52 protein-coding genes (1 of these 52 running past the window's edge) are annotated in these 56,282 nt (G+C 72.6%); 26 read left to right on the top strand and 26 right to left on the bottom strand.

The annotated features are described in order from the left end of the window. On the bottom strand, positions 1-774 hold the 5' portion of the coding sequence (paaK, locus tag IO20_RS0109190; RefSeq protein ID WP_030550653.1) for a phenylacetate--CoA ligase PaaK. Its footprint begins 513 nt before the window's first position; only the first 774 of its 1,287 coding nucleotides appear in the window; it begins with the start codon at positions 772-774; its stop codon lies off the left edge, out of view. A 345-nt stretch (positions 775-1,119) separates the two neighbouring features. Here paaK and IO20_RS0109185 point away from each other — a divergent pair, with 345 nt between their 5' ends. From IO20_RS0109185 to IO20_RS0109170, 4 genes are all read left to right on the top strand, one after another. Then, entirely contained in the window at positions 1,120-2,340 is a 1,221-nt protein-coding gene (locus IO20_RS0109185; RefSeq protein WP_030550652.1) for a cytochrome P450, read from the top strand. Between the two features lie 16 nt (positions 2,341-2,356). Continuing rightward, on the top strand, positions 2,357-2,944 hold the full coding sequence (locus IO20_RS0109180; RefSeq protein WP_211270354.1) for a cupin domain-containing protein: 588 nt from the start codon (positions 2,357-2,359) through the stop codon (positions 2,942-2,944). Between the two features lie 54 nt (positions 2,945-2,998). Then, on the top strand, positions 2,999-3,775 hold the full coding sequence (locus tag IO20_RS0109175; protein ID WP_030550649.1) for a GNAT family N-acetyltransferase: 777 nt from the start codon (positions 2,999-3,001) through the stop codon (positions 3,773-3,775). Positions 3,776-3,860: 85 nt separating this feature from the next. Further along, the gene (locus tag IO20_RS0109170) at positions 3,861-5,762 is read left to right on the top strand and encodes a serine/threonine-protein kinase (RefSeq protein WP_030550647.1); all 1,902 of its coding nucleotides are present in this window, start codon (positions 3,861-3,863) and stop codon (positions 5,760-5,762) included. Positions 5,763-5,772: 10 nt separating this feature from the next. On the opposite strand, the gene IO20_RS0109165 is transcribed toward IO20_RS0109170, so the two are convergent. Continuing rightward, entirely contained in the window at positions 5,773-6,588 is an 816-nt protein-coding gene (locus IO20_RS0109165) for a pentapeptide repeat-containing protein (RefSeq protein ID WP_342668743.1), read from the bottom strand. Positions 6,589-6,691: 103 nt separating this feature from the next. Between IO20_RS0109165 and IO20_RS0109160 the strand changes: the two genes are divergently transcribed. After that, entirely contained in the window at positions 6,692-8,212 is a 1,521-nt protein-coding gene (locus tag IO20_RS0109160; protein ID WP_030550643.1) for an alpha/beta fold hydrolase, read from the top strand. On the opposite strand, the gene IO20_RS0109155 is transcribed toward IO20_RS0109160, so the two are convergent. Continuing rightward, on the bottom strand, positions 8,209-9,846 hold the full coding sequence (locus IO20_RS0109155; RefSeq protein ID WP_030550641.1) for an acyl-CoA synthetase: 1,638 nt from the start codon (positions 9,844-9,846) through the stop codon (positions 8,209-8,211). The two genes, IO20_RS0109160 and IO20_RS0109155, sit on opposite strands and share 4 nt — an antisense overlap. 184 nt (positions 9,847-10,030) lie before the next feature. Here IO20_RS0109155 and IO20_RS0109150 point away from each other — a divergent pair, with 184 nt between their 5' ends. From IO20_RS0109150 to IO20_RS0109125, 6 genes are all read left to right on the top strand, one after another. Further along, positions 10,031-10,831 carry a crotonase/enoyl-CoA hydratase family protein gene (locus IO20_RS0109150; protein ID WP_030550639.1) on the top strand — a complete coding sequence of 267 codons (801 nt, stop codon included), beginning with the start codon at positions 10,031-10,033 and terminating at the stop codon, positions 10,829-10,831. A gap of 159 nt (positions 10,832-10,990) precedes the next feature. Next, positions 10,991-11,959, top strand: coding sequence for a Zn-ribbon domain-containing OB-fold protein (locus IO20_RS0109145; RefSeq protein WP_030550637.1), 969 nt, complete (start codon positions 10,991-10,993; stop codon positions 11,957-11,959). Continuing rightward, positions 11,956-13,023, top strand: coding sequence for a thiolase domain-containing protein (locus IO20_RS0109140; protein ID WP_030205689.1), 1,068 nt, complete (start codon positions 11,956-11,958; stop codon positions 13,021-13,023). The genes IO20_RS0109145 and IO20_RS0109140 overlap by 4 nt, the downstream gene beginning before the upstream one ends. A gap of 4 nt (positions 13,024-13,027) precedes the next feature. Further along, positions 13,028-14,197 carry a thiolase domain-containing protein gene (locus IO20_RS0109135; RefSeq protein ID WP_037635009.1) on the top strand — a complete coding sequence of 390 codons (1,170 nt, stop codon included), beginning with the start codon at positions 13,028-13,030 and terminating at the stop codon, positions 14,195-14,197. A 141-nt stretch (positions 14,198-14,338) separates the two neighbouring features. Then, a complete protein-coding gene (locus IO20_RS0109130; RefSeq protein ID WP_030550633.1) occupies positions 14,339-14,839 on the top strand; it encodes a hypothetical protein in 501 nt (166 codons plus the stop codon). 17 nt (positions 14,840-14,856) lie between these two features. Continuing rightward, the gene (locus tag IO20_RS0109125) at positions 14,857-15,222 is read left to right on the top strand and encodes an RNA-binding S4 domain-containing protein (protein ID WP_030550630.1); all 366 of its coding nucleotides are present in this window, start codon (positions 14,857-14,859) and stop codon (positions 15,220-15,222) included. A 55-nt stretch (positions 15,223-15,277) separates the two neighbouring features. On the opposite strand, the gene IO20_RS0109120 is transcribed toward IO20_RS0109125, so the two are convergent. From IO20_RS0109120 to IO20_RS0109110, 3 genes are all read right to left on the bottom strand, one after another. Further along, complete coding sequence (locus IO20_RS0109120) at positions 15,278-17,476, bottom strand: terpene synthase family protein (protein ID WP_030550628.1); 2,199 nt, start codon at positions 17,474-17,476, stop codon at positions 15,278-15,280. A gap of 159 nt (positions 17,477-17,635) precedes the next feature. Next, positions 17,636-19,564 carry an N-acetylmuramoyl-L-alanine amidase gene (locus IO20_RS0109115; protein WP_030550626.1) on the bottom strand — a complete coding sequence of 643 codons (1,929 nt, stop codon included), beginning with the start codon at positions 19,562-19,564 and terminating at the stop codon, positions 17,636-17,638. A 382-nt stretch (positions 19,565-19,946) separates the two neighbouring features. Further along, positions 19,947-21,074, bottom strand: a complete 1,128-nt coding sequence (locus IO20_RS0109110) for an aminoglycoside phosphotransferase family protein (protein ID WP_030550624.1) — start codon at positions 21,072-21,074, stop codon at positions 19,947-19,949. A gap of 234 nt (positions 21,075-21,308) precedes the next feature. Between IO20_RS0109110 and IO20_RS0109105 the strand changes: the two genes are divergently transcribed. Next, a complete protein-coding gene (locus IO20_RS0109105; protein ID WP_030550621.1) occupies positions 21,309-22,802 on the top strand; it encodes a DNA-binding protein NsdB in 1,494 nt (497 codons plus the stop codon). A 121-nt stretch (positions 22,803-22,923) separates the two neighbouring features. Here the strand turns inward: IO20_RS0109105 and IO20_RS0109100 are convergent, their stop codons facing one another. Further along, entirely contained in the window at positions 22,924-24,396 is a 1,473-nt protein-coding gene (locus IO20_RS0109100; RefSeq protein ID WP_030550619.1) for a PP2C family protein-serine/threonine phosphatase, read from the bottom strand. A gap of 486 nt (positions 24,397-24,882) precedes the next feature. Here IO20_RS0109100 and IO20_RS0109095 point away from each other — a divergent pair, with 486 nt between their 5' ends. After that, positions 24,883-26,037 carry a hypothetical protein gene (locus IO20_RS0109095; RefSeq protein ID WP_425423705.1) on the top strand — a complete coding sequence of 385 codons (1,155 nt, stop codon included), beginning with the start codon at positions 24,883-24,885 and terminating at the stop codon, positions 26,035-26,037. 118 nt (positions 26,038-26,155) lie between these two features. Here IO20_RS0109095 and IO20_RS0109090 read toward each other — a convergent pair whose 3' ends face one another. After that, the gene (locus IO20_RS0109090) at positions 26,156-26,809 is read right to left on the bottom strand and encodes an NADPH-dependent F420 reductase (protein WP_106978597.1); all 654 of its coding nucleotides are present in this window, start codon (positions 26,807-26,809) and stop codon (positions 26,156-26,158) included. Positions 26,810-26,949: 140 nt separating this feature from the next. On the opposite strand from IO20_RS0109090, the gene IO20_RS0109085 reads away from it, so the two are divergent. Continuing rightward, positions 26,950-27,498 (top strand): GNAT family N-acetyltransferase, encoded by a 549-nt coding sequence (locus IO20_RS0109085; protein ID WP_245684904.1) that lies wholly within the window; start codon positions 26,950-26,952, stop codon positions 27,496-27,498. 34 nt (positions 27,499-27,532) lie between these two features. On the opposite strand, the gene IO20_RS0109080 is transcribed toward IO20_RS0109085, so the two are convergent. Continuing rightward, positions 27,533-28,084, bottom strand: a complete 552-nt coding sequence (locus IO20_RS0109080; protein ID WP_030550610.1) for a YdeI/OmpD-associated family protein — start codon at positions 28,082-28,084, stop codon at positions 27,533-27,535. A gap of 507 nt (positions 28,085-28,591) precedes the next feature. On the opposite strand from IO20_RS0109080, the gene IO20_RS0109075 reads away from it, so the two are divergent. Next, positions 28,592-29,551: a carbohydrate kinase family protein gene (locus IO20_RS0109075; RefSeq protein WP_030550608.1), complete on the top strand. Its 960-nt coding sequence runs from the start codon at positions 28,592-28,594 to the stop codon at positions 29,549-29,551. Here the strand turns inward: IO20_RS0109075 and IO20_RS0109070 are convergent. Together IO20_RS0109070 and IO20_RS36335 are read right to left on the bottom strand one after the other, a co-directional pair. Further along, on the bottom strand, positions 29,529-30,818 hold the full coding sequence (locus IO20_RS0109070) for an ATP-binding protein (protein WP_030550606.1): 1,290 nt from the start codon (positions 30,816-30,818) through the stop codon (positions 29,529-29,531). The genes IO20_RS0109075 and IO20_RS0109070 overlap by 23 nt on opposite strands. 255 nt (positions 30,819-31,073) lie before the next feature. After that, positions 31,074-31,511 carry an SPW repeat protein gene (locus tag IO20_RS36335; protein ID WP_030550604.1) on the bottom strand — a complete coding sequence of 146 codons (438 nt, stop codon included), beginning with the start codon at positions 31,509-31,511 and terminating at the stop codon, positions 31,074-31,076. 248 nt (positions 31,512-31,759) lie between these two features. Here IO20_RS36335 and IO20_RS0109060 point away from each other — a divergent pair, with 248 nt between their 5' ends. Both IO20_RS0109060 and IO20_RS0109055 read left to right on the top strand, forming a co-directional pair. Then, complete coding sequence (locus IO20_RS0109060; RefSeq protein ID WP_030550602.1) at positions 31,760-32,131, top strand: cupin domain-containing protein; 372 nt, start codon at positions 31,760-31,762, stop codon at positions 32,129-32,131. 109 nt (positions 32,132-32,240) lie between these two features. After that, the gene (locus tag IO20_RS0109055; protein WP_078946014.1) at positions 32,241-32,696 is read left to right on the top strand and encodes a nuclear transport factor 2 family protein; all 456 of its coding nucleotides are present in this window, start codon (positions 32,241-32,243) and stop codon (positions 32,694-32,696) included. Here IO20_RS0109055 and IO20_RS0109050 read toward each other — a convergent pair. Further along, complete coding sequence (locus IO20_RS0109050) at positions 32,687-33,052, bottom strand: hypothetical protein (protein WP_063761404.1); 366 nt, start codon at positions 33,050-33,052, stop codon at positions 32,687-32,689. The two genes, IO20_RS0109055 and IO20_RS0109050, sit on opposite strands and share 10 nt — an antisense overlap. 50 nt (positions 33,053-33,102) lie before the next feature. Further along, positions 33,103-34,056 (bottom strand): LysR family transcriptional regulator, encoded by a 954-nt coding sequence (locus IO20_RS0109045; protein ID WP_030550596.1) that lies wholly within the window; start codon positions 34,054-34,056, stop codon positions 33,103-33,105. A 291-nt stretch (positions 34,057-34,347) separates the two neighbouring features. On the opposite strand from IO20_RS0109045, the gene IO20_RS0109040 reads away from it, so the two are divergent. Both IO20_RS0109040 and IO20_RS0109035 read left to right on the top strand, forming a co-directional pair. After that, positions 34,348-35,604 carry an MFS transporter gene (locus IO20_RS0109040; protein ID WP_245684903.1) on the top strand — a complete coding sequence of 419 codons (1,257 nt, stop codon included), beginning with the start codon at positions 34,348-34,350 and terminating at the stop codon, positions 35,602-35,604. 131 nt (positions 35,605-35,735) lie between these two features. Further along, positions 35,736-37,187, top strand: a complete 1,452-nt coding sequence (locus IO20_RS0109035) for a carboxylesterase/lipase family protein (protein WP_030550593.1) — start codon at positions 35,736-35,738, stop codon at positions 37,185-37,187. Positions 37,188-37,213: 26 nt separating this feature from the next. On the opposite strand, the gene IO20_RS0109030 is transcribed toward IO20_RS0109035, so the two are convergent. Next, positions 37,214-37,651 (bottom strand): OsmC family protein, encoded by a 438-nt coding sequence (locus tag IO20_RS0109030; protein ID WP_030550591.1) that lies wholly within the window; start codon positions 37,649-37,651, stop codon positions 37,214-37,216. Positions 37,652-37,836: 185 nt separating this feature from the next. Between IO20_RS0109030 and IO20_RS36330 the strand changes: the two genes are divergently transcribed. From IO20_RS36330 to IO20_RS0109015, 3 genes are all read left to right on the top strand, one after another. Next, the gene (locus tag IO20_RS36330) at positions 37,837-38,103 is read left to right on the top strand and encodes a hypothetical protein (protein ID WP_037635005.1); all 267 of its coding nucleotides are present in this window, start codon (positions 37,837-37,839) and stop codon (positions 38,101-38,103) included. Between the two features lie 67 nt (positions 38,104-38,170). Beyond that, positions 38,171-40,558, top strand: coding sequence for a molybdopterin cofactor-binding domain-containing protein (locus IO20_RS0109020; RefSeq protein WP_030550588.1), 2,388 nt, complete (start codon positions 38,171-38,173; stop codon positions 40,556-40,558). Between the two features lie 15 nt (positions 40,559-40,573). Next, the gene (locus IO20_RS0109015) at positions 40,574-41,053 is read left to right on the top strand and encodes a (2Fe-2S)-binding protein (protein ID WP_030550587.1); all 480 of its coding nucleotides are present in this window, start codon (positions 40,574-40,576) and stop codon (positions 41,051-41,053) included. Between the two features lie 17 nt (positions 41,054-41,070). Here the strand turns inward: IO20_RS0109015 and IO20_RS38365 are convergent, their stop codons facing one another. Next, on the bottom strand, positions 41,071-43,209 hold the full coding sequence (locus IO20_RS38365) for an eCIS core domain-containing protein (protein ID WP_078946021.1): 2,139 nt from the start codon (positions 43,207-43,209) through the stop codon (positions 41,071-41,073). A gap of 267 nt (positions 43,210-43,476) precedes the next feature. Then, positions 43,477-43,854, bottom strand: coding sequence for a MerR family transcriptional regulator (locus IO20_RS0109005; RefSeq protein ID WP_030205566.1), 378 nt, complete (start codon positions 43,852-43,854; stop codon positions 43,477-43,479). 63 nt (positions 43,855-43,917) lie between these two features. Between IO20_RS0109005 and IO20_RS0109000 the strand changes: the two genes are divergently transcribed. Then, on the top strand, positions 43,918-45,153 hold the full coding sequence (locus IO20_RS0109000) for an MFS transporter (protein ID WP_030550585.1): 1,236 nt from the start codon (positions 43,918-43,920) through the stop codon (positions 45,151-45,153). Between the two features lie 83 nt (positions 45,154-45,236). On the opposite strand, the gene IO20_RS0108995 is transcribed toward IO20_RS0109000, so the two are convergent. Both IO20_RS0108995 and IO20_RS0108990 read right to left on the bottom strand, forming a co-directional pair. Beyond that, positions 45,237-46,064 carry a hypothetical protein gene (locus IO20_RS0108995; RefSeq protein ID WP_030550584.1) on the bottom strand — a complete coding sequence of 276 codons (828 nt, stop codon included), beginning with the start codon at positions 46,062-46,064 and terminating at the stop codon, positions 45,237-45,239. Beyond that, on the bottom strand, positions 46,064-47,341 hold the full coding sequence (locus tag IO20_RS0108990) for a VWA domain-containing protein (RefSeq protein WP_030550583.1): 1,278 nt from the start codon (positions 47,339-47,341) through the stop codon (positions 46,064-46,066). The genes IO20_RS0108995 and IO20_RS0108990 overlap by 1 nt, the downstream gene beginning before the upstream one ends. A gap of 541 nt (positions 47,342-47,882) precedes the next feature. On the opposite strand from IO20_RS0108990, the gene IO20_RS40225 reads away from it, so the two are divergent. Continuing rightward, the gene (locus IO20_RS40225; protein WP_157850754.1) at positions 47,883-48,338 is read left to right on the top strand and encodes a hypothetical protein; all 456 of its coding nucleotides are present in this window, start codon (positions 47,883-47,885) and stop codon (positions 48,336-48,338) included. Positions 48,339-48,467: 129 nt separating this feature from the next. Here the strand turns inward: IO20_RS40225 and IO20_RS0108975 are convergent, their stop codons facing one another. Next, on the bottom strand, positions 48,468-49,184 hold the full coding sequence (locus IO20_RS0108975; RefSeq protein WP_030550581.1) for a flavodoxin family protein: 717 nt from the start codon (positions 49,182-49,184) through the stop codon (positions 48,468-48,470). A 386-nt stretch (positions 49,185-49,570) separates the two neighbouring features. On the opposite strand from IO20_RS0108975, the gene IO20_RS0108970 reads away from it, so the two are divergent. Then, the gene (locus IO20_RS0108970; protein ID WP_030550580.1) at positions 49,571-50,137 is read left to right on the top strand and encodes an HPP family protein; all 567 of its coding nucleotides are present in this window, start codon (positions 49,571-49,573) and stop codon (positions 50,135-50,137) included. Here IO20_RS0108970 and IO20_RS36325 read toward each other — a convergent pair. Further along, the gene (locus tag IO20_RS36325) at positions 50,125-50,571 is read right to left on the bottom strand and encodes an ATP-binding protein (RefSeq protein ID WP_051874492.1); all 447 of its coding nucleotides are present in this window, start codon (positions 50,569-50,571) and stop codon (positions 50,125-50,127) included. The two genes, IO20_RS0108970 and IO20_RS36325, sit on opposite strands and share 13 nt — an antisense overlap. A 202-nt stretch (positions 50,572-50,773) precedes the next feature. Between IO20_RS36325 and IO20_RS0108960 the strand changes: the two genes are divergently transcribed. Next, positions 50,774-51,622, top strand: coding sequence for an RNA polymerase sigma factor SigF (locus tag IO20_RS0108960; protein WP_030550578.1), 849 nt, complete (start codon positions 50,774-50,776; stop codon positions 51,620-51,622). 83 nt (positions 51,623-51,705) lie between these two features. On the opposite strand, the gene ehuA is transcribed toward IO20_RS0108960, so the two are convergent. From ehuA to IO20_RS0108930, 6 genes are read right to left on the bottom strand one after another with little or no spacing between them, the layout of a single operon-like run. Then, on the bottom strand, positions 51,706-52,485 hold the full coding sequence (gene ehuA, locus IO20_RS0108955; protein WP_030550577.1) for an ectoine/hydroxyectoine ABC transporter ATP-binding protein EhuA: 780 nt from the start codon (positions 52,483-52,485) through the stop codon (positions 51,706-51,708). Next, the gene (gene ehuD, locus IO20_RS0108950; RefSeq protein WP_030550576.1) at positions 52,475-53,110 is read right to left on the bottom strand and encodes an ectoine/hydroxyectoine ABC transporter permease subunit EhuD; all 636 of its coding nucleotides are present in this window, start codon (positions 53,108-53,110) and stop codon (positions 52,475-52,477) included. Before ehuD ends, ehuA begins: the two co-directional genes overlap by 11 nt. Then, the gene (gene ehuC / locus IO20_RS0108945; protein WP_063761403.1) at positions 53,110-53,946 is read right to left on the bottom strand and encodes an ectoine/hydroxyectoine ABC transporter permease subunit EhuC; all 837 of its coding nucleotides are present in this window, start codon (positions 53,944-53,946) and stop codon (positions 53,110-53,112) included. Before ehuC ends, ehuD begins: the two co-directional genes overlap by 1 nt. Before the next feature lie 12 nt (positions 53,947-53,958). After that, positions 53,959-54,876 carry an ectoine/hydroxyectoine ABC transporter substrate-binding protein EhuB gene (gene ehuB / locus IO20_RS0108940; RefSeq protein ID WP_030550574.1) on the bottom strand — a complete coding sequence of 306 codons (918 nt, stop codon included), beginning with the start codon at positions 54,874-54,876 and terminating at the stop codon, positions 53,959-53,961. Further along, positions 54,873-55,769 (bottom strand): ectoine hydroxylase, encoded by an 897-nt coding sequence (thpD, locus tag IO20_RS0108935; RefSeq protein WP_030550569.1) that lies wholly within the window; start codon positions 55,767-55,769, stop codon positions 54,873-54,875. The genes ehuB and thpD overlap by 4 nt, the downstream gene beginning before the upstream one ends. Positions 55,770-55,826: 57 nt before the next feature. After that, positions 55,827-56,246, bottom strand: a complete 420-nt coding sequence (locus IO20_RS0108930; protein WP_030550568.1) for an ectoine synthase — start codon at positions 56,244-56,246, stop codon at positions 55,827-55,829. Positions 56,247-56,282 lie beyond the last annotated feature (36 nt).

The raw sequence follows: 56,282 nt of genomic DNA, 5'->3' as shown, positions 1-56,282 counted from the left end.
GATGTGCAGTCCGTCCTTGGTCTCCACGCACTCCTGCGCCACCCCGGGACCGATCACCTCCGACAGGCCGTATATGTCGACCGCGTCGATCGCGAACGCCTCCTCGATCTCCTTCCGCATCGCCTCCGTCCACGGTTCGGCGCCGAAGACGCCCACCTTCAGGGAGGTCGACCGCGGGTCCACGCCCTGCCGTTCGAACTCGTCGAGCAGCGTGAGCATGTACGAGGGGGTCACCATGATGATCTCGGGGCGGAAGTCCTGGATGAGCTGCACCTGCCGGGCCGTCATCCCTCCCGAGGCCGGGATCACCGTGCAGCCGAGCCGCTCCGCGCCGTAGTGCGCGCCGAGCCCGCCGGTGAACAGCCCGTATCCGTAGGCGACATGGACCTTGTGCCCGGGGCGGGCCCCGGCGGCGCGCAGGGACCGGGCCACCACGTCCGCCCACATGTCGAGGTCGCCCTCGGTGTAGCCGACGACGGTCGGCCGGCCGGTGGTGCCGCTGGAGGCGTGGACGCGCCGGATACGGGACTGGTCGACGGCGAACATGCCGAAGGGGTAGTGGTCGCGCAGGTCCGCCTTGGTGGTGAAGGGGAAGCGCGGCAGGTCCGCGAGGCTACGGCAGTCGTCCGGGGTCACCCCGGCCGCGTCGAAGGAGCGCCGGTAGAAGTCCACGTTCTCGTACGCGTGGCGCAGGGTCGCGCGCAGCCGCTCCAGCTGGAGCGCCGCCAGCTCCTCGCGGTCGAGCCGTTCGCCGCCGTCCAGCAGTTCCGTCATCGCGCACTCCTCCACGGTCGTAAAACGGGCGACCGATCATTCGGTAGATCCGCTCCGGCTCAGTAAATCCGGAGCGACCCGGGGGTTGGCAAGAGGGTGGAAGGAGTTTCTCCGCAAGGCCGGACAGCCGGTCGAAGGCCGCCCGTCACACCTTGGGGTGTCTTTCGGGCGGATTCGGACAGGGTCCGTCTCCGCCGGGGGGATGGCTGGAGCAGCAGAGGTCCGCCCGGTCCCGGTGCGGTCGCCCCGGTCCCGGCCGGCGGCCCGCCCGCGTGCCCCGACGAAAGCGAACGTCATGCCCCACCCGCACCGCACCGCCGTAGCCGCCCCCGAGGGGGTGGCGCCGTGACCACCACGGCCACCACCGACGCCGACCTCCCGCAGGTCCACTTCTGGGCCGTCCCCGACCTCACGGGCCTCGACTTCGACCCGCTGCTCGCCAAGCTGCTGCACGAGGACCCCGTCACCCGGGTCCGGCTGCCGCACGGCGAAGGGCACGCCTGGCTCGTCACCCGGTACGAGGACGTCAAGTTCGTCTCCGTCGACCCCCGCTTCAGCCGCCAGGCAGTCTGGGGCCGCTCCATCACCCGGGTCGCCCCCCACTTCATCCCGATGGAGGGGGCCGTCGGCTTCGCCGACCCGCCGGACCACACCCGCATGCGGCGCGTCGTCGCCCGCGCCTTCAGCGCCCGCGCCCTGCGCGCCCTGCGCGACCACGCCCAGGACGTCATGGACCGGCTCCTCGACCGGGTCGAGGAACACGGCCCGCCCGCCGACCTCATGGAACTGGTCAACCGGCCGTTCCCGCTCGCCATGGTCAGCGAACTCATGGGCGTGCCCGAGGGCGACCAGCCGCTGATGGCGCGCTGGTCCGACACCATCATCTCCGCCGCGGCCGGCCGGGAGGCCAGCGAGCAGGCGAAGGCCGACATGGGCCGCTACTTCACCGAACTCGTCGGCCGCAACCACGGCACCGGCAAGGAGACCCTCGCCGCCGTCCTCGCCGACGCCGTCGACGACGAGACCCTCACCGAGCACGAGGCCGTCGGCCTCGCCGTCCTCATCCAGATCGGCGGCGCCCACGCCGTCCGCAACAACAGCGCCAACATGGTGTACGCGCTGCTCACCCACCCCGAGCACCTCGCCCGGCTGCGCGCCGAACCCGCACTGGTCCCGCAGGCCGTCGACGAGCTCCTCCGCTACATCCCGCACCGCAACGCCGTCGGCCTCTCCCGGATCGCCCTGGAGGACGTCGAGGTCGGCGGGGTCACCATCCCGGCCGGCGAACCGGTGTACGTCTCGTACCTGACCGCCAACCGCGACCCCGCCGTCTTCCCCGAGCCGGAACGGCTCGACTTCGACCGCCGCTACAACCCGCACGTCGCCTTCGGCCACGGACCCCACTACTGCCCGGGCTCCGCCCTCGCCCGCATCGAGTCGGAGATCCTCGTCGAGTCCCTGTGGACCCGCTTCCCGAACCTCCGCCTCGCGGTGCCCGAGGACGAGCTCCGCTGGCAGCGCGGAGCCCTCATCCGCGGCCCCGAGACCCTCCCGGTCACCTGGTGAGAGGAGTCCGCACACCGTGACAGTCACCGCGATCGGACCGAACGGCGGCCTCATCGTGCCGCCCGGCCACGGCAAGACCCTCACCACCGCCGCCCAGCACGTCACCTTCAAGGTGACCGGCGAGCACTCCCGTACCGCCTCCACCTTCGAGGTCGTCGTCCCGCCGGGCTTCGACGTCGGCGCCCACGCCCACGGACACAGCGAGGAGCTCTTCTACGTCCTGGAGGGCGAACTCGACGTCCTCGCCTTCGAACCCCTCGTCCGCACCCGGGACAGCTGGCGGGAGTGGGAGTCGTCCTCCGGGCAGCGCGCCGTGCGGGCGACCCGCGGCACCCTGATCCTGGTGCCGCCCGGCTGTCCGCACGCCTTCGCCAACCCCACGGGGGAACCGGCACGCATGCTCTTCCAGGCTTCCCCGCCGCCCGACCACGAGCGGTACTTCGAGGAACTCATGGAGATCCTCGGCTCGGGCGGAGAGGTCGACCACGCGGCCGTCGAACGCCTCCGGATCCGCTACGACATCGAGCAGATCACCCCGCTGCGGCACGACGCGGGAAGGACCGGGAGGACACCGGAACACGCGCAGGCGGCCCGCACCCCCTGAGCCACCGGCCGAAACCCCGTTGCCCGGCACCCGGCCCGGTGCTGAAGTGACCCCATGGAGAACCAGCACGTCCGTGACCTGTACGACCGCCAGATCCGCCGCGAGGCCCGCCCCGACGGGCCGGACTGCCGGGTCGAGCGCGTCGGCGACGTCGTCCGCCAGACCGGACCGGAGCACGCCTGGAACGGCGTGCTCTGGTCCGGTCTCGACGCGGCCGGCGCCGACGAGGCCATCCCCGCCCAGATCGCCCACTACCGCGCCGTCGGCGTGCCCTTCGAGTGGAAGCTGTACGCGCACGACACCCCCGCCGACCTCGGCGACCGGCTCCTCGCCGCCGGCTTCACCGCCGAGGACCCCGAGACCCTGATGGCCGCCGAAGCCGCCTCGCTGTCCCTGGACGTACCGCTTCCCGAGGGCGTCGAACTCCGCGCGGTGACGGACGAGGCCGGCGTACGCCAGGTGGTCGAGGTCCACGAGCGCGCCTTCGGCACCGACAGCGGCCACATCGGCCGCCAACTCCTCGACCACCTCGCCGCCGACCCCGGCACCGTCACCGCCGTCCTCGCCCTCGCGGCCGGCGAACCCGTCAGCGCGGCCCGCCTCGAACTCTGCCCCGGCACCGACTTCGCCGGCCTCTGGGGCGGCGGGACCGTCGAGAGCTGGCGGGGCCGCGGCCTCTACCGCGCCCTCGTGGCCCACCGCACCCGCATCGCCGCCGAACGCGGCCACCGGTACGTCCAGGTCGACGCCGCCGACACCAGCCGCCCCATCCTCCAGCGCCTCGGCTTCCACGCCCTCTCCACCACGACCCCCTACACGTACACCGGGTAGACCCGGGGCGGTCCTGCCGGGGGGTTCCGCAACGGTAGGGTGCCGTCCGGCAACAGCAGAGGTCAGCGTGGGGAGACATGAGTTGATGAGTGGTCAGCAGTCGGGTCGGGGCGGCACGGGCGAGATCTTCCGAACGCTCGCGGCGGACGACCCCACCACGGTCGCGGGATACCGGCTGGCCGCGAAGCTGGGAGCCGGCGGCATGGGCAAGGTGTACCTCTCGTACACGCCCGGCGGCCGGCCCGTGGCGATCAAACTGATCCGCCCCGAGTTCGGCGAGGACGCCGAGTTCCGCCGCCGCTTCGCCCAGGAGGTGCGCTCCGCGCAGCGCGTGCAGGGACTCTTCACCGCGCCCGTCATCGACGCCGACCCGGAGGGCGCCCAGCCCTGGCTGGCCACCGCCTACGTGCCCGGACCCTCGCTCGCCGACGCGGTCGTCGCGCACGGAGCGCTGCCCGTGGAGACGGTGCTGCTGCTCGTCGCCGGCATGGCCGAGGCCCTGCACGTCATCCACGGCGCCGGGATCGTCCACCGCGACCTCAAGCCGTCCAACGTGCTGCTCGCCTCCGACGGGCCCCGCGTCATCGACTTCGGCATCGCCCACGCCGCCGACGCGACCTCGCTCACCGGCAGCGGCGTCACCATCGGCACCCCGTCGTTCATGGCTCCCGAGCAGGCCGCCGGGCGCAAGGTGACCCCGGCCACGGACATCTTCGCGCTCGGCCAGGTCGCGGCGTACGCGGCGACCGGTGTCCCGGCGTTCGGCGAGGGAACCTCGCACGGCGTGCTGTACCGGATCGTGCACGAGGAGCCCGACCTCACCGCGGTGCCGGAGCGGCTGAGCGAGCTGGTCACCCGGTGCCTCGCGAAGGACCCCGAGGCGCGGCCGACGCTCGCCGAGGTCATCCGGCTGTGCCAGGAGGCGAACGCGGCGACGGTGCTCCGACGGCCCGAGGACTGGCTGCCGGGCGCGGTCTCCGCCGAGATCACGGCGCGGGCGGCCGCCCCCGCGCCCGCGCAGACACCGCCGCCGCCGACGACCGCGCCCACGGCCGGCCACCCGCCCACCGCGCTGTCGGGCCCGCCCGCCCCCGCGGCCGGTTACGCGCCCACCGCTCCCGGCGCGGCCTACGCGCCCACCGCTCCGGCCACCCCGGCCCCGCCGACCGCCCCGCCCGGTGCGTACGGGCCTCCCGCAGGTCAGCAGCCGCCCCCGCAGGCCGGACCGTACGGCCCGCCCCCGCAGCACGGGGCGCCGGTCCACGCGGGGCCGGTTCACGGAGGGCCGGTCCACGCCTACCCGCCCGTGCAGGGGCCCGCCCCCACCCCGTACCCGTACCCCGGCGGCCCGGGCCGGCAGCAGCCCGCGGCCTCACAGGGCAGGGGCGGGCGGGCGATCCTCGTCGCCGTCGCCGCCGTGCTCGCCTTCGGCCTCGTGGGCGGTCTGACGGCCTACTCCCTGCTGAAGGACAAGGGGCAGGAGACCACGTCGAACGGCGACAACGCGAACGGCGGCAAGCAGAACGGCGGAGGAGGAGGCACCACGCCGACCACCGGCGGCACCGCCCCCAGTACGAAGCCCTCGGCCGGCACCGACCCCAAGCCCGCCGACTACAAGGGCATCAACCTCACCGCCGGCTACCACCTGACCCTCGGGGACGAGAGCGTACGACCGCAGGACGGCGAGGACGGCGGCTACGAACTCTCCTACGACACCGGCGGCTACCTCGACGCCGAGAGCGCCGGCGGCAGCCTGGTGCTCCTCGACCCGGGGCAGCAGGGCTCCCTCGCCGTGTGCCGGGCGGAGACCCGGTTCACCCAGGAGGTCTACGTGAACAAGCTGGCCACGGGCCGGCAGGTCTGCGTCACGACCGGCAGCGGCCACCTGGGCCTCGTCACCGTCAGGGGCATCTCCCCGGAGGACTCGCCCAGCACGTATCTGACGCTCGACGTGACGGTCTGGCGCAACGCGGCGACCTCCTCCTGACAGGAGACCGTCAGGACGCCCAGTGCGCGGGGCGCTCGAAACCCTCCGGGAGGCGGGTGGCGGCGTCCCCGCGCGCCGCGTTCAGCTGGGGCTGCGTCAGGAACAGGGCCCCCGTGAGGTCGGCCCCCGACAGATCGGCGTCCCGCAGGTCGGCGCCGATCAGATCGGCCAGGGACAGGTCCGCGCCCGTGAGGTCGGCGGCGATGAGGAGCGCGCCGCGCAGGTCCGCGCCGCGCAGCTTCGCCCCGCGCAGCCGCTTGCCGACCAGGTCGGCTCCGCGCCGGCTCTTCGGCTTCCCGCCGGCCGTGGCGCGGACCAGCTCGCTCGTCCGCAGCAGCAGCCGGTTCACGTCGGCGCGCACCTCGGGGACACGCAGCTGCTCCAGCGCGTCCGCCGAACCCCGGGTGAACTCCTCGACCCGGGCGAGCGTCAGCCGCAGCTCGGGGTGGACCGGCCGGGCCGCGGGCCGGTCCAGCGCCTCCGTGAGGTACCGCAGCAGCTCGTGCAGCTGGCGCATCACGTAGAACACGTCGAACATCCGGCTCGCGGTCTCCGGCGCCTCGCGCCAGGACACCCCGCCGAAGGTCACCTGCGAGACCTGCTGGCCGGCGCCGAAGCAGTCGTACACCGTGCAGCCCTGGAAACCGATGGTCCGCAGCCGGGTGTGGACACCGCAGCGGAAGTCTTCCTGGAGGTTCCGGCAGGGCTCGCCCGGGGCCTTGTTCACGGCGAAGTCGGCCGACTTCGCGAAGGGCAGCGCCACACAGCACAGGCCGAAGCAGTTCGCGCAGTCGCCGCGCAGCGCGGTTTGCCGGGTCTCGGGCACGATGGAACGGTTCCTTCGCTGATCGGGGACGGTCCGCCCACCGTATCGCGCTCCCGGACAAACCGATTGCGAAGATCGTCCCGAGCCGGTGAGGATCGGCGGCATGCCGAAATTCACGACGTACGACGGGACCGAACTCGCCTACCGCATCCACGGGGAGGGAGAACCTCTGGTGTGCCTGGCGGGCGGGCCGATGCGCGACGCCGCCTACTTCGGCGACCTCGGCGGACTCGCCGCCCACCGGACCCTGATCCTGCTCGACGCCCGCGGCACCGGGGCGAGTGCCGAGCCCGCTGACCCGGGCACCTACCGCTGCGACCGGCAGGTCGGCGACGTCGAGGCCCTCCGCGCCCACCTCGGTCTCGAACGGATCGACCTCCTCGGCCACTCCGCCGCCGGGAACCTGGCCACCCTGTACGCCGCCGCGTACCCCGAGCGGATCCGCTCCCTCGTCCTCGTCACCTCCGCGGGCCGCGCGGTCGGCGTCGAGACCACCGACGAGGAGTGGGACAAGGCCGTCGAGGTCTTCGCGGACCGGCCCTGGTACCCGGAGGCCAGGGCCGCGCTCGACACGATCGGCCCGGACACCCCGCTCCCGCACGTCCTGGAGATCGTCGCGCCCTTCGGCTACGGCCGATGGGACGAAGCCGCCCAGGAGCACGCCGCGGCGGCGCAGGGGCAGGTGCGCTGGGAGGCCGCCTCCGCCTACCACGGCGAGGGCGCGTACGACCCGGAGCCGACCCGCCGCGCGCTCACCGCGCTCACCGCGCCGGTCCTCGTCCTGGCGGGGGAGTACGACGCGGGTCCCACCCCCGCCAAGGCGGCCGAGGCCGCCGCGTACTTCCCGCACGCCGAGTTGGTCGTCCTGCCCGGTGCCGGACACTTCCCCTGGGTGGACGACGCGGAAGCCTTCGTCCGCCCCGTCGTCGCCTTCCTCGACCCGGAGGTCCGTACGGTCACGGTGGACGGCGTGCGCCTCGCCTATCGGGTACGGGGCTCCCAGGACGCCCCGCCCGTCGTCCTGGTCCACGGGCGCGGCGAGAACAGCACCACCTGGGCCCACATCGCGGAGGACCTCGCCACCGACCACCGGGTGTACGCGGTCGACCTGCGCGGCCACGGCCTCAGCGACCGGCCCGGGCACTACGGCTTCGACGTCTTCCGCGACGAACTCGGCGGCTTCCTCAAGGCCCTCGGCCTCACCGGCGCCACGGTCGTCGCCCACTCCATGGGCGCCGGGGCCGCCTGCCTGCTCGCCCAGCGGGAGCCCGACCTGATCGGCCGGCTGGTCCTGGAGGAGCCCCCGGCCTTCGTCCCCCTCGACCCGCCGCGCCCGTCGGCCCAGCGCCCCGAGGGTCCGCTCGGCTTCGACTGGGAGATCGTCCCGTCCACCGACGCCCAGCTGAACGCCCCCGACCCCGCCTGGCGCGGGGACCTCCCCGCGATCACGGCCCCCACCCTCGTCCTCGCGGGCGGCCCGTCCAGTCACGTCCCCCAGGACCACCTGTCCTCACTGGCCGCGCACATCCCCGACGCCCGCCTCGCCGGCATCGAGGCGGGGCATCTCCTCCACACGGACCGGCCCGGCGCGTTCCTCGCGGCGGTGCGGGAGTTCGGGCTCTAGGCCCCGGTACGGCCTTCCGTGTCCGCGTCCACCGCCACCGAGCGGGCCCAGCGGTAGTCCGCCTTGCCGCTGGGGGAGCGTTGGATGCGGTCGGTCAGGACCAGCTGGCGGGGGACCTTGTACCCGGCCAGGCGGGGGCGGCAGTGGGTCTGGAGGGACTCCAGGTCCAGCGGCGGGGCGTCGGCGCGCAGCTGGACGACCGCGGCGACGTGGTTGCCCCAGCGGGCGTCGGGCACTCCGGCCACCAGCGCGTCGTACACGTCGGGGTGCGACTTCAGGGCCTGCTCGACCTCCTCCGGGTAGACCTTCTCGCCGCCCGTGTTGATGCACTGGGAGCCGCGCCCGAGGACGGTGACGACGCCCTCCCCGTCGACGGTGGCCATGTCCCCGAGGAGCACCCACCGCACCCCGTCCCGCTCGAAGAAGGTCTCGGCCGTCTTGGCGGGGTCGTTGTAGTAGCCGAGCGGCACGTGGCCCCGCTGGGCGAGCCGGCCGACCTCGCCGGGGGCGACCGGGGCACGGGTCGCCGGATCGACCACCTGGGTGCGTTCGTTGACGTGCAGCCGGAAGCCCTTGGCGGGGCCGGAGTCGTCGGTCGCCCGGCCGTTGGAACCGGACTCGGTGGAACCGAAGTTGTTGAGGAGCAGGACGTTCGGCATCAGCTCCTGGAGCTGGGACCGGACGGTGTCGGACATGATCGCGCCGGACGAGGAGAGGCTGAAGAGGGCGGAGAGGTCCGTGCCCTTGAGCGGTCCGCGCAGCGCGTCCACCAGGGGGCGCAGCATCGCGTCGCCGACCAGGGAGATGCTGGAGACCTTCTCCTTCTCCAGGGTGCGCAGGACTTCATCGGGGACGTACTTGCGGTGCAGGACGACTCGCTGGCCGTAGTGGAAGGCGATGAACGCGGTCAGTGTGGAGGTGCCGTGCATGAGGGGCGGCGCGGGGAAGAACGTGAGGCCCGCACCGCCCGCCGCGACCCGCTCGGACAGTTCCTCGGGCCGTTTTACCGGTTCGCCCGAGGGATCGCCCCCGAAGAGCCCCGCGAAGAACAGGTCCTCCTGGCGCCACAGGACGCCCTTGGGCATCCCGGTGGTGCCGCCGGTGTAGATGATGAAGAGGTCGTCGGCCGAGCGGGGCCCGAAGCCCCGCTCCGGTGAGCCGGACGCCTCCGCCTCGGCGTACGGCACGCAGTCGAGCGGCCCCGCCCCCTCGGGCGGCTTTCCGACCCGTACGAGGTGCCGCAGCTTCTCCGTCTGGGGCAGCGCCGCCGCGACCCGGTCGGTGAACTCGGCGTCGAAGACGAGTGCGGCCAGGTCGGCGTCCCGGTAGAGGTAGACCAACTCCTCCTCGACGTAGCGGTAGTTCACGTTCACCGGCACGATCCGCGCCTTGAGGCAGGCGAGGACGGTCTGCAGGTACTCGACCCCGTTGTAGAGGTGCAGCCCGAGGTGCTCGCCGGGCCGGATCCCCGCGTCCGTGAGGTGGTGGGCGATCCGGTTGGCGGCGGCGTCCAGCTGGGCGTAGGTGAGCCGTCGTTCCGCGCCCGTGCCGGGATGGTCGACGTACACCAGCGCCTCGCGGTCGGGAACCACGTCGACGACCGATTCGAACAGGTCGGCAAGGTTGTACTCCACCGTTCCTCCTGACCCCGGTTCGCGCTGACTCGTACGGGTGCTCAGTGACTCGGCGGTCATTAGAGCGCCGACCGGCGACGGGGGGAAGGGGGTGCGCAGAAGAATCTGACTGAGTGTCAGAAAACCCTTGAACTGGATCCCGCACTCCTGCAACCTGTTCCAGAACTGGAGACGGGAGACCCCCATGGGTGGCACCGAACACCTCGACGTGCGGCGCGAAGGCGCCACGCTCGTCCTCACCTTGAACCGGCCCGAGGCCAAGAACGCCCTCTCGCTGCCGATGCTCGTCGGCCTCTACGACGGCTGGCTGGAGGCCGACGCCGACGACGGCGTCCGCTCGGTCGTCCTGACCGGCGCGGGCGGCTCCTTCTGCGCCGGCATGGACCTCAAGGCCCTGGCCGGAAAGGGCATGGAGGGCGAGGAGCACCGGGGCCGGCTGAAGGCCGACCCCGACCTGCACTGGAAGGCGATGCTGCGCCACCACCGCCCCCGCAAACCCGTCATCGCCGCCGTCGAGGGGTACTGCGTCGCCGGCGGCACCGAGATCCTCCAGGGCACCGACATCAGGGTCGCGGCCGCCTCCGCCACCTTCGGCCTCTTCGAGGTCCGGCGCGGCCTCTTCCCCATCGGCGGCTCCACCGTCCGGCTGCCCCGCCAGATCGCCCGCACCCACGCCCTCGAAATGCTGCTCACCGGCCGCCCGTACACCGCCGAGGAAGCCGCCCGCATCGGCCTCGTCGGACGGGTCGTCCCCGACGGCACCGCCTTGGACACCGCCCTCGACATCGCCGAGCGGATCAACGCGTGCGGGCCGCTGGCTGTCGAGGCGGTGAAGGCGTCCGTCTACGAGACGGCGGAGATGACGGAGACGGAGGGCCTCGCGGCCGAACTGAAGCGGGGCTGGCCGATCTTCGACACGGCGGACGCGAAGGAGGGCGCGCGGGCGTTCGCGGAGAAGCGGGCGGCGGTGTACCGGCGGGAGTGACCTTTCCCCACCCCACCCCGCCCCTTCCCGAATCCGTGGGCCCTGCCCCCGGACTCCCGCGCCTCGAACGCGGAAGGGGCGGGGTGGGGAAGTGGCCCCGCGCAGCGGCCCCCCATCCGAACCCACACCCACCGCCCGCCGACCAAGGAGCCGCACCTCATGACGCCACCCCCCGAGACCCTCTCCGCCCCCCTCGTCGTCGAGTTCCCCTTCACCCGCTCCCTCGGCCCCGTCCAGTCCGCGTTCCTCACCGGACTGCGCGAGCGGACCGTGCTCGGCGTCCGCACCCAGGCGGGCGAGGTGCTCGTCCCGCCCGTCGAGTACGACCCCGCCACCGCCGCCGAGCTCCGCGACCTCGTCGAGGTCGGCGCCACCGGCACCGTCACCACCTGGGCCTGGAACCCCGAGCCCCGCCGCGGCCAGCCCCTGACGACGCCCTTCGCCTGGGTCCTCGTCCGCCTCGACGGCGCCGACACCGCCCTCCTGCACGCCCTCGACGCACCCGGCCCCGAAGCCGTCCGCACCGGACTGCGGGTCCGGATCCGCTGGGCCACCGAACGGTCCGGCGCCATCACGGACATCGCCTGCTTCGAGCCGTACGACAGCGATGCCGGCGACAACGGCCCCGGGCCCGAACCCACCCCCCACACCGCCGCGTTCGAGAACGCCGTCACCGGCATCGTCGCCCCCGCCCGCCTCGACTACACCTACAGCCCCGGCCGCGCCCAGACCCGCTACCTGCACGCGCTTGCCGAGCGCCGCACCGTCGGCGAACGCTGCCCGTCCTGCGCCAAGGTGTACGTCCCGCCCCGTGGCGCCTGCCCCACCTGCGGCGTCGCGACCACCGACCAGGTCGAGGTCGGCCCCCGGGGCACCGTCACCACCTTCTGCATCGTCAACATCAAGGCCCGCAACGCCGAGATCGAGGTCCCGTACGTCTACGCCCACATCGCCCTCGACGGCGCGGGACTCGCCCTCCACGGCCGCATCGCCGGCATTCCCTACGACCAGGTCCGGATGGGCCTGCGCGTCGAGCCCGTGTGGAGCGAGGACGGCCGCTACCCCGACCACTACCGGCCCGCCGGCGAACCCGACGCCGACTACGACACCTACAAGGAGCTGCTGTGACGCCGCACCGGCCCGGCCGCGAGGTGGCGATCGTCGCCTTCGCCCAGAGTGATCACCGCCGACGCACCGACGACCTCTCCGAGGTCGAGATGGTCATGCCCGTCCTCCACGAGGTGCTCCGGCAGACCGGGCTCAGGACCTCCGACATCGGCTTCACCTGTTCGGGTTCCTCCGACTACCTCGCCGGCCGTGCCTTCTCCTTCACCATGGCCCTCGACGGCGTCGGTGCCTGGCCCCCGATCTCCGAGTCGCACGTCGAGACCGACGGCGCCTGGGCGCTGTACGAGGCCTGGGTGAAGCTCCTCACGGGCGAGGCCGACACCGCCCTCGTCTACGCCTACGGCAAGTCCTCGCCGGGCTCCGTCCGCGACGTCCTCACCCGCCAGCTCGACCCCTACTACCTCGCCCCGCTCTGGCCGGACTCCGTCGCCCTCGCCGCCCTCCAGGCACAGGCGCTCGTCGACGCGGGCGACACCGACGAACCCGCCCTCGCCGCCATCGCCGGCCGGAGCCGCGCCGACGCGGCGGCGAACCCGCACGCCCAGCTGCCCGGCGCCCGCCCCCAGGGCGAGTACGTGGTGCGGCCGCTCCGCACCGGCGACTGCCCGCCCATCGGCGACGGGGCCGCCGCCGTGATCCTCGCCGCGGGGGACCGGGCCCGCGAGCTGTGCGCCAGGCCCGCCTGGATCCGGGGCATGGACCACCGGATCGAGGCCCACTCGCTCGGCGTCCGCGACCTCACCGACTCGCCCTCCACCCGGCTCGCCGCCGAACGCGCCGGAGCCTTCGAGAGGCCCGTCGACACCGCCGAACTCCACGCGCCCTTCACCTCCCAGGAAGTCGTCCTCGCCAAGGCCCTCGGCCTCGACGACACCGTCCGGATCAATCCCTCCGGCGGCGCCCTCGCCGCCAACCCCGTCATGGCCGCGGGTCTCATCCGGCTCGGTGAGGCCGCCGCCCGCGTCCACCGCGGCGACTCCGACCGCGCCCTCGCGCATGCCACCTCGGGACCCTGCCTGCAGCAGAACCTCGTCGCCGTCCTGGAAGGGGAGAACCGTGCCTGAGGCTGTGACATCGAAAGAGCGCGTAGCCGTCGTCGGCATCGGCCAGACCAAGCACGTGGCCGCCCGCCGGGACGTGTCGATCGCCGGACTCGTCCGCGAGGCCGCCGTCCGCGCCCTCGCGGACGCCGAGCTGACCTGGGCGGACATCGACGCCGTCGTCATCGGCAAGGCCCCGGACTTCTTCGAGGGCGTGATGATGCCGGAGCTGTATCTCGCCGACGCGCTCGGCGCCGTCGGCAAGCCCATGCTCCGGGTGCACACGGCGGGCTCGGTCGGCGGCTCCACCGCGCTCGTCGCCGCCAACCTGGTCGCCGCCCGTGTCCACCGGACGGTCCTCACCCTCGCCTTCGAGAAGCAGTCCGAGTCCAACGCCATGTGGGGCCTCTCCCTGCCCGTCCCCTTCCAGCAGCCGCTGCTCGCCGGCGCCGGAGGATTCTTCGCGCCGCACGTCCGGGCCTACATGCGCCGCACCGGCGCCCCGGACACCATCGGTTCCCTCGTCGCGTACAAGGACCGGCGCAACGCGCTCCTGAACCCGTACGCCCACCTCCACGAGCACGACCTCACCTTGGAGAAGGTGCAGGCCTCCCCGATGCTGTGGGACCCGATCCGCTACTCCGAGACCTGCCCGTCCTCCGACGGCGCCTGCGCGATGATCCTCACCGACCGTACCGGCGCGGCCCGTTCGCCGCGTCCGCCCGCCTGGGTGCACGGCGGGGCGATGCGCAGCGAACCCACCCTCTTCGCGGGCAAGGACTTCGTCTCGCCGCAGGCGGGCCGGGACTGCGCCGCCGACGTCTACCGGCAGGCCGGCGTCACCGATCCCCGGCGGGAGATCGACGCCGTCGAGATGTACGTGCCGTTCTCCTGGTACGAGCCGATGTGGTTGGAGAACCTCGGCTTCGCCGAGGAGGGCGAGGGCTGGAAGCTCACCGAGGCCGGGGTGACCGAAATCGACGGGGACCTGCCCGTGAACCCCTCCGGCGGGGTGCTCTCCACCAACCCCATCGGAGCCTCCGGCATGATCCGCTTCGCCGAGGCCGCCCTCCAGGTACGCGGTGAGGCGGGCGAGCACCAGGTCGACGGCGCACGCCGGGCCCTCGGGCACGCCTACGGAGGCGGCGCGCAGTTCTTCTCCATGTGGCTCGTGGGGGACACCCCGCCCACGTCCTGAGCCGGATCCCGGGCGGCGGAGACCCGGTCACGTACGGTGAGATCGATCGATATGCGCTCACTCAGGGTAAGCCTTCCGGCCGTCGCCGTCCGGAGTCGCCCGGCGCTCGCATCGTGCGCCGGGACACGTACCATTGGCCGTATGTCCTTCCTCCGCCGCCGTAGCGCCGCCACACCCGCGGGCCCGGACTTCGACGTCCTGGCCATGGACCCGGGCGACTGGCCCGGCAATCTCGGCGCCGGTCTGCTGCCCGCCCCCGACGGCTCCTGCCAGGGCGTCTTCCTCCGCTACGACCTGTTCGGCGGCCGGGGACCCGCGATGATCATCGGCAACCTGCCGGTGGGATCCCCGGCGCGCGAGCTCGCGGACGCCCAGATCCCCTTCGAGGTGGCCCAGCTCCTCGCCGCCCTCGAGAACGACGAGCCGGTCGAGGTCCTCGACACCGAGGACATGCCCGTGATGCAGGGTGACAACCTCCTCATCGTCCGTCGCCTCAAGCTCTCCGAGAGCCGCATCTCCTGCGTCCAGTTCGACCGCAGCGACAACGTCCTGGTGACGATCGCCAGTTGGGACCGGCCGATCACCGACGACCTGTACGCGCTGCTCAAGCCGCTGCCCGCCGAGCTGTTCCAGCAGGGCTGACGGGGGAGCGGGGGCCGATGAGCGCACGCGTCGACAGCTGGGTCTGGGCGGTCCGCCTCACCAAGACCCGGTCCCAGGCCGCCGCGGCCTGCCGGGCCGGACACGTCAAGGTCAACGGCGAGCGGGCCAAGCCCGCCCAACCGGTGAAGCCCGGTGACGAGATCCGGGTCTTCCACGGCGGCCGCGAGCGGATCGTCGAGGTCAAGGTGCTCCACACCAAGCGGGTGGGCCCGCCGGTCGCCGTCGAGGCGTACGTGGACAACAGCCCGCCCCCGCCGCCGCGCGAGGAGGTGGCCGTCGCCGCCGTACGTGACCGGGGCGCGGGCCGCCCGACCAAGCGCGACCGCCGCGAACTCGACGAACTGCGCGGCCGCCGCGCCTGACGCGAGCCGTGACGAGGCCGCCTCCGGGAGACTTCCGGAAGCGGCCTCCCGCGTGTCAGCGCGCCGCGGAGCCGATCAGCGAGGCCACCCGCGCCGCCGAGGTCCCGATCCCGGTCGGCCCCCGGCCGACCAACGGGGTGCCGCTGCCCTCGTGGACGTCCTCGGCGCGGTAACGCCGCACGCTCCGGTGCCAGTTGAGGATCCCGGCGAGCCAGTCCTCCAGCTCTCGCAGATACGCCTCGAAGGCCTCCCTGCCCTTCTGGTCGAGTCCGAAGTCCGCGTGGAGCAGGGGAACTTCGTTCTTCTTGAGGTGCTCGTACTGGCGCAGCCTGCCCCGCATCAGGTCGTCGACCATCGACACCGCCGTCGGGTAGTCGCAGTCGAAGAACTTCTGCAGCACCAGCACGCCGTTGTGCACCTCGCCCTCGACCTCGATCTCCTTCTGGTACGAGAAGAGGTCGTTGAGGAGCGTCGCGTAGTCGGAGACCGAGTGCTCGAGGGCGCGGACCGTGCCCGTCGCGTAGATCTCGGGCGGCAGCGCCTCCGTGTGCCGCAGTCGGCACAGCAACATCGTCAGCTCGGAGCCGAAGGTGGTGCGGCGCATCTCGATGTAGTCCACCGGGTCGGGCACCCGGTGCTGCGCCTGGTTGTGCAGCTCCCACAGCCAGCTGTCCAGCATGGCGTCGAGGGCCGTCCTGAGCTGGGACCGTGCCTCAGGGCCCATCGGGCCCGACGTGCGGGCCCAGAGGTCGGCCAGCGACACCTCCATGGGATGGACGGCGTGCGTCCGCCCGGCCCCCGGATCGTCCACCGGCATACAGGACTTGAGCCGCTCCGTGAACCGCTTCGCACCGGCCAGGTCGCGCGGCCGGCCGAAGACGAGGGGGTAGTAGTCGTCCCCGTACGTCCCCCAGGTGAGCCACTCGGCGCTGAGCTCCAGCTCCTCCAGGGTGGCGTCCGGGTCGAGTCCCGCCGAGCACAGCGCGAGGTCGAAGCCGTCCATCATCGGACGGTCCCAGATGTCGTCGAGGAGCCCCATCCGCTCGGCCCAGTCCTCGGAGAGCCGCTTCGCTTCCCGGTGGTGCGGGCTGAGCGTCAGCGGGTACGGCAGGTCGAACTCCGGCAGCAGAGAGGGCCCTACCCGCTCGTGCGGCACGTGCGTGAGCGTGCGCAGCCGGGAGGCCGCGGGCCGGCCGAAGAGGGTGCGGATGTCGAGGGCGGAGGTTCCGATGACCCCGTCCAGCCGCGAGGGGCCCGCGACCATGCCCTCGTTCATGTACCGGCTGGAGCGCATGTGCCACTCGTGACCGCCGGACTGCCAGTCCTGCAGGCCCTTCGCGTACGCCGCCACGGCCGCGCACTCCGCCGGGCTCAGGCCCTTCTCGGCGGCGAGCAGCGGCACCTCGGTCAGGGCCGTGTTCTCGAACTGCTGGAGCCGTGAGGTCAGCAGGTCGTTGACGGCGTTCGCGGCCTCCTGGGTCGTACAGCCGAGGAAGCGCTCCAGGACCAGGACGCCGTTGCTGTTCTCGCCCTCGTCCTCCACCTCGCGCTGGTACGAGAAGAGGTCGTTGCGCAGGTGGACGGCGTCGGAGAAGGCGTCCCTGAGCACCCGCAGCGGCCGCGAGTAGGCGACCTGGGCCGGCACCTCCGCTCCCGCCGCGTACTCGACGAGACCGGCCGACCAGGGCGCCCCGCCCACCTTGCGGCGCATCTCGATGTACTCGACGGGGTTGGCGACACGCCCCTCGTTGATGTTGTCGAGCTCCCAGAGCGACTCGTAGAGCAGGTGCTCCGTCGCCTCCGCGAACCGCACCCGCCAGCCCTCCGACATCGAGGGGACGGTCCGCCGCCAGAGGTCGGCGAGGCCCGCCTCGACGGGGTTGACGGGCTCGGGCATGCCCGCCGCCGGGTCCGCCGGCATGAACAGCGGCAGCCGGTCCAGGTACGTCTTGCCGCCCGCCCGGTCCTGGGTCCGCTTGAACACCTCGAGGAAGTGGTCGTCGAAGAAGAAGACCCAGGTGTACCAGTCCGTGACGAGGTTCAGGGCGTCCTCGTCGCAGTCGGGATGCGTGTACGCGCAGAGCAGCGCGTAGTCGTGGGAGTCGAGGTCGTGCTGCTCCCAGACTCCCGAGCCCTCCAGCATCCCCATCTCCCGCGCCCAGTCACGGGTGTGCGTGCGGGCGGCTTCCACATGGGGATTGAGCCGCGCCGGATACGGAACATAGAAATCCGGCATAACGAAGGGCTGAGGCATGTGCGGAGGGGCCTTCCGGTGAGCGTGCGCTGTGTCCGGCCCACCTTTACCCGTCGCCCGTACGGCGCACGCGATCTCCTGAATAGTCCTATGAACGCCGAAGGGGTGGTGCCGGACAGGTGATTCGGCACCACCCCGCATCTTTCGGCCACCCCACCGTCAGGACGGGGAAACCTGCACGTCAGCGGCCTTCACGAACGCCACCCGATGGCCGAACTGAATCTGGTAGTACTCCTCCTGGCCGCGAACGACCCGATGACCGCTGCTGTCGAACACCGGCGCGAAGTAGTACTCGCCCGGGGTCCGGTCGCCCACCACGTACCGCTGACCGGCGAGCAGCCGGTACGACAGCGGCGACACCGCCTGCACCGGAACACCCGCCGGGTACGCCGAGGCCTCCGGGTAGGCCCGCCCGTACACCGGCACCGACGCCAGTCCCTCCCGGGGAGTCAGCACGAGACCCCGCGCGTTCACCGCGGTCGGCTCCTTCACCGGATTGTGGAACCACGCCCGCTGCCCGAGGTACCAGATCGCCGTCCAGTCACCCCGGCGCTCCGCCACCGCGTAGCTCTGCCCCGTCGAGGCCCGCGCCCCGGTGTCGTTGACCCCGGTGGTCGAGTCCTGCCCGCCCGGCCGCAGACCGATGTCCTTCACCAGGGGCGCGTCGGCGCTCGGCGCGGTGTGCAGGCGCACCGCCCCGCTGCCGTGCGGCGCGCACACGACGCCCGCCGTCGTACAGCCCGTGTAGACCGGTCGGTGCGCGCCGTAGTCGGGCCGGATCGTCACCACGCCCGCGTCGGGACCCGCGCTCGGGGTGATGGGACGGCCGAGGAGCCGGAAGTAGTGCGCCCAGTCCCAGTACGGCCCCGGGTCCGTGTGCATGCCCCTGATGTTGGCCGTGACCGTACCCGGCACGTTGTCGTGCCCCAGGACGTGCTGCCGGTCGAGGGGGACGTCGTACCGGGCCGCGAGGTACCGCACGAGCCGGGCCGACGTCCGGTACATGGCCTCCGTGTACCAGGAGTCCGGCGAGGTGAGGAAGCCCTCGTGCTCCAACCCCACCGACTTGGCGTTCACGAACCAGTTGCCCGCGTGCCAGGCCACGTCCTTCAGCGGCACGTGCTGGGCGATGTGTCCGTCGGAGGAGCGCAGCGAGTACTGCCAGGACACGTACGTCGGATCCCGCACCAGGTCGAGCGTGGTCTTCCAGTCGGCCTCGGTGTCGTGGACCACGATGTAGTCGATCGACTGGGCGGAGGGCCTGTTCGCCTTGTCGTGGTTGCCGTAGTCGCCGTCGCCGAACTCCTCGTACGGCGCCGGCATCCACTCGCAGGCCACCGTGGGCGGACACTCCACGGGACCGGCGGCGGGCCGGCGCAGCCCGAGGGCCGCCACCTGCTCCGTGACCGGTGCCACCGCGGGGTCGGCCGCGAGCGTCACCCGCTGCCCGCTGTCCGTCGTCCGGGACTCGCCACCGCGGATCACGTCGAACACGTCGTTCGCGTACGTCGCCGCCGTGGCCGAGTCGTCGGCGCCCGAATACCGCGCCACCGCCCCGTACCAGTCCGCCGGGTCGGCGCTCGCCGGAAGGCCCGCCTCCCGCTGCGCCGCGGCGAGCAGCGCCGCCCCGCCCTCGATGTTCGCCGCCGTGCCGGTCCGCAGCTCCTCGGCCGGGATCCCGGACACCTCGGCGGCCCGCTCCAGGGTCCGCAGCCGCGCGGGCAGCGACCCCGCCGCCGGGACCTGTGCCTCGGCGCCGGAACGTTCCGGGCGCTCCGGGCGCGAGGAGTCGCCGCGCGGGTCCTCCGTACGCTCCGAGTGGTGCGGGGCGGCGCCGGCGAGGGCCGTCACCGCGTCGGTCAGATGCATCGGCCCGTAGCCGCCGGTCACGCTCGGCGCACCGCCGTGGCCGTCCCAGCGCGATTGCAGGTACGAGACGGCGAGCAGCACGCTCTCGGGCACGCCGTGACGCGCGGCCGCCCGCGCGAACTGCGCCTGGAGCGACCCCGCGTCGGGCACCCCGGCGCCGGCGGGCGGGGCGGCGGAGAGAAGGGGCAGCAGCAGGGCGGCGGACGCGACGGCGCCCACCGACTTCGGTAGCCGACGCGAGGTCGTACGTCCGGGGGACGCGGAACGGAGCAAGGCAGCCTCCAGGGGCGGGGGTGACACCGGGGCGTGCGGGACCGAACCCGTACAGGGGTATCGGCTCCCGGACGATCCGTCAATCACCACCGCGCGCACAGAAGTTCCCACGTCAGAGTGGGAACGGAGGCCATCCGGCGGAGTTTCGCCGAGACGGGTCCCAGGCCTGGGACGCGTCAGTGGAGTGGACCATTGGTCAGGGTCCGGACCGCATCGGACCGGTGACGTACATGCGGTGAGGCCGGGGGAAACCGGTGCGCCGCGTCCCGGTGTGTCGGCACCGGGCGCACGGCCCACCCTCCCCCGTGTCGCCGGTCGGGTCCGCCCTTCAGCGTGTCCCGACCGCCGCGCGCACGGCCCGCCGTGCCATGGCGCAGTCGTCGTGCAGCCGCCTCAGGAGCAGCCGCTGTTCCTCACCGGGAGCGAGCGCCCCCGTGGGTACCTGCACGGTTCCGGCCGGCGGCGCCTCCTTCATGGTGCGCTGCACCGCCGTCTCGTAGGTACGGATCTCCCGCGTCAGCACGATCATCAGGTTCACCAGGAAGGCGTCGCGGGACGCCGGCCCCGCCTGCTGGGCGAGCTGACTGATCTGGCGCCGGGCCAGCGGTGCGTCGGCGAGTACGGCCCACAGCGTCGCCAGGTCGTAGCCCGGCAGGTACCAGCCCGCGTGCTCCCAGTCGACGAGCACCGGTCCCGCGGGGGAGAGGAGGATGTTGGAGAGCAGGGCGTCTCCGTGACAGAACTGGCCCATGCCCTGACGGCCACCGGCCTGCGCCAGACCGTGCAGCAGCTTCTGCAGGTCGTCCCTGTCCCGGTCGGTGAAGAGCCCGAGCTCGTGGTAGCGCGCGATCCGCGTTCCGTAGTCCAGCGGGGCGTCGAAGGTGCCGGCCGGTGGCCGCCAGGCGTTGAGCCGGGCCACCGCGCCGAGCGCGGCCCGCACGTCGGCGCGAGGCGGCGCCTCGACGGGGTGGCGCGAGAGCGCCGCCGCCCGTCCGGGCATCCGCTCGATCACGAGCGTGCAGTTCTCCGGGTCCGCGGCGATCAGCCGCGGCGCCCGCACCGGCGGACGGTGCCGGACGAAGGAGCGGTAGGAAGCTATCTCGTGCCGGAACCGCTCGACCCACGCGGGGGAGTGGTCCAGTAAACACTTCGCGACCGCAGTGGTCCGCCCGGTCGTCCCGACGATCAGTACGGAACGCCCGCTGCGCCGCAGCACCTGCACCGGGTTGAACTCCGGGCAGACGCGGTGGACCGAGGCGATCGCCATCTTCAGCTGCGCCCCCTGGGGGCCGGACAGGTCGATTCTCCCGCTGATCGGCTGGGTTCCGGTGCCTCCCGTCCAACGCCTGGGCCTGACGGCCTGGGGGGCGGGAGCGAGGTACGGCCCGGCACCGGCCTGGACGATGCGGTGCTGCGGCCGGGGCGGGGCGGACACGGAGGACGATGCTGTGTACATGGAGGTGACAGATCCCTTCGTGCGCCGATGAGTTGCGTGCGTCGCCCCGCCCGCCCCCGGGTCCGCACCCTGGGGAATGAGGGCCGGTCGGCGGGGCGGGGTGGCGCGTTCCTACCTGACACCCGGGCGCGGGTGGCGGAACATCGGGCGCACCCTGGCGAACCCTGGCGAATAGTCGCCAGCCCTATGACACGGGGTTACTGTCAACTCAGCCGAGAACCTGGGGGCTTAGACGTGACCGGACAAACCAACACCCGCCTGGCAGACCTGTTCGGCCTGGCCGGCTGGTCCAAGGGCGAACTCGCGAGACTCGTCAACCGGCAGGCGGCGGCCATGGGCCACCCCCAGCTGGCGACCGACACCTCGCGGGTGCGGCGCTGGATCGACCGGGGTGAGACCCCGCGCGATCCCGTCCCCCGGGTGCTGGCAGCACTGTTCACCGAGCGACTCGGCCGTGTCGTGACCATCGAGGACCTCGGGTTCGTACGACACGGGCGCGCCGGAACGCGGCAGGACGTCAGGAAGACGGAGAACCCTGACGGGCTGCCCTGGGCACCCGATCGTACGGCGGCGGTCCTCACCGAATTCACGGGAATGGACCTCATGCTCAACCGACGCGGCCTGGTGGGCGCGGGTGCCGCGCTTGCCGCCGGCTCCGTACTCAGCAACGCCATGAACGACTGGCTGCAGACCGACCCCGCCCGCCCGGGCACCGCCCCACGGGCCACCGACCCCCTTCACGCCGACCCCGCCGGGTTCGACCGCTACGAGGCCGCCCCCATCGGGTCCCAGGAGATCGAGGCCCTGGAGCACTCGGTGGAGGTGTTCCGCCGCTGGGACGCCTCCCGGGGCGGCGGTCTCCAGCGGAAGGCCGTGGTGGGCCAGCTCAACGAAGTGGGCGGCATGCTCGCCTACCGCCACGCCGACCACCTCCAGCGACGCCTGTGGGGCGTCGCCGCCAACCTGGCCGTCCTGGCCGGCTGGATGTCGCACGACGTGGGCCTCGAACCCACGGCGCAGAAGTACTTCGTGATCGCCGCCCACGCGGCCCGCGAGGGCGGCGACCGGCCGCGGGCCGGCGAGGCGCTGTCCCGTGCCGCCCGGCAGATGGTGCACCTGGGCAGGCCCGACGACGCCCTCGACCTCATGAAGCTGGCCGTGGACGGTTCGGGCGAGCGGGTGCTGCCCCGGACCCAGGCCATGTTCCACACCATCGAGGCCTGGGCGCAGGCCTCGATGGGCCGAGGGCAGGCCATGCGCCGCACCCTCGGCGAGGCGGAGGAGATGTTCGTGTCCGACCGGCGCGACGAGGAGACGCCGAGCTGGATGCAGAACTTCGACGAGGCCGACATGCACGGCATGCAGGCCCTCGCCTACCGCACGCTCGCCGATCACGACCCGACGGCGGCGGTTCCCGCCCAGCGCCACGCCAGGCTGGCGCTCGAACTGCGGCGTGACGGCCACGAACGCTCGAAGCTCTTCGACCACATCTCGCTCGCCTCGGCCTGCTTCATCGCCGACGACCCGGAGCAGGCCGACCGGTACGCCCGGCTGGCCCTGATGTCCATGGGGGCGACCTCGTCCCACCGGACCTGGGACCGCCTGCGGGAGATGTACCGGCTCACCGGGCAGTACGCCGGCTACACGAAGATCGAGCACCTGCGCGAGGAGATCGAGCTGGCCCTTCCCGGGTCCCCGGTCAACCGGCCGAGGACGGGGCAGGCCTGAAAGGGCCCCGACTCAGGGGCCCGTGGGGAGGTCCGCAGGTGTACGTCAGTCGATCGGCGAGCCGCCGTGACGAGCTGACGGCCGCCCGGTAGCCGTCAACTGTCCTTCCCGCACGAGCGGTTCAGTGCCCGACCCGGACGACCATCACGCAGGCGTCGTCCTCGCGGAGTTCCTCGCCGAACTCCTCGATCACCGCGCGCACACCGTCGTGGGCGTCCCGCGCTCCGGCGAGCCGCTGACCGAGGGCGAGCAGTCGTCGCGTACCCGCGTCGTCGCCCGTGCCGCTGCCCCGGGTCAGCCCGTCGGTGTGCAGGACGAGCACGTCGCCGGGGAGCAGTCGGGTCTCGGTCTCGCCGTACTCGGCACCGGTCGTCGCCCCGAGGAGGACCCCCTCGGGCCGCCGCAGGACGTGCCCCCTCCCGTCGCGGAACAGCAACGGGGCGGGGTGGCCGGCCTGCGCCCAGGTCAGTGTCTGGGCGACCGGGTCGTAACGGCAGCACATCGCGCTTCCGAGCGCGGGTTGGACGGAGGTGTCCAGGAGCTGGTTCAGATGACCCATCAGCGCGGCGGGGCGGATCCCGGCGAAGGCCATGCCGCGCAGCGCGCCGAGGAGCATGGCCATCGAGGAGGTCGCGGCGACCCCGTGACCGGTCAGATCACCGACGGTGAGCAGCGCGTCCCCGTCGGGCAGCGCCAGCGCGTCGTACCAGTCGCCGCCGATGAGGCCGGTGCTGGCCGCAGGGAGGTAGTGGGCGGCCACGTCCAGCGGGGCGGGGCCGTCGTGGGCGAAGCGGAGCGAGCCGCGCCACGGCGGGAGCACCGCCTCCTGGAGCTCGACGGCGACCCGTCGCTCGGTCTGCTCGACGCGGCGGCTGTGCTCCAGGTTGTCCAGGCTCTCCCGGACGGCCCGCTGACTGCGCCGCAGCTCGCTGACGTCCCGGAGGACGGCCCACATGGAGGCGGTGCAGCCGTCGGCGTCGAGGACGGGCTCGCCCGTCATGTGCACCGTGCGGACCCGTCCGTCGGTCCGCACGATCCGGAACTCGCCGTCGATCGGCTTCCCGTCGATCAGGCAGTCCGTCACCATGGCCTGGAGGAGCGGCTGGTCCTCGGCGAAGACCATCGTGGGCATCTCGTCCAGCGACATCGGGCCGGCCTCGCGCGTACGTCCGAAGATCTGGAACAGCTCTTCGGACCAGCTGACCTCGTCGGTGAGCAGGTTCCACTCGGCGCTGCCGACGCGGGAGAGCAGCGAGCCGGTGGGGGCCGGGGGGACCTCGCCGTACGCGGTGCCGGGGTCGGTCGCGAGGGCGGAGCCGAGGACGGCTTCGTGGCCGGCCGGATCCGGGGCCGTCTCGTCCGGGACGCCTGCGCGAAGCTGACCCAAGTGGGCGCCCAGGTCGTCGAGTTGGTGGACCGCGAGGTCGCAGAGGGCGCGCTGCCAGCGCTGCTGGGGGTCGTCGTCGTCCATCACGGCGTCCTGGCGCACGGCGACGAGTTCGCCGCGCAGGCGACGGGTCTGCGAGATCAGCGCGTCCACCGCGCCCGGCTCCGGCTGCTGGGCGGGGCGATCCGCGAACAGGGGGGACGGCATGTCGTACTCCGATACAGGCGCGGCACGGCCAGGCCCGGGTGTGAAAGGGAGGCCCGGACACGACTGTTGCACAGCCCGAGACGGGCCGTAAGGGATTTGGCAACACTCGATCCGGTGGTGCTTCTGGCATATGCCAAAGGCCCAGCGATGAGCGGGCGGGGCACAACGCGTTACGGTGCCGGTGTGGTGAACGAGGACGGAATCGGCACGGTGGGCACACGCACGACGGTCACGGGCGGGGCGGGTACGAGAACGGGGACGGGTCCGGCTGGAGCAGGTCGGACGGCGGTAACGGGCGTGGCGCATGTGGTGGTTGAGGCGTCGGATGCGGGTCTGTCGGGTAGCCGGCCGGGCGTCACGGACGCGGGTGTGAGGGGCGTGATGGGTGTGACGGATGTGAGCCACGTGAGGGGTGCGACGGGCGCGGCGGGCGTAACGGGTGTTCTGGGAGCCGGTGTTACCGGTACGGCCGCGCCCGGAGCGTCGATGGCCCGTCCTGCGGTCGCCGGTCCTGCCGCGGCCGGAACCGCTGCTGTCCGTTCCGCCGTCACCGCCGCCACGGGTGCCACCGGTGCCGCCGTCACCGGTACCGCCGTTCTGCTCGCGGCGGCGCCCGCCGGGCGGGGGCGTGTCATGGACGCCGCTTCCGTGCTGCCGGCTCTCGCCGCCGTACCGCCCGGAGTCCTCACCGGCACCACCACCGCGACGGTCGTCGAACTCGCCGACCCGCTCGACCCGCAGACCGTGCTCACCCGGCTGCGCGCCGCGGCGGCGAGTCCGGGCCCGATGGTCCTCTGCCTCGCCGGCCAGCTCCATCTCGACCGCCGCCAGGGACTGCCCCACCTCGCGCTCGCGCGCACCACCCCGGCGACCCTCCGCTACACGGCGCTGCCCTGGCACTGGCTCGCCGGCGAACTCGGCGTACGGCCCCCCGGCACCACGACGGTCGTCGCGGACCTCGCGGCGGACCCCGCCGTGTGGGAGCGCCTCGCCACCACACCCGACCTGCTGCACCTGGGGCCCGGATCCCTCCTCTACGGCCGGGTGGCCCCCGCCCCGCGCCGGGGCGAACCGATGACCCCCGGCTATCTGCGGTCCTGGGCGGAACTCTGGCGCTCCGGCGCCCGCCTCCCGTACGCCACGCTCCACGCGGAGTCCGCAGCGCACGCTGCCGCGACCGCGCCGGAGGCGCGTCTCCTCGCGCCCGCCCCGGCCCACGCGCCGGCCGTGGACCGGGATCCGCACCCGGCGATCCTCGCGGCGGCCATGGCGGGACGGCACGGGGAGGCGGCGGCCGTCGCCGCCGCCTGGGAGCGCGAGGCGCTGCGCCGCCACGGGCCCCGGTCCGGAGAGGCCGTCCACTGGACGGAGGTACGGGCCGACCTCGCCCGCCTCGCCGGGGAACCCGCCCGCAGCTGCGAACTGTGGCTCGCCGCCGCCGAGTCCAGGCTCGCGCTGGGGCAGCCTACGGACGACCCCGACGTCGAGGGGGCCGTGGACCGGGCCCACCACCAGTGGCAGCTGATCGGCGACCAGGAGCGGGCCCGGGCCCTCGGTCCCGCACTCATCGCCCTGCGGCGCCGGGTACCGGGCCGCAGGCCCGGAGCGCTGGCAGCCCTGACACGACGCATGGCCGACTGAGCCCGGCCGCCGGCGGTCCGGCGGCGCTCGTCGTCGCGCGCGGGGACCGCTGCGAGGAAGTTCCGGGGTGGAGCTCAGCCGACACCGCGATGGGCGGCCCACATCGGACGGACAGGCCCTACCCGGGGAGGACGACCCGGATGCCGAACTCATAGGTGCCCGTTGCCGTCGCGATCCCCATGAAGAGCAGGGCGAAGTTCTCCTGGCCCCGGGCCGTGGCGATGCCGCCCAGGTCGAGCAGCGCGTCGTCGGACCAGCCGAGATCGGCGAGCAGGCCCCGTACCGTCTTCTTCGCCGCCGTGTCGTCCCCCGAGAGGAACACCGTGCCGGGACCCTCCAGGGAGTCCGGCGCGACCATCACCTTCCGGTCGATCGTGCAGAGCGTCTTCACCACCGGCGTCCTGGGGAACGCCTCCTGGATCTCCTCGCCGAGGCTGACGACCGGATGGGACAGCGTCCCGTCCTCGAGGAAGCCGACGCCGACGTCGAGGATGACCTTCCCGGTGAGCGCGGGGGCCCCGATCGTGCGGAGCAGGGCCACGGAGGCCGTGCCGGGCGTGGCGTTCACCAGTACCTCGGCGTGCGCGGCGGCCCCCGCCGAGCTGTCGATCCGTACTCCCTCCGCGGTGAGCTCCCGAAGCCTCGTCCGCAGCTCCGGGTCGTCGGGCCGCCGTGACCCGACGACCACGTCGTGGCCGGCCCGCGCCCACGCCGAGGCGAGTGCCTGTCCTACGTTTCCCGTGCCGAGAATTCCGATTCGCATGACGCTCATCGTGGCCGTCCGGGCTCCGTCCCCGCCTCGGCCCCGGAACCGAACCCGCGTCGGCCGATGGTTCTAGGACCGGCGGCCCGGATCGCCGTTGACCTCGCCCCTGCCCGGGGGCCGGTACGCGGCCTGAGATGATCGGCGGCGTGGCCATCCCCCCGCACCCCGCCCCGGTTCCGAACCCGGCCCCGATTCCGGTCCCGGAACCAGCCGCCTCCCTCGGGTCGCTCACCACCGGGCGTCTGCGCCTGCGGCCCGTGCGGGACTCCGACCTGGACGCCGTGACCCGGCTGTGGACCGACCCCGACGTACGGCGCCACCTGGGCGGCCCCGTCATCGAGTCCGTCGTCCGCATCCGGCGCAGCAGGATCGTCGGGGCGCCCGGCGTCCACGCCGTGGTCCGGGCGGAGGACGGCGTCGTGCTCGGCCTGGTCACGGTGGAGCCGGCCGCGCGGGACGGGGAGACGGAACTGTCGTACCAGTTCCTGCCCGAGCACTGGGGGAGCGGCTACGCGCGGGAGGCGGTCGGCGCCGTCCTCGCGACGACCCTGGAGGGTACGCCGAGCGTCGTCGCGGTCACCCAGGAGGAGAACCATCGCTCCCGCCGGCTCCTGGAGGCCGTCGGCCTGGAGTACGCCGAGTCCTTCGTCGAGTGGGACGCCCACCAGGTGCTCTACCGGCGCCGCCGGGGCTGAGGCGCACGCCTCGCCCGCTCTCGCGGCGGCTCCCTCAGCGAGGCGTCCCGCCCGCCCGCAGCGCCGCCACCGCCCGTTCGAGGCGGGCCGTCCTGGTCTTCGCCGTGCGGGCCTGGAGCAGGCTGAGGATCACGAGGTAGCGGTCGGTCTTCCCGAGGGCCTCGAATGCCTCGGCGGCCCGCGGATCGGCCGCCAGGGCCGCCGCGAGGTCGTCCGGCACGGTCGCGTCCTTCTGCGAGGGGTACGCGGCCTCCCACCGCCCGTCGGCCTGCGCCGCCCGTACCTCCGCGAGGCCCGGCTCGCGCATCCGGCCGGCGGCGGTGAGGGCCTCGATCTGCCGGACGTTGACCTGGGACCAGAGGCTGCGCGGCCGGCGCGGGGTGATCTTCTGGAGGTAGGACCGCTCGTCTAGGGCCTTGCGCTTGCCGGTGATCCAGCCGTAGATCAGCGTGCCGTCGAGGATCTCGTCGGCGTTCGGCGAGGCGAGGTCCGATCCCTTGCGGGCGAGCAGCAGCCAGATGCCGGGGGTGTCCCCGTGGTGCCGCTCCAGCCAGGCCTCCAGCTCCTTCCCGTCGGCGAACGCCATGACCGCGAGCCCCTCGACCGTCTCCACCCGGAATCCCCCTCACCCTGCCGCCGACACCCCCGGCGACTCCGGCGGCGTCCTGACGTGAACAAGATATTGGCATCGGTCGGAAGCCGGTTCGGGTAACCTCCGCCTCCACCGCGAGGCGAGCAGCCCCGACCCGGACGTCGACACCACACCCCGCCACGGTGAGCTGCCCTTCGCCGCCGACGGCTCCGTCGAGCTCCGCGTCCTCGTGGCCCGCTCCGCACCGAAGGTCTTCGTACGCCGGGGCGGCTCCTTCCCCGGCGCGACCGCCCTCGCCCGGGTCCCCGCCCTCGTACGGCACGGAGTCACCTACCATCTCCGGATCGTCCACCGGCCCCCGCATCGAGGTCTTCCTCGACGGGAACCGGATCATCGACCACACCGACACCGCCGCCACCTACGCCGTCGGCCACGTCGGACGGAACGTCTTCGGCGGCCGGGCCGGCTACCAGGACACCTACCGCCAAGGAGCTATGACCCATGTCCTTCCTGGTGATCGGCGAGTGCGTCGCCGACATCGTCCGCGCCCCGGCGGGCTCCGGCGCCCCCGACCGGGTCCACCCCGGCGGCAGCCCCGCCAACGTCGCCTACGGCCTCGGCCGCCTGGGCCGTGACGTCACCCTGCTCACCCAGCTCGCCGAGGACCCGACCGGGCGGCTGATCGCCGACCACCTCAAGGGCGCGGGCGTACGGGTCGAGATCGGCGGTGTTCCCGCACGCACCCCGTCGGCGGTCGTAGGTCTCGACGCCCACGGCCAGGCCGCGTACACCTTCGACATCACCTGGACGCTGGAGGCGGGCCCGGCCCCGCTCGACCCCGGATTCACCCCCGGAATCACCCCCGCGCACGTCCACATCGGCTCGATCGCGGCCGTCACCGAGCCCGGCTCGACGGCCGTCCTCGCCGTGACCGAACGGCTCCGCGCCGGGGCCACGGTCAGCTACGACCCGAACGTGCGGCCCGACCTGATGGGGGACCACACCGACGCGGTCCGGCGCGTCGAGCGCTGTGTCGCCCTCGCCGACCTGGTGAAGGCCAGTGACGAGGACCTCGCCTGGCTGTACCCGGGGGAGGGCCCGCACACGGTCGCCGCCCGCTGGCTCGCCCTCGGCCCCGCCGTCGTCCTGGTCACCCGGGGCGCCGCCGGGTCGCTCGCCCTCACCCGGCGGGAGACGGTCACCGCGGACGCGCCGCGGGTCTCCGTCGTGGACACGGTCGGCGCGGGCGACTCCTTCATGTCCGCCGTCCTCGACACCCTCGCCGGGCAGGACAGGGCAGCCCTCGGCGGACTCGGCGCAGCGGACCTCGCGGGGCTGCTGCGGAGGGCCGGCGCGGCGGCGGCCGTGACCGTCTCGCGGGCCGGCGCCCAGCCGCCCGACCGGGCCGAACTGGACGCGGCCCGGCAGGAGTTCGCCGTCACGTCCGGGCGTGAGTGGTGATGTCGGAGGCGAACTGCTCGACCATGGCGGGGGTGACCGTCGGCCGGCACTGCCCGATGGCCTCCAGGTAGTCCGCGGTGCTCGCCCCGGGCACCGGCCCCTCGCCGCCCCGCCCGCCGACCGCGAGCAGATCACGCTCGAAGGAGGCCTGGGCGGCGATCCGGGCCGCGTGCTCGATGTCGGCTGGCGTGAACAGCTCGCTCGCCAGCACCAGTTCGTCGATGTCGACGTCCGCGCGGCCGTCCGTGTAGCGGGCCCAGATCGCCGCCCGCGCCGCCTTGTCCGGCGTACCGATCGGAATGAGGTAGTCGAAGCGTCCGGGGCGCAGGAAGGCCGGGTCGAGGGAGCGGATCGAGTTGGTCGCGCAGACGAGCAGCCGCTCGTCCCGCTCCCGGAAGCCCGGTATCAGCTTGAGGAGTTCGTTCGTCACCCCGTGCATGCCGCCGGGCTGCGCGGGCTCCGAGCGCACCGGGGCGATCTCCTCGACCTCGTCGATGAAGACGAGGACCCGCTCCAGTTCGGCGATCCGCGCGAACGCCGACCGCAGGGCGGCGGCGAGGTTCCCCTCGTCGGCGAGGCGGGACGGCAGGATCTCCACGAACGGCCAGCCCAGACGGGAGGCGATGCCTCGGGCGAACGTCGTCTTGCCGGTGCCCGGCGGGCCGAACAGACAGACCGCGCGCGGCGGCCGCACGCCGTGGCGCCCGGCCCGCTCGGGCTCGGCGAGCGGCAGCACCACCCGGCGCTCGATCAGGTCCTTCTCCCGCTCCATCCCGGCGACCTTGGCCCACAGGTCGCCGGGGAGCAGCCGGCCGCCCAGGTCGTCGAGGAGCCCGGCGGCGGGCCCGTGCAGGGGTTCCACCTTCTCGAAGTACGCGACGGCCGGCTGGCGCGTGTACCCGGCGTTCAGGAGGCCCTCGCCGAGGAGTTCCTCCTCCGGCAGGACGTAGGCGATCCGCCCGACCCGGGCGGCGACGAGCCGTCGCTCCAGCTCCACGAGGAGGGCGCTGGCCAGGCCCCGGCCGCGCCAGGCGGAGGAGATCGCGATCCGCATGACCCAGGCCCGTTCGCCGGACACACAGGCGAGCGCGGCGCCGATGGGCGCGCCCTGGTGGACGGCGACCACGGCCGGCTGGCGGGTGGTGAGGGCTCCGATGCACTCGGCCAGGGAGAAGACGGACTCCTGCCCGAGCTCCGCGGTCGTGTCGATCAGGTGGACGACGGAGGCGAGATCGCTCTCGCGGTAGTCGTGGATGTGCCAGTTCACCGGTGGTGCCGCCCCTCGTTGGTGCCGTTGCGGCGAGGCTAGGCGCGCGGCCGGAGCCCGGTCGTGCGCCATCCTGCACAAGGCGGGGCGGGCGAACGTGCCGTACCGGCTCTGTACGGGTCCGGTGAGCACGCCGTACCGGCGCGGTACGGGTCCGGTGAGCACGCCGTACCGGCTCCGCGTGGTTCCGGGTACGGCAGTGAACGGCGGCGCCTCCGAGGGGAGGAGCCGCCGTTCCGGGAGAGGATCAGCAGGTCACGTCCTTCGCTTGCTCATGAGCATTCCGCCGGCCGTGAGGGAGAACAGGCAGACGCACGCGCCGGTGATCACGTTGCTGAGAACGGTGCCTGTGTCGGGGCTCTGTCCGACCACCCACGGGGCGATGATCAGCCACGCGCCCATCAGCAGAACGACGAAGTTCAGGTCCTGCGACCGCTCCGGAGCCATCGACATGCACAGGCCGAGGATCGCGAGGGCGACGCCGACGACCAGGTTGGTGATGGCGAGTGCGGGCTGGGTCGCGGAGAAGTGGACCGTCCACGCCGAGATCGCGGCGTAGACGCCGGCGAGGATCACGAGCTCCTCGACGGCCGTGACCCCTCGGGTCTGGAGTACACGGGCGTACCTGTCCCGCATTTCGGTGGCGTCAGGGTGTCCAGCGATGTCACCACGACGGTGAGAGACGTCGGACATGCGACTCGCCTCCTTCTGGCGTCTTGCCGTCTGACAGCAGATGCGGCGAAGGATGCCGCTGTTTCATTGTGCGCTTATCTGACCTTTATGTGTAGATCTGCCCCCTAGGGAATGCGCACAAATTTGGGAGGGCGAATGTGCGGAGAACAGCCAAGCTGCGACGACGGTCGTGCCGGGTGGCCGACGGCATCCCGGCGTAGCCTGGAAGTGGACTCGGGGACCCACCTCTCCACCGCCGGGAGTGGATGATGGCCGGCATCGTACGCAAGAGCTTCGACGAAGCGGACGAGACCCGTCCCTTCGAGGACGGCAAGGGCAGGCTCGACCTGCTCACCAGTGGAGGCGGCCCGGTCGGGCGCGCCGTGTTCGAGCCGGGCTGGAAGTGGTCCGAGCACGTCAAGCCGATCGCGGGCACCGACAGCTGTCAGGCGTCGCACGTCGGTTACGTGGTCAGCGGCCGGCTGAACGTCGTCATGGACGACGGAGAATCGGCGGAGTTCGGGGCGGGCGACTTCATGGAAGTCACGCCCGGCCACGACGCCTGGGTCGTCGGCGACGACGCCTGCGTCGTCCTCGACTGGACCGGCTTCGGCGACTACGCGAAGGCGTCCGGCGGCTGACGTACCGGTTGATCGGCCCGTCGGTCGGTCGGCCGATGGTCGGTCAAGGGTCGGTCGGCCGGGCAAAATCCCGCGCCGACCGACGCGCTCTCCGGGCACAATGCCTCGCATGACGTACCACCAGGAGCACCGGACGCCCCTCTCGCACGCATCCGTACCGCAGGCCGCCGACCCGGAGCCCGAGGTCGCCGAAGCCATCGCGGGCGAACTGCGCCTCCTGGACCCGTCCGTGCGCCTCTCCCGGGCGCTCGCCGCCGAGCTGCTCGACCCCGAGTTCACGGAGGTCGGTGCTTCCGGCCGACGCTGGACGTACGAGGAGATGCTCGCCGACCTGCCGGGGATGGCGGGCAGCGTCGAGGGCGGAACGCAGTACGAACCGGAGGCCGTCACCGGAGTCCTCCTGGCCCCCGGCCTCGTCCACCTCACCTACGAGACGATCCGCGACGGCCACCGGGCCCGACGCAGCTCGCTCTGGCGCCGTGCGCCCGGCGCGCCCGAGGGCTCGGCCCTGCGGATGTACTACCACCAGGGAACGCCCGCACCCCAGGCGGACGTTCAGCCGTAGGCGTCCGTGACGCAGTCGGCGGCGCACCGCCAGTGCTCGTACCGGCGGCGCAGCGCCGCCGCCGCGTGCGGACGCTCCACCTCGGTGTACCCGTAGCGCTCCCGCGTGGTCCGCACCACGGCCTCGACGGTGACGATCGCCGGTTCGCCCTCGCCGGCGTACCGGCGGGCCGTCGCGATCACATGGTCGGCGGCCCGCTGCAGATCGCGCGCGTACTCCCGCTGGGCCGCGGACCGGGCCCGCGAGGCCGCGAACGGCCGTACCGCACGCCCCTTCCAGACCACCCCGGCGACGACGAGCCCCACCCCGAGCAGCCCCACGGACACTCCCACCACGGCATCGAGGTTCCACTCCATCACCGGCCGCCTTCCCCCTGAACCCGCCGTCCGCGCCCCGTCGTCCGAGTCTAGGGCGCCTGGCGCGTCTCGCGTGGCCGGGCCCAGGCGGGAGTCCAGATGTCGGTGCCCACGGCGGTGGGCCCCGAGTGGGCGAGGTGGGAGCGGAGGGCGGCGAGTGCCGGGTGCGGGTTGTCCACGGCCCACAGCAGGGAGTGCGGATACACCGGTGTCGGCCCGTGCACGTCGACGCGCCGCAGATCGTGGCCCTCGGGCCAGACGAGACGTGTCCGCCCGCCCACGAAGGTGGCGAGCTCGGGGGAGTCCCCGACGGTGTCGAACAGCGCCTCGGTCCCGAAGTCGGGCCCCGTCACCTCGATGGTGAGCCCGAACGCGACGGCGAGGTCGGCGTAATAGGCGGCCCACTCGGTGCCGCTGACGATGCCCGGAATCCAGATCCGGTGCCCGACGAGCCGCTCGGGCGTCACGACCCGAGCGCCCGCGAGCGCGTGCGCGGGACCGGTCAGGAGCTGGAGCGGCTCGTCCAGGACGCGAACCGCCTCCACACCCACGGGCAGCCGCAGGCCGGGCATGGTGACCGCCCGGAAGGACGCGTCGATCGTGCCGGCCCGGAGCGCGGCGACGGCCGCCTCGGAGTCGAACAGGGTCACGACGTCGAGCTCGAACTCGGGGAACGCCCGGTGGAACGCGCGCAGCAGCGCCGCGGGCGCGAGCCGTCGGCCGATCACGTCCACGCGCAGCGCGCGCTCGGCGGGCCGCACCGAGGCGATGGCACGCGCCTCGGCATCCAGCAGGGCGCGCGCGTGCGGCAGGAACGCCTGTCCGTCGACCGTCACCTCGGCGCCGCGCGGAGTGCGGGTCAGCAGGCGCACGCCGAGCTCCTTCTCCAGCGCGGCGATCCGCTTGGAGACGGCCTGCTGGGTGATCGCCAGCTCGTCGGCCGCCTGACGGAACCGGCCCGAGTCCACGACGGCGAGAAAGGTGCGCACTGCTGCGAGATCCACACCACGAGCCTAGGGTCTTTCGTTTGGATCAGGCCGGATCAGGGTGCGGTGCCGGGGCCCGCGAGCCCGGCATGATCCAAACGAGAGGCCCTGGGTCGTCTCCGGCCGGGGCCTGTCCTTCGAAGCACCACGGACTAGGGCCTGCCCGGCCCTGATCCGCCGGACAGGCCCTAGCGACAACCGGTGGTTGTGCCGTGCCCGGCTTCGGTTGTTTGATCCGGGCGTCCTCGACTCGCTTTGATGGCGGCGGCGCCGCGCGGTGGGCGGCCGAACGGCGAGAGGAGTACGCAGGTGGCGGCGCGGGTGGAGGCGTCCCTCGGCGGGGACACCGGGCGGACGTCCCTCGGGCGGGACTTCGGGTGGCTGTGGGCGGCGTACGCGACCGGCGCCCTGGGCACCTGGGTCGCCTTCCACGCCCTTCCGCTGCTCGCGATCACCGTCCTCCACAAAGGCACCGCCGAGGTGGCCGCGCTCGCCGCCGTCGGGGCCGCCGTGGGCGCGGTGGTCGCCGCCCCGCTCGGCCCCTGGGTGGAGTTCCGCCGCAAGCGGTCCGTGATGGTCGCGATGGACCTCGTACGGTGCGCCGCACTGCTGAGCGTCGTCGCCACTTACGCCCTCGGCCGGCTCGGCTTCACCCAGCTCCTGGTCGTCTCCGTCCTCGTCGCGGCGGCCGACATCACCTTCGGCGCGGCCTCCGGGGCGCACCTGAAGGCGCTTGTGAGACCGGAGGACCTGCTCGTCGCCCAGGCCCGGCTCGAATCCACGACCTGGACCGCCACCGTGCTCGGGCCGCCCCTCGGCGGCGGCCTCGCCGCGCTCCTCGGTCCGGTGGCGACGGTGGTGGCCGACGCCGTGAGCTATCTGCTGTCCGCGGCCGGCATCCGCGCGATCCGGAGCCCGGAGGCCCGGCCGGGCGGCGCGGACCGGCCCCGCGTGAGGGCCCGTGACCTGGTCGAGGGGTGGCGTCACCTCCTCACCCACCCCGTGCTGCGCCCGCTGTTCCTCAACACCGTCCTGTCCAACGGGCTGATCATGGCGACCGCACCCCTCCTCGCCGTCCTCATGCTCGGTCCGCTCGGCTTCGCCCCCTGGCAGTACGGTCTCGTCTTCGCCGTGCCCTGTGTCGGCGGGCTCATCGGCTCACGGCTCGCCCGACGGCTCGTCGCCCGGTTCGGCCGACGCCGGGTGCTGCTCACCTCGGGAGTGCTGCGGGTGTGCTGGCCCGTAGGGCTCGTCTTCATCCACCCGGGCCTCTCCGGGCTGCTGCTCGTGATGGGCGTCGAACTCGCGCTCATCACCTGCTCGGGGGTCTTCAACCCGGTGCTCGCCACCCACCGGCTCGACCTCACGGACACCGGCCGGGTCGCCCGTACGCTGACCGCCTGGTCCGTCAGTGCGAAGGCGGCCGTGGCGGCCCTGACCGCCCTGTGGGGGCTCCTCGCCACGGTGACCGGGCCCCGGACGGCGCTCGGCGCGGCCGGCGTCCTGTTGCTGGCGACTCCGGTGCTGCTTCCGTGGAGGGAGGCGGGCGGGTCGGAGGACGGTTGAGCGGGGCGCACACAGGGCGTTGACACGTGTAAGTCATCGATGTCACGCTCCTTGTCCCTTCCTGTCCTTTCCTTGTACTCGTCTCGCCCACTCGTGCGCCCCGCGCCCCCGCGCAGAAGGAGCAGCGCCCCATGAGCACCACCGGCCCCACCGTCGTCACCACCGGAGGACCCGTCCGTGGCGAGCGCCGCGCCGACGGCAGCCTCCGCTTCCTGGGCATCCCGTACGCCCAGGCGCCCGTCGGCGACCTGCGGTTCGCCGCCCCCGTGCCGCCGGAGCCGTGGTCGGAGCCGCTGGACGCGACCGCGTACGGGCCGACCGCGCAGCGCCGCCCCTTCGCCGAGGTCACCACCATCCCGGAGCCCTCCGTCCCGGGCGCAGGGGTCCTCAATCTCAACGTCTTCACCCCCGAGGCCGACCCCGCGGCCGCCCTGCCCGTCCTCGTCTGGATCCACGGCGGCGGCTACGTCGCGGGCTCGGCGGCCAGCCCCTGGTACGACGGGGCCACGTTCAACCGGGACGGCGTGCTCCTCGTCTCGATCGGCTACCGGCTCGGCATCGAGGGTTTCCTGCACCTGGAGGACGCCCCCGACAACCGGGGCGTCCGGGACTGGGTCGCCGCCCTGGAGTGGGTCCGGGACAACATCGCGGCCTTCGGCGGCGACCCCGCCAAGGTCACCGTCGCCGGACAGTCGGCGGGCGGCGGCGCCGTCCAGACGCTCCTCGCCGTCCCCGCCGCCCGGGGTCTGTTCCGCGGCGCGCTGTCCGTCTCCGGCGCGCTCCCGCGCCCCGACGGCCCCGAGGCCGCCCGCGCCGCCTCCCGGCTGCTCACCTCCCGCACCGGCGTGCCGGCCACCGCCGCCGCCCTCGGCGACCTCGGCGACGACGAGCTCCTCGCGCTCCGGGACCGCCTGTCCGAGCCCGGCCCGGACCGCGAGGGCCTGCCCCCGCTGCTCGCCCTCGCGCCCTTCGCCGACGGCGAGCTGATCCCGGTGCCGGCCCTCGAGGCGCTCACGACGGGCGGGGCGGGCGCCGACGTACCGCTGATGCTCGGCTGCACCGAGGACGAGTTCACGATGTTCCCCGGGCCCGGCCCGGACGGGCCGCCGCTGCCCGTTCTCCTCGGGGGCCTCGGCCTCGACGCCGCCGGGGCCGCCGCCTTCACCGAGGCGTACGCGGAAGGCGGCGCCGAGCGGCTCTTCGGCCAGGCGCTGACCGACGTGACCTTCCGCGCCCCGAACCTCGCCGTCGCGGACGCCCGCGCCGCACACGGACGTCCCACCTGGCTCTACGAGTTCGCCTGGCGGTCACCGGTCATGGGGCTCGCCTTCCACTGCCTGGACCTGCCGTTCGCCTTCGACCTCCTCGACGCCGAGGGGGTCCGCGCCGCGGCCGGGGAGGCGCCGCCGCAGGTCCTCGCCGACGCCCTGCACCAGGCCTGGGTCGCCTTCGTGACCCGCCAGGACCCCGGCGCCGACTGGCCGCGCTACACCGCCGAGGGGCGCGCCACGATGATCTGGGACACCGAGCCCCGGATCGCCGCGGACCCGCTGGAGCGGGTCCGCGGGCTCTGGCTCGACTGAGGCGACCGGCCGGGAACCCCGGAGGTTCAGCCTTCGAAACCGACCGTGCCGTCCGGCAGGATCGCTTCCACGCGCGCGCCGTGCTCCACGGTCCGGCTCACCGTGCAGAACTTCTCGTGCGTCAGGCGCACCCCGCGGGCGAACACCTCGGCCGCCCGCGGGTTGTTGTCCGGCAGGTCGAACTCGTAGCTGACCCTGATCCGGCCCACCCGGCCGTCGTCCTCGGGGCCGGACACCGACTCCACCACGATCCGCAGATCGTCGTGGTCGACGGCCCGCGCGGTCCGGTCCACGACGAGACCGCCACAGCCGCCCATCGCCGCGAGCAGCAACTCGACCGGGGTGAACGAGGGCTGCGCGTCGGCGTCGTCCGCGGCGGCCATCCGGACCTCCGCGCCCCGGTCGTTGCGGGCGGTCCAGTTCCGGTACCCGGTGCGGACGGTCTCGATGCGGTAGTCGGCCATGGCGGCGGTGCTCCTTCGTCTTCGGGTGTGCTCCCCGTACGGTACGTTCACCGACCCGCGTGACCCCGGCGCACCCGCCACGCCGACCGGGGTCCCGCCCGGTGAGCGGCCCTGAGTACCCCCGCACGCACACCTGAGTACGCCGACCGATACGACGCCGCCCCGCCCGCTGGTGGAATGGGGACATGACCTCCTCCGCCCGGCGCACCCGCCCCCTCCGGCACGTCACCGCCACCGGCACGGCCCTCGCCGTCGCCCTCGGGCCGGTCGTGGTCGGCGCCCTGCTCGCGAGGTCGGTGGGCGGTGACCCGATGGTGTCCGTCAACGCCCTGATCGCGAGCGGCGGTCAGCGCGCCCGGATCTCCCGCGCCCAACTGCGCGCCGGAGCGCGCCGGCGCCGGCCGACGGCGCGACGCCGTCCGGTGAACGGCTTCCGGCGGTCCATCAAATGAGCGATGATCCTCGCATCCGGGATACCCGGCAGTAGCAAGCCGGGACCACGTCGAAAGGGCACACCGAATGGCGAGGCGTCACCCCGCGCGGGACGACCACCCCACGAGCGGCACCGCGGACGGAGCCGCGCGGCCGGACGGCGGGGACGGCCCCGGCATCGCCCGCCGGCGCTTCCTCGGGTACGTCCTCGCCGCGCCCACCCTCACCGTCGCCGCCCAGTTCGGCGCCGAGGCCCTCGCCCCCCGTAAGGCCGCCGCGGCGGCCCCGGCGCTCGTCCCCTCCCTGCCGGGACCGGCCGAACTCCTCGACCTCAACGAGCTGCTGACCCTCGCGGCCCTGCCCACCAGCCACCTCGTCACCATCCGCCTCGACGCCGACGGCACGGCCCACTTCGCCCTGCCCCGCGCCGAGGTGGGCCAGGGCGTCACCACCTCCAGCGCCATGATCGTCGCCGAGGAACTCGACCTGCCCCTCGACAAGGTCGTGGTGACGCTCGCCGACGCCCGGCCCGAGCTGCTCTTCAACCAGCTCACCGGCGGCTCCAACACCACGTACTCCACCTACACCCCGCTCCGCGTCGCCGCGGCCATCGCCCGGGGCCGGCTCCTGCGCGCCGCCTCCCTCGTCCTCGGGGAGGCCGTCGCCACCCTCACCACCAAGGCGGGAGCCGTCCTCTCCCCGACGGGTGCGCTGCTCGGCTACGGCGAACTCGCCGAACGGGCCGCCGCCGTCACCGACACGGCGGTCGAGGTGACCCTCAAGGACCCGGCCCGTTTCCGTGTGATCGGCACCGGGCAGCGCCGCGTCGACGCGCTCGAAGCCGTCACCGGCCGCAAGAAGTTCGCGATGGACCTCCAGGTCCCCGACGCCCTGCCCACCATGGTCTGCCGGCCGCCCACCATCAACGGCACCGTCCGCTCCGTGGCCAACCTCGCCGAGGTGCGGGCCATGCCCGGCGTCACCGACGTCGTCACCGTCTCCACCGGCGTCGCCGTCCGCGGCCGTACCTTCGGCCAGTGCGTCGACGCGGTCCGCGCCCTCCGGGTCGACTGGGGGCCCGGCACGGCCGAGGGCGCCTCCGACGCGACCGTCCTCGAGAAGCTCCGCAGGGCTGAACTCCCGCTCGTGGTACCGGCGTTGCCGCTCCTCACCAAGGCCGTCGACGCCCGCTTCACCTTCCACTTCGCGAGCAACGCGGCCCTGGAGACCAACTGCGCGATCGCCGACGTCCGGGAGGACTCCGCGGAGATCTGGGCCTCGCTCAAGGCGCCCATCGTCGCCCAGGAACAGATCGCCCTCAAGCTGGGACTGCCGCCCACCGCCGTCCGCGTCCATGTCACCGAGGGCGGCGGCTCCTTCGGCCGCAAGCTGTTCTCCGACGCCGCCCACGAGGCCGTCGAGATCTCCAGGGCACTGGGCAAGCCCGTCAAACTGATGTGGCACCGCACCGACGACTTCCGCCAGGGCCGTACGCACCCCATGTCCACCTCGCGGGTGCGCGCCACGTACGCGCTCGGCGAGGTCCTCACGTACGAGCAGCGCCACACCTCCGTCGCCACCGACTTCGGGCACGGCATCGGCGAGGTCCTCACGGCGGAGGCGGCCCGGCTTCCGGTGGCCGACGCGGCCTTCTCCCAGACGATGTTCGAGCTCACCCAGATCAGCCCGTACCACCTCGGCGTCACCACCCAGCTGCTCGCCGAGACCGACAAGGGCTTCAACACCGGGTCCATGCGCAACATCTACTCCCCGAACGTCCGGTGCGCGCAGGAACTCGTCGTGGACGAACTGGCCCGGCGCATGGGCCAGGACGGGTACGCGCTGCGGCGCCGTCTCGTGAAGGACCCGAGGGCCCGCGCCGTCCTCGACAAGGTCGCCGAGGTGGGGGAGTGGGGCCGCGCCATGCCCGCCGGCACCGCCCAGGGCATCGCCGTCCACACCGAGTACCACTCCGCCGTCGCGATCCTCGCCGAGATCGACTGCCGTCCCGAGACCACCGGGCGAAAGATCCCCGGCGCGTACACCGGCCCGCGCGTGACCAAGGTGGTCTGCGCCGTCGACGTCGGTCTCGCCGTCAACCCGCGCGGTCTGGAGGCGCAGATGATGGGTGGCATCGCCGACGGCATCGCCGTCACCCTGACCTCCGGACTGCACCTGCGCGACGGGCACTTCCTCGAAGGCAGCTGGGACCAGTACTTCTACACCCGGCAGTGGAACACCCCGCCCGAGCTCGAGATCATCGTGATGCCCCCGACCGGCGACAAGCCGGGCGGCGCGGGCGAACTGGCGGTCGCCGGCGCCATGGCGGCCGTCGCCTGCGCCTACGGCCGGGCCACCGGCAGGATGCCGACGGTCTTCCCCGTCAACCACGCCGAGCCGCTCGCCTTCACCCCCCTGCCGACCGTCCCGCCCGTCCCCGCCTCGCCGACCGACGGCCGCGACCGCGCCCTGTAGAGACCTGGAGCACCCGTGCCGCAGCACACCTTCATCCTGAACGGCAAGGCCGTCACCGCCGACGTCGAGGGCGACGTCCGGCTCCTGTGGGTCCTCCGGGACGTCCTCGGCGTCACCGGTCCCAAGTACGGCTGCGGGGTCGGCGTCTGCCGGGCCTGTACGAGCCATCTGAACGGGAAGGCGTTCACTCCCTGCGCCGTGCCCGTCGAGGACCTCGGACCGCAGGACGAGGTCACCACCATCGAGGGCCTCCCCGACACCGTGGGGAGCGCACTCCACCCGATGCAGGAGGCCTGGCTCGACCTCGACGTCGCCCAGTGCGGCTACTGCCAGCCGGGCCAGATCATGACCGCCGTGGCGGAGGTCCGCCGGGCCAGGGAGGCCGGCCGCGAGATCACCGAGGCCGACCTCGACACGATCCGCAACATCTGCCGCTGCGGCACCTACCACCGCATCCGGCAGGCGGTCCTGGAAGGCGCCCGCCGGATGGACTGAGCGCGGTCGCCCACGCTTTACCGGACGTGGTTGGCATCGCAGAGATCGGTGAAGAGCTTCTTTGCCTTCGGGGAAAGATGGCGGGCGAAGTGTTGATCCTTGAGCTGCTTGAGCGTTCCGCTTATTTCGGCGAAGGTGATGTCGTCACGGTTCGCCCATTCCATGAACTCATGCTCGTTCATCGGGTGGGACTTGTGCCGGTAGTTGTTCCGGTCCGCCTTGAGGCCCGTGCCCGTGTCCATGGCCTTGGGGTTGGTGAAATAGAACGAAACGGCATCTGTGATCGAATTTTGATCTCCGTCGCTCAGATACCCCGGCCAGTTGGGGTCGTCTGTCCTCAAGTCGTCTTCCCGGGCGTCTTTGAGGAAGGCGCGCCCGTAATGGGGGCCGAATGCTTCTTCGAGTTTCATTCCCCGGTTCCAGCCCTTTGAAGGATGGCGCATCATGGCGTTCTCCCCGGGGTACTGCTCCTCGATCTGTCGCCCCTGGTAAGGGGTGATGTCGATGGATATCGTCTTTATGCCCGCAAAAGCGAACTGATCAGTCACGCCGCTGCGCATGCCGACCGCGCCGAGGACCGTGAAATTGGTGTTCAGGTGGTACAGCAGGGCGAGCTGTGACCTTCGGTCCTTCGTCTCGGCCCATTCGTAGTACTTCACGAGGTGGGGGCCGGGCCATTCTCTTTCGGTGTGTCCTGCCGGGAAGTCACCCACGGGAACGGGGATCACATCGTCCCCGAGTGCTCTCCTGACCGCGTCGATGACGTTCTGCATACCGGTTTTTCCTGTGTCGAGCGCCGGGGCGTTACCGGTTCCGGCATGACCGCTGTCCCGGAAGTTCACGAGGACGTAAGGGGTTTCCCTCTGAAATTTCTTACGCGTCAAGAGTTCGGTGAAGGTGGTGTCCTGCTCGGGGGTCGGCGCCGCGTAGTCACGATAGAATTCCTGGAGCCGGGAGTCGTCTTGCCCTCTCAGGGCATCCGCGGTATATCGAGTGGAGTCCGTGTCGCCCTTGTGTGAAAGCCCTGGGTCTTTCAGGTTGTCGACGAGGCCCAGGTCCTCCTTCGAGAGGCTCGACCAGAAGATCTCCGACCCCTTCGCTTGTAGGTCCCCGATGAGTTCGATATAGCTCTTCGCCGAACTCATGTTTTTTTCGGCGACGTTGTATATGAGCAGGTGAGTGGGTGCGCCCGCCGAGACCATGGCCGCCCGCACGTGGTACATGTCTCCCCGGCTTCCGGCGTTCACGGCTATCGCAGTGTTGCTGTTGAGTTCGTAATATGCCAGTTGATCCATGCTGGTGATCTCGGTGGCGCCGCCCGCCCAAGAGGGGCCGACAGTCGCGGCTTCCTGGGCGACCGTTCCTGAATCTTGAGTCTGCTGGCCGTAATACGCCAGAAAAGCTGCGTAGCTTTCTGCGTGAGAGCCGTAACCGGCCTGCCAGCTTTCCCAGGCCGCAGTCCACCAGGCAGCGGCGTCGGTGGCCTGCTGGGTGGTCGAGCTCTCCGCTGATTGCGTCAGTGAGGGATCCTGCGTGGCCGGACGGTCGTACGGAGCCGAGGAGGGCGCGCCGCCGCGCGTGGGGCGCTCCGCGGGCATCCGCTGGATGGCCTGTCCCGCGGGGTGGGGCTCCGCTGGACCCGCTGTGGAAGGAGTCCGGGGCACCGCTCCGCTCATCACCCGGGTGGCGTTGGCCTCCGCTTCTCTTTCGTAGCGGTCGGAAGGGTCGGAGATGCTGAGTCCGCCACCGTCGTCGGTACCGGAGACGGGGCCTCGGCGTTGCTGGATGACGTGGGTGAGTTCGTGGGCGAGGGTGTGTTTGTCGCCTCCGCCGTCGCCGAGGACGACGTCGGTGCCGGAGGTGTAGGCGCGGGCACCGATCTCGGCGGCGGAGGCGCGGGCGGCGCCGCCGCTGTGGATGCGGACGTCGGAGAAGTCGGCACCGAGGCGGGATTCCATCTCCTCGCGGAGCGGGGTTTCGAGAGGGCGCCCACCACCGGCGAGGACGTCATGGACGGCGGAACGCTGCACGGCCGGCCGGTCGTCGACGTCCCGCTGGTGGCCGCAGCCGGCGCCGTGCCGGTGCTGTTCCGGTTCTTCCCGCGCTTCCCGCTGAACGGACGGCGGGGCGTAGGGGTGGCCAGAGCGCTGGAGCATGCGCAGGACGGCGGCGTTGCCCGCGGTGCGCTGCAACGCGAGTATGCCCCCTTGGTCCACGGGAGCCGGCGTGCGGGACGCAGGGGAGCGACTGTCGGTGCCCTGGCCGGGGTGGCGTTCGTGCTGCGTCAACGGAGTGCCTTTCAGGAAGCGGACACAGCACACGCAACCGGCCCGCCGGCCCCGTCGCCAGGCCCGGGAGGGAAGACTTTCGGGCACAGATCCCGGCCCGTCCGGTCACAGGATCATCAGAACCGCTTGCTTGGGTCACGCCGACGGCTCCGCCAACTCCCCCCGTACCGCGTCCAGATACTCCGCCACCGCGTCCCGGTTCCGGACGAGACAACGGATCCGCTCGGTCATCCGGTCCCGCTCCTCCTCGAGAGTCGCCAGCATCTCCGGGGTGGCGTCAGGGAAGTGGATGACGCGAGGCTTGTTCAGGCACGGCAGGATCTGCTTGATGATCCGGGTCGGCAGGCCGGCGTCCAGGAGGCCGCGGATCTGCGCGACCCGGTCCACGTTCGACGCGTCGTAGTCCCGGTAGCCGTTGGGCAGCCGGTCCGCGACGATGAGACCCTGCTCCTCGTAGTAGCGCAGCAGCCGGCGGGGTGTTCCGGTGCGCTCCGACAGCTCCCCGATCCGCATGGGACGCTCCCTCCAGGGACTCGCTTGACCTTCACATCAATGTGAGGGTTCGAGTATAGATCCATGGCCAACCACCCGACAGCGGCGGCCCGTTCCGCCGTGCCGCCCGCCACCGATCCCTCCGCCACGGACCGGCCCGCCCCCTCAGGGCGGCTGCCCCTCGCGGCCCTGCTCGCCCTCGCCACCGCCGTCTTCGTCACCAGCCTCACCGAGACCCTCCCCGCCGGCGTCCTGCCCGCCATGAGCGCCGACCTCGGCGTCGGCGAGGCCGCCATGGGCCAGTCCGTCACCGCCTATGCCCTCGGCACGGCCCTCACCGCCGTACCCCTGGCCGCGCGCACCGCGGCATGGCGCCGCAAGCGCCTGCTCCTCACCTCGGTCGCCGGCTTCGCCGCCGCCAACACCGTCACCGCCCTCTCCTCCTCGTACGCCCTCACCATGGGCGCCCGGTTCCTCGCCGGGGTCGCCGCCGGCCTGGCCTGGGCACTGCTCGCCGGATACGCCCGCCGGATCGCCCCACCGCACCTCCAGGGCAGGGCCGTCGCCGTCGCGATGACCGGCGTCCCGCTCGCGCTCTCCCTCGGCGTCCCGGCCGGCACCTTCCTCGGCGAGGCCGTGGGCTGGCGCACCGCCTTCACCGCCATGACTCTGATCGCCGTCGCCCTCCTCGGCTGGATCGCCCTCGCCGTCCCCGACCTGCCCGGCGAGGCACGCGGCGGGCGCGCCCCGGTCGCCCGGACCCTGAAGGTGCCCGGCGTCCTTCCGGTCCTCGCCGTCACCTTCACCCTCGTCCTCGCCCACACCGTCCTCTACACCTACGTCGCCGCCTACCTCGGCCGTATCGGCCTGGCCGGCTCCACCGGACTCGTCCTGCTGGTCTTCGGCGGCGCCTCGCTCGCCGGGATCTGGTTCACCGGCCGTCACATCGACCGCAGGCTCCGCACCCTGACCCTCGCGGGAACGATCCTGTTCGCCGTCGCGGCCGCCCTGCTCGCCGTCCCGTCCGGCGGCACCACGCTCGTCCTGACGGCCGCCGTCCTCTGGGGGTTCGGCTGGGGCGGCGCGCCCACCCTGCTGCAGACCGCCGTCGCCGACGCGGGCGGGGACGACGCCGACACCGCCCAGACGATGCTGGTCAGCCTCTGGAACGCTGCCATGGCCGCGGGCGGTCTCGCGGGCGGCCTCCTGCTCGACGCCCTCGGCGCGGGCGCCCTGTCCTGGACGGTGCTCGTCCTGCTCCTGCCGGTGGTGGCCGTCGTCGCGGGCGCCCGTACCCACGGCTTCCCCGCTCGCCGGTGAACCCCGCCCGGCCGCGCCGGCCCACGCGCGAAGGCCCCCACCGCGCCGAGGCGGTGGGGGCCTTCGTGTGTGCGAGCGGCCGGTCAGGCGGCCGGTGGGATCCGGGACGGGCGTCCCGCGCCGCGCGTGAGCACATAGCCGCCGATGCCCGCGAGGGCCGCGAGCACGCCGCCCGCCGCGGTCCAGAGCCAGCGGTCCGACCACCAGCCGGAGGACCAGCCGTCCTCGGGGGCCGCGGCCTCGACGGCGGAGGGCCGGCCGGCGTCGGCGTCGGCCTCCGCCTGGTCGGCGGTCGTCGCGCCGGGCACGAGCGGCGCGGCGAGCCCGCCGTCCGTGGCGTAGGCGCCGCCCTTGTCGACGGTGCTCACCCCGATCCGGGCGTCGAAAGGCTGGCCGAGGTCGTCGTCCGGCAGCGAGGTGACGGTGAGCCGCACGTAGTAGCTGCCGGGCAGCGGGTCGTTCGACCAGGCGTCGGCCGAGGCGCGGACCGGGCGCAGCACACAGGCGAGCTCCAGGGTCGCGGCCTCCTTCGCCGCCGTACGGGACTGGGTGCCGTACATGCACGGCTGGCGCCGCCGCAGTCCGTCGTACACGTCGATCCGCCAGGTGGCGGACCCGTGCCGCAGGGCCGCGTCGGGCAGGGTGACGGTGGCGTTCACGGTGGGCCGCTGTCCGGTGTCCGCGGGGAACACCCAGTACAGGTAGTCACCCGTGGCGGCCTGCGCGGACGCCTGCTGCCCCGGGAGGAACCTCGCCGCGGTGCGGAAGGTGGTCCCCGCCTCCGTCGGCCCGGCGCTCGCGCTCGGGTCGGCGGTGGGCGTGGGGGAGTCGGCCGTCGCGCCCGGCGCGGCGAGCCCGAGGAGAGCGGCGCCCGCGAGGGCGGCCGTGGCGAGCGTGCGTACGGTACGCATCAGTGGGTCCTCCAGACAGCGAAGCGCCAGCGGGACAGCCAGCCCCAGAGCAGACCGGCGAGGAAGCCGACGAGCACCAAGCCGGCGAGCAGCCACCAGCCGCGGCCAAGTCCGAAGGAGGCCACGTCGGAAGCGGCCGACGGGCCGTCGACCACGTCGACCGTCAGCTCGATCGGCATGCCCGGCGTCGTCTTGACCGACGGGGGAGCGGAGAACGAGTTGCTGACCTGGAGGCAGACGGTCTCGGCGGCCGGCTTCGCGTCCCCGGGCCCGTCGTCGTCGAGCTCCGGCTTCGGGTAGCGCAGACCCGTCGAGATCACGTCGGTGCGCCCGTCACCGGCCTCGGAGCCGCGGACGATCTCCCGGCCGTGCAGGGTGACGGCGCGCAGCAGCACCCCGTAGTCGTTGTGGACGGCCCGGTCGGCCGCCACACTGACGGAGGCGCGCAGTTCCTGGCCCGGCAGCAGGTCCACCCGGTACCACCGGTGCTGGCCGAAGGCCTCGCGGTCGGTGTACAGACCGGGCTTGAGCTGCGGCGCGTCGGCGCAGCGCACGGCGCCCTCGGTGGCCACCGGCGTGACGACCGGGTCGGCGGCGCGGTCGACCAGCTGACGAACCCGTCGGGAGAGGTCCTCGGTGCGGTGGACGGAGGTGTACGTGCCTCCGGTGGCCTCCGCGATGCAGGTGAGCTGTTGCCGGGTCTTGGCGTCCGGCACCAGGCCCAGGGTGTCGATGACGAGGTGGATGCCCTTCGCCGCGATCTCCCGCGCCACCTGGCACGGGTCGAGCGGGGCGCAGGTGTCCTCGCCGTCCGTGATGAGCACGATCCTGCGGGTGGCGTCGCCGCCCTCCAGGTCCTTGGCCGCGCCGAGCAGGGCCGGGCCGATCGGGGTCCAGCCCGTGGGGGCCAGGGTCGCGACGGCGGTCTTCGCCTCCGTCCGGTCGAGCGGGCCGACCGGGTACAGCTGCCGGGTGTCCTTGCAGCCCCGTTGGCGGTCCTGCCCCGGGTAGTCGGCGCCCAGGGTGCGTATCCCGAGCTGGACCTCCTCCGGCACCGCGTCGAGGACCTCGTTGAAGGCCTGCTTGGCCGCGGACATGCGCGACTTGCCGTCGATGTCCTTGGCCCGCATGGAGCCGCTGACGTCGAGGACCAGCTCGACCTTGGGGGATTCCTTCGCCACCGGCTCGTCGGCGGCCGCGCTCGACGGCAGGAGCGCGACGCTCAGGGCGGCGAGCAGCGCGCAGGCCCCGGTCGCAAGCCGTTTTCTCGTGATCATCGCCGGATCGTATTGATGATCCTCCGACAATCCAAAACGGAGGTGACGCCAGAGGCCTCCGCGGGCCCGGTCGTTCAGCGGTGTTCGGGGTGGGGAAGTCCGGCTTGCAGCCGACGTCCCGGGCAGCGCGCACGTTGCCGTGCGGCGGCTCGCCGCCGGCCCGCTTCGGCATCCCGGACACGTCTCGGACGTCGGACACGCCCTCACCCCGCTCGCGGAGCGTCTTGTACGTCTCTGGCGCCGGTTGAACCACGGCCCCGGCCCGGCGCTGACTCGCTCGACCCGGCATGGAATCTCACCCACGCATTCGCATTCATTGACCGATCCACTTTGGATCGCATTCATCTTTGAATCGTGCGCGAATCGCGCAGAATACTGCCGACTTGCGATCAGGATTGCGCAGTGCTGCTCTGGAATAGGCAGGGGGTAAAGGGCGAGATGTCCCGGGCCCGAATGAGTGGCGTTCAGCCGAAGTAGGGGGGACAACGCGTCGTGTGACGACGGGATGTCCCGCGCTGCGACCCGCTATCGGAGGTTCACGATGACACAGGTCTCTTCTGCCCGCATTCCCCTGCGCCAGATCATGGCCGTGCTCTTGACGGCCGCCCTGACGCTCTCCCTCTCGGTGGTGCTCACCGTCACCTCGACGAAAGAAGCAGCCGCCTCGTGCTCCGCCAGCCCGTTCAACGGAAAGTGGCGCTCGTCCGACGCGAGGCTGAAGCGTATCGACGTATGGCAGGGGGAGGACTGCCACCTGTACGCCAAAGCCTGGTCCGTCTGCGAGCACGACTCGTCGCGCATCTGCAGCTGGGGAACCAGGAGAATGGGAGACAGCCCCGAGCCGAACTTCCAGTTCGTCGGGTACAACTGGAACAACGCCGATGAGGTGCTGCACCTGCGGATGAAGGACAGGTCTCACCTCTCGGTGTGGGACAGCACCGACTACCACAGCGGTAAGAAGGTCAGCTTCACGGTCACGATGTACAAGAGCCGTTGAGCCCGCGAAGGGCAGCGAATCCGCCCGCGCCGCTACTGGACGAGACCCCCTACCACGACAGGTGGGGGGTCCTCGCCGATCGTCCCCCGCCCCGACGGGATGCGAACCGCCTCCGTCCCTGGACCGCACTCAACGGTGTTCCGGGTTCTCGAAGTCGAAGCGGCAGCCGGCGTCCCACTCGGAGCGCTGGTTGCCGTACGCGGGGATCCCGCCCGCGTCCTTGAGCATCCGTGCCAGGTGGAGCTGGTTCCAGGTCATGAAGGTGGTGTTGCGGTTGGTGAAGTCGTTGTCCGGCCCGCCCGAGCCGGGGTCGAGGTAGGACGGTCCCGGGCCGGCCGGGCCGACCCAGCCCGCGTCGGCCTGCGGCGGAATGACGTACCCGAGGTGCTGGAGGCTGTAGATGACGTTCATCGCACAGTGCTTGGCGCCGTCCTCGTTGCCGGTGATCAGACAGCCTCCGACCCGGCCGTAGTACGCGTACTGGCCGTGCTCGTTCAGGATCGACGAACAGGCGTACAGGCGCTCGATCACCTTCTTCATGACTGAGGAGTTGTCTCCCAGCCATACAGGTCCAGCCAAGGTGAGGATGTCCGCGGCCATCACCTTCGAGTAGATGACGGGCCACTCGTCGGTCTCCCACCCATGCTCGGTCATGTCCGGCCACACACCGGTCGCGAGGTCGAGCTCCACCGCCCGCAGCACCTCGACCTCGACACCCTGGCGCTCCATGATGCCGGTGCTGATGTCGATCAGCCCCTGAGTGTGGCTGCGCTCCGGCGACCGCTTGAGGGTGCAGTTGATCACCAGCGCGCGGAGATCACGGTAGGACGAGCCGGCGTCGGTCATCGATGCATCCCCTTGCGAGCGAGTGGGCGGTAGGACGACCGCCCGTCCCCGGCTGCCGACGTCGGTGGGCCCGGGTTGGTCCGGTCGTACCGTCCCCAGCCTGCTCACCCCCGTGGCCCCGGGCCACCCGGAGCGGCCGAACGTATGAGCCCCCGCCCCACGGTGCCGGAAACGTGCTGGTTAGAGTGGTGGGAGCCCGCACCGCCGCACCCGGTTCGGGCGAGAGACCGGGCCGGCTGTCGACCACAGGGTCCTGTACGACCACAGGGCCCGTACGACCAAGGGGTCGCCGGCGGCTCAAGGCCGCCGGACTCCCCGTGCCCTGGCCCGCCCGCTCTCCGCCTCGTCCGGCCGCACGGCCGCCTGCCCCGGAAACACCCCGCCACATGAACACCGACACCGCCCAGCGCACCGAACCCGCTCCGACCACCGGCATCCCCGAGGACCGGCCTACCCGCAGGTCCAGGATCAGCGGCCGGGCACCGGCCCGGCCCACGCCCGCCGCCGCCGTCCACAACGTCAGTGCCGCCACGGCCGCACTCCTCGGGCTTGTCGCCATCGGCGCCGCCCTGCACGAGCCCGTCCTGATACCGCCGCTCGCCGCCAGCGCCGCCCTCGTGCACTGCGCGCCCGCTCTCCCGCTCGCCCAGCCCAGGAGCGTGGTCGTCGGACACCTCCTCGGCGCCGCCGCGGGCTACGCGGTGGGGGCAGCCGCGCACGGCAGCGCGTGGGCCGCCGCCCTCGCCGCCGGTCTCACCCTCGCCCTGACGACGTTCGCCAGGACCCCGCACTCGCCCGCCTGCGCGACCGCCGTCGTCATCGTTCTCCAGGCGCCCGAACCGGCGCGGTTCGTGCCCCTGCTGTTCGGGTCCACGATCCTGCTCGTCCTGACCGCCTTCGCCGCGTCCCGCGTCCGACGCGGAGCACCGAGGTACCCCGCCTACTGGTGGTGAGCGGGGCGGCGGTCGAACGCCACCGTCGCATGGATGGTCTTGCCCGCGGGGTGCCGGTCCACGGTCACCTCACGGCACAGCCGCAGCACGATCGGCCAGCCGAAACCGCCGGGACGCAGCTCGTCACGCAGCTCGTAGAGCGGCGACTCCCCGCTGTTGTCGGACACGGACACCGTCACACGGTCGCTCCCGACGCGGATGCCGAAGGCGGCGACCCCGCCTCCGTGGCGGAGCGCGTTCGTCACCAGTTCCGAGGTGACGAGGAGCAGGTCCTCGACCTGCGAAGGCCGCGCCGGGCCGAGAGCCGCGAGCGTGTGCCGGACGAGCTGCCGTGCCTGGGCCGGCGTCCGGACCGGGGACGATCCCCCGCCCCCCGTGCCGCCGCGCGAGGTCGTGCCGGCCGCCCGCGACCGGGTACCGCTCCGGGTGTTCATCACTGTCCCCTTCTTCCTGATTCGTCAACAGGTGACCTTTTTCGCCTGCCCGTTCGGGCCGTAGTGATGCGTCCCCACGCCGGTGGAAGCCGCGCGCCACGCGGTGGAGTGCCCCGGGAATGCGGGGGTACGAGAACCGAGACCGCTGAACGGACCCTGAGCAGGAGGAGGTTGTCCCGTGCGGAGCGAGCCGGCCGAGACGATGACGACGTACGTGACCGACGGTACGTGTGAGGATCTGCCCGTTCTCGAAGCCCCACACGAGGTGCCACCTCACGACGCGCGTGCGCTGTCCAAGGTGTTCTTCCGCGAACTGGCGGCGCGGGAGGAGGGGACGGAGGAGCACCAGTACGTCCGGAACACCCTGATCGAGATGAACATGACGCTGGTGCGGTACGCGGCGAGGCGGTTCCGTGCGCGCGGCGACGAGATGGAGGACATCCTCCAGGTCGGCATGGTCGGTCTGATCAAGGCGATCGACCGCTTCGACCTGTCGCGCGAGGTTGAGTTCGCCACCTTCGCCGTGCCGTACATCGTGGGAGAGATCAAGCGGTTCTTCCGTGACGCCACCTGGGCCGTGCACGTTCCGCGCCGTCTCCAGGAGGCGCGGGTCGAGCTGGCGAAGGCGACCGACGAGCTCAGCTCGCAGCTCGGCAGGGCCCCCAGGGTCGCGGAGCTGGCCCCCGTCATGGACCTGTCCGAGGACGAGGTGATCGAGGCACAGGTGGCCGCCAACGGCTACAACACGACGTCCCTCGACGCCCCGGTCACCGGGGGTGACAGCGACGAGGACGACGCGGCCCTGGCCGACGTCATCGGCCAGGACGACCCGGCCCTCGAACTCTTCGAGGACTTCCACACCCTCGCCCCGCTCGTGGAGGCCCTCGACGAGCGCGACCGGCTGCTGCTCCACCTCCGCTTCGTCGAGGAGATGACGCAGACCCAGATCGGCGAGCGCCTCGGCGTCTCCCAGATGCACGTCTCACGACTGCTCGCGCGGAGCCTGAACCGTCTGCGCGACGGCATGGCCGTCGCCGGGACCGACGGCTGACCACGGCTGAGTGAGCGCTGAGCGGGGGCGCGCGGACCGGTCGCCGGTACGCGCGCCCCCGCTCAGCGCTCACTCAGCGGATCTCAGCGGACCGAACCGAGGAACGCGCGGGTGCGCTCCTCGACGGGCGAGTCGAGCAGCTCGGCGGCCGGTCCCGACTCGACGATCCGGCCCCGGTCGAACATCAGGATCCGGTCCGAGACGTCCCGGGCGAAGCCCATCTCGTGCGTCACACAGAGCAGCGTGATGTCGGTCCGCCGGGCGACGTCCCGCAGCACGTCCAGCACCTCCGCCACCAGCTCGGGGTCGAGCGCGGACGTCACCTCGTCCAGGAGCAGGATCTCGGGCCGCATCGCGAGCGCGCGGGCGATGGCCACCCGCTGCTGCTGGCCGCCGGAGAGCCGCGTCGGGCGGGCGTCGACCTTGTCGGCGAGTCCCACCAGGTCGAGCAGCTCCCGCGCCCTGCGCCCGGCCTCGTCCCGGCTCTCGCCCAGCACGTGGACCGGCGCCTCCACCACGTTCTCCAGGACGCTCATGTGCGGGAACAGGTTGAACTGCTGGAAGACCATGCCGATCCGGCGCCTCCGCACCGCCAGATGCCGCTCGCTCGCCGGCACCAGCTTCCCGCCCGCGCGGCCCGGCATGTGGGAGAAGGGCTGTCCGGCCACGTGGATGACGCCGTCGGTCACCCGCTCCAGCGTCATCAGGAGCCGCAGGATCGTGGTCTTCCCCGACCCGCTCGGACCGATCAGCGTCACGCGTTCACCGCGGGCCACCTCCAGGTCGAGTCCGTCGAGCACGGTCTGGTCCCCGTACCGCTTCGTGACCCGGTCGAAGCGGACCGCCAGGTCCTCAGTGGGCAAGGCGTGCCTCCAGTCGTCGTATCAGCACGGACGTCGGCCAGCTCGCCAGCAGGAAGACGGCGGCGGCCAGGGTGAAGCTCTCCAGATAGGCGAAGTGGGTGCTGCCGAAGGTGTTCGCCTCGTGGACCATCTCCCGCACCGTGATCACCGAGAGCAGCGGCGTCTCCTTGAACATGGAGACCGCGTAGTTGCCCAGGGGCGGCAGCACGTTGCGGACGGCCTGCGGCAGCACCACCGCCCGCCACACCCGCCGGCGCGGCAGCGAAAGCGCCGTGCAGGCCTCCCACTGCGCCCGGGGCACGGAGTCGATGCCCGTCCGGTACACCTCGGAGAGGTAGGTGGCGTAGTGCACGCCGAGGACCAGGACCCCGAGCGTCGGCGCGTCGAGCCCCGGCACCAGCACCCAGGCCGCGAACAACTGCACCAGGAGCGGCGTCGACCGGACGAACCCGGCCGCCCCGCGCAGCGGAAGCGCCAGCCACCGCGGACCGGCCCGCTGCACGAGCGCGAGCGCCAGACCGAGCACCATCGCGACGGCGAACGCCAGCACGGTCGCGACCAGGGTGACGCCGAACCCCTCCAGGACGACCGGCAGAGCGGCCCACGCCGCCTCCCCGTCCCACATCACACGGTCCTTTCCTGCCCGGGGCGGGCCTCAGGGCCCGTCTTCCGGATCATGTCGGGCTCGCGGCGGCCGGCACCGCGCCTCGCCGCGTTGTCGTCACTCGCCATGGCTCCGCCCTGACTCCCTCCTCCGCCTCGCGATCCACGGCGCCGGCCGCCGCTCCCTGATCCGACCTGATCCGAAAGACGGGCCTTCGCAGCCCGCTCCAAGGCGTTCATCAGCAGGCTCAGTACGACGGCCATGCCGAAGTAGAGCCCCAGGAGCAGCAGGTACGAGGCCGCCGTCGAGCCCGTCGCCGAGCGCAACTGGTCGATCTGGAACGTGAGGTCGGGGACCGTGACCAGGGAGAGCAGCGGCGTCGCCTTCAGGAGCTGGATCAGCAGGTTCTTGAACGGCGCGACCATCAGGGCGTGCGCCTGCGGCAGGACCACCCGCCGCAGGCGCAGCACCGGCCCCATGCCGAGCGCGACGGCCGCCTCGGTCTGGGCCCGGGGCACCGCCGCCACCGCGCCCCGCACGACCTCGGAGCCGTACGCCCCGAAGTTGAGACCGAGCGCGAGCACGGCGCAGGCCAGCGGTTCGAGCCGGAACCCGACCATCGGCAGCGCGAAGAACAGCCAGAAGAGCTGCACGTACAGCGATGTCCCCCGGAAGAACTCCACGACGACCCGCGCCGCTCCGCGCACCGGCCGGCGCGCGGAGCGGGACAGCAGTCCCAGGGTGTACGCGAGGAGCAGGGCGAGCGCGGCCCCGAGCACCGTCGCCTCCACCGTGACGAGGAGCCCCTCGGCGAGCCGGGGCAGCGCCCGGCGCAGCTCGGTGAGGAAGTCAGCCACCGCGGCCGCCCCTCAGCCGGCGCACAGGTCGGCCGTCCGCAGCGAACGGGGCGGTACCTCGCGCTCGGTGAAGCCGTAGCGCCCGATGAGCCCGACGAACCGGTCGGGGGCGCCGGTTATCTTCACGAGCTCCTTGTTGAAGGCGTCCCGCAGGCCGGTCGCCCCGGGCCGGAACACGGCGCCGCCCGCGCCGAGCTGACGCTTGCCGTCGATCTCGGGGACGAAGGCCTCGGTGACCTCCACCGCGGCGCCCCCGTTCGTCTTGGCCAGCCAGCGCAGTGAGATGGCGGTCAGGGCGAAGGCGTCGATCCGGCCCGCCAGGAGGGCGTCGAGGCCGTCCTGCTGCTTGGCCAGCGCCTTCACCGAGCCGTCCGGGACGCCCGCCGCCTTGGCGTAGGACGTCTCGACCGCGGCGGTCAGCACCCCGACGGTGGCGCCCTTCGCCGCGCAGGACCGCAGGTCGCTCAGCCCCTTCGGATTGCCCTCGCGGACCATCAGGGCGGTGGGGGAGACGAACTCCGGCTCGGAGAAGATCACCTTGGCGCAGCGCTCGGGCGTGATCGACATGCCCGCGCTCACGACGTCGAATCGGTCGGCGAGGAGCCCGGGGATCAGCGCGCCGAACTCGGTCAGCGTCGGGCGCAGCTCGCGCACGCCGAGCGCCGTGAACACCTCGCGGTGCAGCGTGGGGGCCTCGCCGGCGAGTTCGGCGCCGTCCTGGAACCCGTACGGTGCCTCACCGGCGAACCCGACCCGCACGAAGCCCTGCTTCCGCAGTCGCGCCAGGAGTGCGCCGTCGTCCTCGGGCGCCCCCGTCCCGGCCTGGGTTCGGGTGCAGGCGGCCAGCGGGCCCGCGGTGAGGGCGAGTCCGCCGAGGAGCGCCGTCCTGCCGAGGAAGCGGCGCCGGTCGAGGGATGCGGGACCGGTCATGCGCGGTCCCACGGGCGCGCGGCGACGAAGGACGGCCGTCGGACCGGGGCGGCGAAGGGCGCCTCGGGCTGGTTCTCGACGCTGTTGAAGACGAGGAACACATTGCTCCGGGGGTACGGGGTGATGTTGTCGCCCGATCCGTGCAGGGCGTTGCAGTCGAACCAGGTGGCCGAGCCCGCCGGGCCCGTGAAGTGGCGGATGCCGCAGGCGTCGGCGAACGTCGTGAGCGCCTCGTGGGACGGTGTGCCGGCGTCCTGCATCCGGAGCGACTTCTTGTAGTTGTCCTCCGGCGTGGCCCCGGCGCAGCCCAGGAACGTGCGATGCGAGCCCGGCATGATCATCAGACTGCCGTTCGTGGTGTGGTTCGGGGTGAGCGCGATCGACACCGACACCGTCCGCATCCTCGGCAGACCGTCCTCGGCGTGCCAGGTCTCGAAGTCGGAGTGCCAGTAGAAGCCGCTGGCGCCGAAGCCGGGCTTGACGTTGACCCGCGACTGGTGGACGTAGACGTCCGAGCCGAGGATCTGGCGGGCGCGCCCCACGATCCGCGGATCCTCGGCCAGCCGGCCGAAGACCTCGCTGATCCGGTGGACCTCGAAGACGGAACGGATCTCCTGGGAGTGGGGTTCGACGACCGCCCGCTCGTCCGCCCGCAGGGCCGGGTCGGAGACGAGCCGGTCCAGTTCCGCCCGGAGCGTGTCGACCTCCTCGGGGGTGACGATCTCGTCCACCGTGACGAAGCCGTCGCGGTCGTACTCCTCCAGTTCACGGGCCCAGAAGGGGCCCGCCGTGCCGGGCTCGGACCAGACGACGGGGTCCTTGCGGCCGATCAGCTCCTCCTCGGAGCCACGGGTGGGGTAGAGGTCGACGGGACGGGTGGGTGCGGAGGCCATGAGGGAGCGTGCCTTCCTTTCTCGTACGGGTGCGTTCGTTCGGTGGTGTGCCGTGCTTCAGGCGTGGTCCCCGACGGGCCCTTCGGGCTCGGTGAGCAGGGGGTAGACGCCGTTCTCGTCGTGGTCCTCGCGCCCGGTGACGGGCGGGTTGAAGACGCACAGGCAGCGGAAGTCCTGCTTGACCCTGAGGGTGTGGCGCTCGTGTCCGTCGAGGAGGTACATCGTTCCGGGCACGATCGTGTAGGTGCGGCCCGTCTCCAGGTCGGTGAGCTCGGCCTCGCCGGCCGTGCAGACCACGGCCTCGACGTGGTGCGCGTACCACATGGAGGTCTCGGTGCCGGCGTACAGGACCGTCTCGTGGAGGGAGAAGCCGACCCGCTCACGGGCCAGGACGATCCGCTTGCTCTCCCAGGTGCCCGAGGCGGCCCTCACATGCCGCTCGGTGTTCTCGAGCTCGTCGAAGGAACGGACGATCATGGGTGTGGCCTTTCGGATCCGGGTGGGGATGGGGGG

Origin of the sequence: Streptomyces exfoliatus, from assembly GCF_000725545.1 — a bacterium.
In the GTDB taxonomy this organism is placed as follows: Bacteria; Actinomycetota; Actinomycetes; order Streptomycetales; family Streptomycetaceae; genus Streptomyces; species Streptomyces exfoliatus.
This window is presented reverse-complemented; position numbering and strand designations above follow the sequence as displayed.

Bases quoted from the DNA above. Each gene is read 5' to 3' on its own strand.
- IO20_RS0109075 (WP_030550608.1), top strand. From the start codon at position 28,592: ATGTCCTTCCTGGTGATCGGCGAGTGCGTCGCCGACATCGTCCGCGCC.
- IO20_RS0108990 (WP_030550583.1), bottom strand. From the start codon at position 47,341: ATGATCACGAGAAAACGGCTTGCGACCGGGGCCTGCGCGCTGCTCGCC.
- IO20_RS0109160 (WP_030550643.1), top strand. From the start codon at position 6,692: ATGCCGAAATTCACGACGTACGACGGGACCGAACTCGCCTACCGCATC.
- IO20_RS0109130 (WP_030550633.1), top strand. From the start codon at position 14,339: ATGTCCTTCCTCCGCCGCCGTAGCGCCGCCACACCCGCGGGCCCGGAC.
- IO20_RS0109150 (WP_030550639.1), top strand. From the start codon at position 10,031: ATGGGTGGCACCGAACACCTCGACGTGCGGCGCGAAGGCGCCACGCTC.
- IO20_RS0108970 (WP_030550580.1), top strand. From the start codon at position 49,571: ATGAACACCGACACCGCCCAGCGCACCGAACCCGCTCCGACCACCGGC.
- IO20_RS36325 (WP_051874492.1), bottom strand. From the start codon at position 50,571: ATGAACACCCGGAGCGGTACCCGGTCGCGGGCGGCCGGCACGACCTCG.
- IO20_RS0109030 (WP_030550591.1), bottom strand. From the start codon at position 37,651: ATGGCCGACTACCGCATCGAGACCGTCCGCACCGGGTACCGGAACTGG.
- IO20_RS0109170 (WP_030550647.1), top strand. From the start codon at position 3,861: ATGAGTGGTCAGCAGTCGGGTCGGGGCGGCACGGGCGAGATCTTCCGA.
- ehuD (WP_030550576.1), bottom strand. From the start codon at position 53,110: ATGTGGGACGGGGAGGCGGCGTGGGCCGCTCTGCCGGTCGTCCTGGAG.
- IO20_RS0109100 (WP_030550619.1), bottom strand. From the start codon at position 24,396: ATGCCGTCCCCCCTGTTCGCGGATCGCCCCGCCCAGCAGCCGGAGCCG.
- IO20_RS0109120 (WP_030550628.1), bottom strand. From the start codon at position 17,476: ATGCCTCAGCCCTTCGTTATGCCGGATTTCTATGTTCCGTATCCGGCG.
- IO20_RS0109035 (WP_030550593.1), top strand. From the start codon at position 35,736: ATGAGCACCACCGGCCCCACCGTCGTCACCACCGGAGGACCCGTCCGT.
- IO20_RS0109125 (WP_030550630.1), top strand. From the start codon at position 14,857: ATGAGCGCACGCGTCGACAGCTGGGTCTGGGCGGTCCGCCTCACCAAG.
- IO20_RS0108995 (WP_030550584.1), bottom strand. From the start codon at position 46,064: ATGCGTACCGTACGCACGCTCGCCACGGCCGCCCTCGCGGGCGCCGCT.
- IO20_RS38365 (WP_078946021.1), bottom strand. From the start codon at position 43,209: ATGCTCCAGCGCTCTGGCCACCCCTACGCCCCGCCGTCCGTTCAGCGG.
- IO20_RS0109000 (WP_030550585.1), top strand. From the start codon at position 43,918: ATGGCCAACCACCCGACAGCGGCGGCCCGTTCCGCCGTGCCGCCCGCC.
- IO20_RS0108960 (WP_030550578.1), top strand. From the start codon at position 50,774: ATGACGACGTACGTGACCGACGGTACGTGTGAGGATCTGCCCGTTCTC.
- IO20_RS36335 (WP_030550604.1), bottom strand. From the start codon at position 31,511: ATGTCCGACGTCTCTCACCGTCGTGGTGACATCGCTGGACACCCTGAC.
- ehuB (WP_030550574.1), bottom strand. From the start codon at position 54,876: ATGACCGGTCCCGCATCCCTCGACCGGCGCCGCTTCCTCGGCAGGACG.
- IO20_RS0108930 (WP_030550568.1), bottom strand. From the start codon at position 56,246: ATGATCGTCCGTTCCTTCGACGAGCTCGAGAACACCGAGCGGCATGTG.
- IO20_RS0108975 (WP_030550581.1), bottom strand. From the start codon at position 49,184: ATGACCGACGCCGGCTCGTCCTACCGTGATCTCCGCGCGCTGGTGATC.
- IO20_RS0109090 (WP_106978597.1), bottom strand. From the start codon at position 26,809: ATGAGCGTCATGCGAATCGGAATTCTCGGCACGGGAAACGTAGGACAG.
- IO20_RS0109145 (WP_030550637.1), top strand. From the start codon at position 10,991: ATGACGCCACCCCCCGAGACCCTCTCCGCCCCCCTCGTCGTCGAGTTC.
- IO20_RS0109095 (WP_425423705.1), top strand. From the start codon at position 24,883: ATGGCCCGTCCTGCGGTCGCCGGTCCTGCCGCGGCCGGAACCGCTGCT.
- IO20_RS0109175 (WP_030550649.1), top strand. From the start codon at position 2,999: ATGGAGAACCAGCACGTCCGTGACCTGTACGACCGCCAGATCCGCCGC.
- IO20_RS0109080 (WP_030550610.1), bottom strand. From the start codon at position 28,084: ATGGCGTTCGCCGACGGGAAGGAGCTGGAGGCCTGGCTGGAGCGGCAC.
- thpD (WP_030550569.1), bottom strand. From the start codon at position 55,769: ATGGCCTCCGCACCCACCCGTCCCGTCGACCTCTACCCCACCCGTGGC.
- IO20_RS0109110 (WP_030550624.1), bottom strand. From the start codon at position 21,074: ATGTACACAGCATCGTCCTCCGTGTCCGCCCCGCCCCGGCCGCAGCAC.
- IO20_RS36330 (WP_037635005.1), top strand. From the start codon at position 37,837: ATGACCTCCTCCGCCCGGCGCACCCGCCCCCTCCGGCACGTCACCGCC.
- IO20_RS0109020 (WP_030550588.1), top strand. From the start codon at position 38,171: ATGGCGAGGCGTCACCCCGCGCGGGACGACCACCCCACGAGCGGCACC.
- IO20_RS0109055 (WP_078946014.1), top strand. From the start codon at position 32,241: ATGACGTACCACCAGGAGCACCGGACGCCCCTCTCGCACGCATCCGTA.
- IO20_RS40225 (WP_157850754.1), top strand. From the start codon at position 47,883: ATGACACAGGTCTCTTCTGCCCGCATTCCCCTGCGCCAGATCATGGCC.
- IO20_RS0109005 (WP_030205566.1), bottom strand. From the start codon at position 43,854: ATGCGGATCGGGGAGCTGTCGGAGCGCACCGGAACACCCCGCCGGCTG.
- IO20_RS0109050 (WP_063761404.1), bottom strand. From the start codon at position 33,052: ATGGAGTGGAACCTCGATGCCGTGGTGGGAGTGTCCGTGGGGCTGCTC.
- IO20_RS0109060 (WP_030550602.1), top strand. From the start codon at position 31,760: ATGGCCGGCATCGTACGCAAGAGCTTCGACGAAGCGGACGAGACCCGT.